Raw genomic sequence first — 57,671 nt, 5'->3', positions numbered from 1 at the left:
AGTGATGCATTCCCACGCAGAGCGTGGGAACGATCTGAGAGGTGTTTATGTACAACTGGATCGACGCCCTCGCCGACCTGCAGAACCAGGGCGAGCCCTGTGTGCTGGTGACGATCATCGAAGAACTCGGCTCGACGCCACGCAACGCCGGCTCGAAAATGGTCGTCAGCGCCAACCGGATGTTCGACACCATCGGTGGTGGACACCTGGAATTCAAAGCCATGCAGATCGCCCGCGACATGCTCGCCAGCGGCAAGCAGGACACCCATCTGGAGCGTTTCAGCCTCGGTGCCAGCCTCGGCCAGTGCTGCGGTGGCGCCACGGTGTTGCTGTTCGAACCGATGGGCCAGGTGCAGGCGCAGATCGCTGTATTCGGCGCCGGCCATGTCGGTCGCGCGCTGGTGCCGCTGCTCGCCAGCCTGCCCTGTCGGGTGCGCTGGATCGATTCGCGCGAGGCCGAATTCCCTGAACACATCCCCCACGGCGTGCGTAAAATCGTCAGCGAAGAGCCGGTGGACGAAGTCGATGACCTGCCCGCCGGCAGCTACTGCATCGTCATGACCCACAATCATCAACTCGATCTGGAACTCACCGCCGCCATCCTCAAACGCAACGACTTCGCCTGGTTCGGCCTGATCGGCTCGAAGACCAAACGGGTCAAGTTCGAACATCGCCTGCGTGATCGCGGTTTCGACCCGAGCGTGGTGCAACGCATGCGCTGCCCGATGGGCATCGGCGAAGTCAAAGGCAAACTGCCGGTGGAAATTGCCATCTCGATTGCCGGGCAAATCATCGCCACCTACAACGCCAACTTCGGCCAGCAAAGCGCCAGCGCCGAACCGATTGCCCGTCTGCTTCCCGCCTCGCGCCGCAGCCAGTCCGCCAAACTCAAAGCCTCAAACTGATTAGAGAACCCTCATGCCTCTGACTCGCAAAGCCTACCGCGCCGCCATCCTGCACAGCATTGCCGACCCCGCCGAGGTCGGCATCGAAGCCTCCTATGAATATTTCGAGGACGGCCTGCTGGTGGTCGACGGCGGCAAGATCAGTGCCCTCGGCCACGCCAGCGAACTGCTGCCAACCCTGCCGGCGGACATCGAGATCAATCATTATCAGAATGCGCTGATCACCCCCGGCTTCATCGATACGCACATTCACTTGCCGCAAACCGGCATGGTCGGCTCCTACGGCGAGCAGTTGCTCGACTGGCTGAACACCTACACTTTCCCCTGCGAAAGCCAGTTTGGCGACAAGGCTCACGCCGACGAAGTGGCGGACATTTTCATCAAGGAACTGCTGCGCAACGGCACCACCACGGCGCTGGTGTTCGGCAGCGTACATCCGCAGTCAGTCAATTCGTTTTTTGAAGCAGCCGAGAAGCTCGACCTGCGCATGATTGCCGGCAAGGTGATGATGGACCGCAATGCCCCGGACTATCTGGTCGATACCGCCGAATCCAGCTACGTCGACAGCAAGGCGCTGATCGAGCGCTGGCACGGCAAGGGCCGTTTGCACTATGCGGTGACGCCGCGTTTCGCACCCACCAGCACCCCGGAACAACTGACCCTTGCCGGGCAATTGCTGACGGAATATCCGGATCTGTACATGCAGACCCACATCAGCGAAAACCTCAAGGAAATCGAGTGGGTCAAAGAGCTGTTTCCGGAGCGCAAGGGCTACCTCGACGTCTACGATCACTACCAACTGCTCGGCGAACGCTCGGTGTTCGCCCACGGCGTGCACCTGTGTGACGACGAGTGCGCGCGACTGGCGGAAACCGGCTCGGCGATCTCGTTCTGCCCGACGTCCAACCTGTTCCTCGGCAGCGGCCTGTTCAACCTGCCAATGGCCGAGAAACACAAACTCAATGTCGGCCTTGGCACCGATGTCGGCGGCGGCACCAGTTTCTCGCTGCTGCAGACTCTCAACGAAGCCTACAAGGTCATGCAACTGCAAGGCGCGCGGCTGAGCCCGTTCAAGTCGCTGTACCTGGCTACGCTGGGCGGTGCGCGGGCACTACGTCTGGAGGACAAGATTGGCAACCTGCAACCGGGCTCCGATGCCGACTTCCTGGTGCTCGACTACAACGCCACGCCGCTGCTGAGCTACCGCTTGGAGCAGTCGAACAACATTGCCGAGACGTTGTTCGTGCTGATGACGCTGGGCGATGACCGCACGGTGCAGCAGACCTATGCTGCGGGGGCGCTGGTGCATCAGCGCTAAGCCTCTTCGCACTGATCGTTCCCCCGCTCTGCGTGGGAACGATCAGTCAGGCAAAAAAAATCCCCCGCAACTTTCCAGCTGCGGGGGATTTTTTTGCATCAATCAGCTCAGAGCTTGGCGCTCGAGCGCCCCGGCTTTTTGGTCTGCAACAAATGCGAGAACACCGCGTGCAGATCATCCGACGCACCTTCCTCGTCGAGGTTGAGCTTGCTGTCGATGTGATCCATGTGGTGCATCATCAGGTTCACAGCCAGCTCGCCGTCGCGTTTCTCGATAGCATCGATCAACTGCGTGTGTTCGTCGTACGAACAATGCGAACGGTTGCCGCTTTCGTACTGAGCGATGATCAGCGAGGTCTGCGAGACCAGGCTGCGCTGGAAGCTGATCAACGGTGCGTTCATCGCCGCTTCCGCCAGTTTCAGATGGAACTCGCCCGACAGACGAATACCGGCGCCGCGATCCCCGCGAGAGAAACTGTCGCGCTCATCATTGACCATCTGCCGCAGTTCAGCGATCTGCTCGGCAGTGGCATGTTGCACCGCCAGTTCGGTGATCGCGCGCTCGACCAGACGGCGGGCGAGAAATACCTGACGCGCCTCTTCAACGCTCGGGCTGGCGACGACGGCGCCACGGTTCGGCCGCAACAGCACCACGCCCTCATGGGCCAGACGCGACAGCGCGCGGCGAATGATGGTGCGGCTGACCCCGAAGATTTCCCCCAGCGCTTCTTCGCTCAACTTGGTGCCGGGCGCCAGACGCTGTTCGAGGATGGCCTCGAAGATATGTGCGTAGACAATATCGTCCTGGGTTCCGCTGCGGCCGGCTTTGCCTGCTCGCGGTTGTTTCTTGAGGGGTTGCAACTGTTCGTTCATGGGCACTCGAGTCGGGAAAACTGCGGCGAATAGACCGTGACTGTAATACGGCACAGTAGGTCGCTGGCAAGTATCGCGTAAAAAACAGCGCGATTGTACACAATGAATGGTGGCAACACGACTGTACGGCTGTTTGCGACTTCGGCTGTATTGCAACGGTGAGTTACGTTTGAGTTTAGGCTTGATCGCAGAATCCGCTGCTTGAAAACAATTCCCACTGTGGGAGCGGGCTTGCTCGCGAAAGCGCTGTGCCAGTCGACATCTGCTTTGCTGACCCACCGCTTTCGCGAGCAAGCCCGCTCCCACAATGGTTCTGTGTTGTGGCGGACATCTCCATTGGTATAAGGAACACCGCCGTCATGACCGACGCCACCCACGCCCGCTTGCGCCCTCTCGCCGATACTTCGCCTTCTGCCATCGTCGCCGGTTTCATCGCGATGATGACCGGCTACACCAGCTCGCTGGTGCTGATGTTCCAGGCTGGGCAAGCGGCCGGGCTGAGCAGCGGGCAGATTTCCTCGTGGATCTGGGCGATCTCGATCGGCATGGCGGTCTGTTCGATCGGCCTGTCGCTGCGCTATCGCACGCCGATCACCATCGCCTGGTCGACCCCCGGCGCAGCGTTGCTGATCACCAGCCTGGGGGGCGTCAGTTACGGCGAGGCGATCGGCGCCTATATCACTTGCGCGGTACTGGTGACGATCTGCGGCATGACCGGCAGCTTCGAACGGCTGGTGAAAAAAATCCCGGCCTCTTTGGCGGCGGCGTTGCTGGCGGGGATTCTGTTCAAGATCGGCAGCGAAATATTCGTCGCCGCGCAACACCGTACCGGGCTGGTGCTGGGGATGTTCTTTACGTATCTGCTGATCAAGCGTCTGTCGCCGCGCTATGCGGTGCTCGCTGCGCTGCTGATCGGCACCGCACTGTCGGGCGCCATGGGCCTGCTCGATTTCAGCAGCTTTCAACTGGAGGTCGCCACTCCGGTCTGGACCACACCGCACTTTTCACTGGCCGCGACCATCAGCATTGGCATTCCGCTATTCGTGGTCGCCATGACCTCGCAGAACATGCCCGGCATCGCCGTGCTCCGTGCCGATGGCTATAACGTTCCGGCCTCGCCACTGATCACCACCACCGGCATCGCATCGCTGTTGCTGGCACCGTTTGGCTCCCACGGCATCAACCTCGCGGCCATCAGCGCGGCGATCTGCACCGGCCCGCATGCCCACGAAGATCGCAACAAACGCTACACCGCCGCCGTGTGGTGCGGGGTGTTCTATGGCATCGCCGGGGTGTTTGGCGCGACGCTCGCGGCGCTGTTTGCTGCGTTGCCCAAGGAACTGGTGCTGTCGATTGCTGCGCTGGCGTTGTTCGGCTCGATCATCAATGGCTTGAGCATTGCCATGACAGAGGTGAAGGAGCGTGAAGCAGCGTTGATCACCTTTATGGTCACGGCGTCTGGGCTGACGCTGTTTTCCATTGGTTCGGCATTCTGGGGAATTGTTGCGGGGGTTTTGACGCTGGTGATTTTGAATTGGCGTAAAGCCTAGAAGCAAAGATCGCAGCCTCCGGCAGCTCCTAAAGGAGATCGCGTTCCCCTGTAGGAGCTGACGAGTAAAACGAGGCTGCGATCTTTTGATCCATCAAAAAAATGGCGACCCGAAGGTCGCCGTTTTTTCAGTATCACTTAGCCGCGTTGATCGGCTTTTCCGGATACCACACGTCCAGCAGCGAGCTGACTTCATACTTGGTCAGCTCGGAGCGGGTTTTCAGCCAGGCTTCAACGGCAGCGCGCTGCTCTTCGTTGACCGAGCCACGCTTCTGCAGGCACACCAGACCGAAGTCGTCGCCGCCAACATAACCCAGACCGTTGGCTTCCATGGCTTCTTTGATGAATGCTTCGAGGAAAGCGTCAATGGCTTCTTCGGACAAGTCTTCTTTGAAGTCCAGGTTCAGTTCGAAACCCAGCTCTTGAAATTCATCAACGCACAGTTTTTTGCGCAGACGCTGGGAACGGTTAGTCGCCATTGGAACAATCCTCTTAAGTAATAACGGCCGGCACTTTACCAGTTTAAGCCGGCGATTGCCCGACTCTCTGGCCCCTGCGGCCGACCGCCTGTAAAAAATAACGATTTGCAACGCCCCGACAAGGCACAAGCTGTTACAGCTTGGGGCATAATGCCGACACTTTCATGACCACTGAGGGCCTTTTCATCCATGCCCTCGTCTTTTTCCCCCTCTTCTGCAGGGTTTTATTGCATATGATCAAATCGTTGCGTCCACTGTTTCTCGCCGGCCTTCTTCTGCCTCTGGCCCTGCCCGTCTCCGCTGCCACCATCAACACTTCCCTGACCCCGAACGTCGAAAAAGCCCTCAAGGCCAGCAAGTTGCAGCCTACCGCGCTGTCGCTGGTGATGGTGCCGCTCGACGGTCCGGGTACGCCAACCGTGTTCAACGCCGACGTGTCGGTCAATCCGGCGTCGACAATGAAACTGGTCACCACCTACGCGGCGCTTGAGATGCTCGGTCCCAACCACCAGTGGAAAACCGAGTTCTACACCGACGGCGACCTGAGCGGCGGCATCCTCAACGGCAACCTCTACCTCAAGGGTGGCGGTGATCCGAAGCTGAACATGGAAAAACTCTGGCTGCTGATGCGCGACCTGCGCGCCAACGGCGTCACGCAGATCACCGGCGACCTGATCCTCGACCGCAATTTCTTCGTGCAGCCGCAATTGCCGGAATTCAACGATGACGGCAACGATGACAACAAGCCGTTCCTGGTCAAACCCGACTCGCTGCTGGTCAACCTCAAGGCCCTGCGCTTTGTCGCGCGCAATGACGGTGGCCGCGTATTGATTTCGGTAGAGCCGCCGATTGCCAGCATCCGCATCGAAAACACCGTCAAGGCCCTGCCCTCCAAACAATGCACCGGCGGCGTGCGCTACAACCCGGTGCCGCAGGCCGACGGCAGCGTGACGGTGACTGTTGGCGGTCAATTGGGCGAAGGCTGCAGTTCGCAGACTTATCTGTCGCTGCTCGACCACGCGACCTACACCGCCGGCGCCGTCCGCGCGATCTGGAAGGAACTGGGTGGCAGCATCCAGGGCAAGGATCGTCTGGCACCGACGCCGAGCAGCGCCAAACTGCTCGCCCGCGCGTACTCGCCAGATCTGGCCGAGATCATCCGCGACATCAATAAATACAGTAACAACACCATGGCCCAGCAGCTGTTCCTCAGCCTTGGCCAGCGTTTCCGCAACGATGCCGACGGTGATGACGCCCGGGCTGCGCAGCGCGTGGTGCGTCAGTGGCTGGCGAAGAAAGGCATCACCGCGCCACACCTGGTGATGGAGAACGGCTCCGGTCTGTCCCGGGCCGAGCGGGTCAGTGCGCGTGAAATGGCCAACATGCTGCAGGCTGCCTGGCACAGCCCGTACGCCGCCGAATACATCAGCTCGCTGCCGATTGCCGGTACCGACGGCACCATGCGCAAACGCCTGAAGACCACAGCGATGCGCGGCGAAGCCCATGTCAAAACCGGCACCCTGAACACCGTGCGAGCGATTGCCGGTTTCAGCCGTGACGTGAACGGCAACACCTGGGCGGTGGTGGCGATCCTCAACGACAAGGCCCCGTTCGGCGCCTCGTCGGTGCTCGATCAAGTGCTGCTGGATCTGTACAAGCAGCCGAAACTGCCGCAGACCGCTTCGGTGTTGTAACCCTCAAAAGCAGAAGATCGCAGCCTTCGGCAGCTCCTACAGGTGTTCGCATATCCCTGTAGGAGCTGCCGAAGGCTGCGATCCTTTGATCTACCCCAACTCCCGCTCAACCCGATCCCGGCCATTCTGCTTCGCTGCGTAAACGCCCGAGTCAGCGCGCAGCAACAACGCATCCGCCCCCTCCTCCGGTCGCCAGCTCGCAATGCCGAAACTCGCGGTGACCATGCCAACCACGTCCACCGGCGCGCTGCGCAGACCTTCCCACAATTCCATCGCCAGCATGTAAGCGTGCTCGCCGTCGATGTCCGGGCACAGCACCATGAACTCTTCGCCGCCCAGGCGGCAGAACACGTCGGTGCGGCGCAGGCGATGGCCGATCCGCTCGCACACCGCTTGCAGCACGCGGTCGCCGACGGCGTGACCGAACTGATCGTTGATGCGTTTGAAGTGGTCGATGTCGAGCATGATCACCGACAACTCACCGCCACCACGCTCGACTCTCGCCATTTCGGTGGTCAGGCGCTCCTGGAAATAGCGGCGGTTGTGAATGCCGGTCAGCGAATCGGTGATCGACAACGCGCGCAATTCCTCTTCCACGCGCTTGAGGTCGGAGATATCCGAAATGTAGCCGTGCCACAGCACCCCGCCGCCCGGCAGCTCTTCCGGTGTTGCCTCGCCGCGCACCCAGCGCAAACCACGCTCGGGCAGTTGCACGCGGTATTCCTCGCGCCAGGGGCTGAGGTTTTCCGCTGATTCGCGGATCGATGAGCGCACGCGAATGGCGTCCTGCGGGTGGATGCGGCTGAAGATCGCCTCGGCGTCGAACAGCAGCGCATCCGGCTCAAGTTCGTAGATCTCGCGGATGCCATCGCTGGCGTAGATCACGCTGAAGCGGCCGTCGAATTCCATCTTGAATTGATAGATGCCACCGGGCACATGGGCGCTGAGCTTCTTTAGCAAAATGTCCCGCGCGGCCAACACTTCGTGCACGCGCTTGCGCTCGGTGATGTCGATGCAGATCGCCAGATGCCCCACCCACAGGCCCTGCTCGTCGAGCACCGGGGTGGCGAGCATGTTCACCGGCAGATGACTGCCATCGCTGCGCACCAGCGTCCACTCGCGCGCTTCATGGCCGCCGACTTCGCCGCCCTCGACCAGCATCGCGTGGCAAGTCGGAATACTTTTGCCGTAGCGCGCACTCAACTCGGCCGAACGCGCCGCCAGCTCGCGAGGCAAATGCAAATTCTCCAGAGTCATGCGCCCGACCACTTCGGCGCTGCTGTAGCCGAGCATTTGTTCGGCGCCGGGGTTGAAAGTGTTGATCACGCCGCGCAGGTCGGTGGCAATGATCGCGACCTGAGTGGCGGCATTCAGCACGCCGCGCAGTTGACCGTGGGTGCCGCGCAGTTCCTGCTCGCGTTCGTGCAATTCCTGGGTGCGCACCTCGACCAGCCGCACCGCGCGCTGGCGCTGGCTGACCAGCACGTAAAGCAAGGCGCTGAGCAGCACGCTGAGCAAGCCGCCAAGAACGACCACGCTGCCCACAGAAGAATGATTGGCCTGCATGAACGCGTCGCTCGGCAGGATATCAACCTGATAGTCATGGTCGGCCATGCGCAGCAAACGCGTCGCCGCCAGATCGCCGGGCACCGCCTCGTTGCTCGATTCGAACAGAGCCTCGTGCTGATCAGGGGTCGACAGATCCAGAATGCGCACTGACAGGTAATCGTGCAGGGCATCGGGCAAACCGTCGGCGAGCAATTGGCGCATGCTGATCACCGCCATCACATAGCCGAATGGCTGCGACTCACCCGGGCGATTGACCGGCGCCAGCAGCAATACTCCACGCGCATAGGCCGGCTCGATCCCGACCAGATGCATAGGTTTTGACACCGCCATGCTGCCGAGCTGGTCGGCGCGTTGCAGGGTTTCGCGGCGCAAGGGTTGGGCGAGTAAATCGTAGCCCAGCGGTGGCGCCAGTCGGCTTTGGGTTTGCGTGTAGAGCACCGGCACGTATTCGTGGCGCGGCGGCGCCAGCTGCAGCTCGCCCTTGGCGTCCAGTTCGCGAATGGTGAAATTGCTCAGGCCTTCGTCACGCACCTGCTGTTCGAACGCGGCCCGTTCGGCACCGCTGATTCTCGGGGCGTAGGTATAGGCTTGAGTGCGCAGCAGCAAGGGCCGGGAGTAACCGTCGAACTCGGCGCGGGACACCGATTGGGAGTTGGCGAAGAACCGGCGCAGCCCATCCAGGCGTTGCTCCTGGTCCTGAAAACGTTCGGCGATGCGGCTGTAGCGTTCATTGGCCAGCAGTTGAAAGCGCTGACGCGATTGTTGCTGAAACTGATTGAAGGTACCCCACGCGAGCAGGCCGGTGAGAATCCCGCCGGCAAGCAATACCAGCATCGCGACCAGCCAGGCCGAGACGTCTTCGCTGATAAAGCCCAGTATCTTCGGGCGCACGGGGTGCAACGACATAAAGACCACTCACTACGCGAGCATAGACGGGAAAACCCCATTGACCGTGTGTGAGTTATAGCTATTAGCCACTAATTTAGCTAGCTCGGGCGGATCCACGGAGCCTTTTAAAATCAAGGCTCTGAGGATCCAATCCCGACTAGCGTCAACGGGCCGTGATTTTCCAGGCGCGGTGGATCTTGGTATTGCGGGCGAAATCCGGATCAATGGTCTGCCCGCTGATTTCCTCGACCGCGTAACGCTCGGCGAGGTTGTCCTCCAACTGGAACTTGCGGAAGTTGTTGGAGAAATACAGCACACCGCCTGGTGCCAGACGCGCCATCGCCAGATCGATCAACTGCACCTGATCACGCTGCACATCGAAGATGCCTTCCATGCGCTTGGAATTGGAGAACGTGGGCGGGTCGATGAAAATCAGGTCGTACTCGTCACGGCTGCTTTCCAGCCACGCCATCACATCGCCCTGTTCCAGACGATTCTTGTCCGAGAAACCGTTCAGCGACAGGTTGCGCCGCGCCCAGTCCAGGTAGGTTTTCGATAGGTCGACGCTGGTAGTGCTGCGCGCGCCGCCCTTGGCCGCGTGCACGCTGGCGGTCGCGGTGTAGCAGAACAGATTGAGGAAGCGTTTGCCGGCCGCCTCCTTCTGAATGCGCATGCGCATCGGCCGGTGATCGAGGAACAGGCCGGTGTCGAGGTAGTCGGTGAGGTTGACCAGCAACTTCACGCCGCCCTCATTCACCTCGACGAACTTGCCCTGCGCCGCCTGACGCTCGTACTGCTTGGTGCCGCTCTGCCGCTCGCGACGTTTGACCACGACGTGATTCTTGTCGACGTTCAACGCCTGCGGTATGGCCGCCAGCGCATCGAACATGCGCGCCGAGGCTTTTTCCGGGTCGATGGATTTCGGCGCGGCGTATTCCTGGACGTGCACCCAGTCGTGGTACAGGTCGATCGCCATCGCGTATTCCGGCATGTCGGCATCGTAAACGCGGTAGCAATCGATGCCTTCGCGCTTGACCCACTTGCCCATCGCCTTGAGATTTTTCTGCAAGCGATTGGCAAACATCTGCCCGCCTTCACTCAAGCGCGGCTGCTCGATCACTGGCGCCGGGGCTGGCGTCGGCTTGATCGGGTTGCCGTTCTTGTTGAACTTGCGCTCTTGCGGCTCGTCCGGGGTCTGATCGTAAGCCGCTTGCTCGCGCTCGGCCTGACGCTGTTCCGGGGTGCGGCGTTCGCCAGTGACGAACTGATCCGGCAGCACCTTGATCAGCAGCAGCTTGCACGGCAGCGCGCCGTTCCAGAACGAATACTGCTTGTGGCTGCGAATGCCCATGCGCTTGCCCAGGTCCGGGGCGCCGGTGAACACCGCCGCTTCCCAGTTCAGGCAGGCCTGACGCAGACGCTCGCCGAGATTCTGGTAGAGATACAACAGGCTGGCTTCGTCTCCGAGACGCTCGCCGTAAGGCGGGTTACAGATCACCAGACCTTTCTGGTTCTGATCCGGGCGCGGCTCGAAGGTCGCCACTTCGCCCTGATAAATCTTGATCCACTCGCTGAGACCGGCACGTTCGACGTTGTTGCGGCCTGGCTGAATCAGTCGTGGATCGGCTTCATAACCGCGAATCCACAGCGGCGGTCTGGCCAGACCGGCAGCAGCACGTTCAGCCGCTTCTTCGTGAAGCTTTTTCCACAGCGCCGGCACGTGACCGAGCCACGCGGTAAAGCCCCACTGCTCGCGGCGCAGGTTCGGCGCCATGTCGGCGGCGATCATCCCGGCTTCGACGAGGAACGTACCGACACCGCACATCGGGTCAGCCAGTGCGCCACCTTCGGCGGCAATGCGCGGCCAGCCGGAACGGATGAGGATTGCCGCCGCGAGGTTTTCCTTCAGCGGCGCCGCGCCCTGCTGCAAGCGATAGCCGCGCTGGTGCAGGCTGTGGCCGGACAGGTCGAGGGACAGAATCGCTTCGCCGCGATCCAGACGCAGGTGAATGCGCAGGTCCGGGTTGAGTTTGTCGATGGATGGACGATCGCCCTGCGGCGTGCGCAGTTTGTCGACGATGGCGTCTTTGACTTTCAGCGCGCCGAAATGGGTGTTGTCGATGCCCGAGCCGTGGCCGCTGAACTCGACGGCCAGGGTGCCGTCGCTGAGCATGTGATCCTGCCAGTCGATGTCGAGCACGCCGTGGTAGAGGTCTTCGGCGTCCTTCATCGGGAAACGCTTGAGCACCAGCAACACACGGTTGGCCAGACGCGACCAGAGGCACAGGCGATAGGCGGTTTCCATGGTCGCCATGCCACGCACGGCGGAGGTGTGCTCGCGCGCTTCTTCAAGGCCAAGCCCGACGGCTTCCTCGATGAGCAGGCCTTCAAGGCCTTTGGGGCAAGTGAGGAAGAGTTCGAAACGATCGGACATGGTAATTCCAGAGCCTTTGGCTAGTGGGCCGGCAACGCATTGCCGACCCGGTTTTCAATCAGGCGCTTTTCTGAAAGAGCGCCCGCGTGGCACGAAGGTGTGCCGTTCCATCCCCGCTGCTCGGGTTAAAAGAGCTTAGATGCCGGGACAGATAAAAAAGTTGATGAAACAAAAAGACTGAAAGCGACCCTTCGTCGAATAGTACCCAAGCGCAAACGTGGGTCATTCTCACTAAAGGATTAACCCGCTGAGCCAGCGGGGCGCCGATCATACCGGGGTTTGCGCAGCGAACGTTGAATAAATGCGCGGTTACTTATCGCCATAGCATCCTTTACGTTACGTGCTTATGACAAAACGATCATTCCCTCGGTGTGACTCATTGGTTAGAACTGAGCACAGGTTGACGTCGCAACGGCGTCAACACCTTGGCTCGCCACGCCGGCAGCGAGCCGCACACTGGCAGGTTTTTTCTGCCCGACCTCGGTTGAGGTCAACGCGACACTACAGTCAACAAGTGAGGGAAACACCCTATGAGAAGACTTAAGCGTGATCCGTTGGAAAGAGCATTTTTGCGCGGATATCAATATGGCGTTGGTGGCAAATCCCGTGAGCTTTGCCCATTTACTCTACCGTCGGTACGCCAAGCCTGGATTAACGGCTGGCGAGAAGGACGCGGCGACAACTGGGACGGTATGACCGGCACTGCGGGAATCCACAGACTCAACGAACTTCACGCCGTCGGCTGACACAGGGCATTTATTCCGACACGACAATCTGAACATGCAATGAATTAACCACGCACGTCCTTCCCGGACGGCGGGCTTCGGCCCAGGGGCTCCTTCGAGGAGCCCTTTTTATTGCCGGTGTGGCTGACGCACATCCCGTGTAGGAGCTGCCGAAGGCTGCGATCTTTTGATCTTGCTTTTGATTCTAAAAAAAAGATCAAAAGATCGCAGCCTTCGGCAGCTCCTACACTGACCTGTGTTATTTGCGCAACGCGGCGATTGCGTCTACCGATTCACGAATCAGCGCCGGGCCCTTATAGATGAAGCCGGAGTAAATCTGCACCAGGCTCGCGCCGGCAGTAATCTTCTCCGCCGCGTGCTTGCCTTCGGTAATCCCGCCAGCGGCAATGATCGGCAAGCGCCCGGCCAATTCGCCGGCCAGCACTTTCACGGTATTCGTGCTCTTCTCGCGCACCGGCGCCCCCGACAGACCGCCCGCCTCGTCACCATGTTCCATGCCTTCAACGCCGACACGGCTGAGGGTGGTGTTGGTGGCGATCACTGCGTCCATGCCGGTTTCGATCAACGCCTGGGCAACCTGCGCGGTTTCTTCGTCGGTCATGTCCGGGGCGATCTTGATCGCCAGCGGCACATGTTTGCCGTGACGCAGGGCCAGTTCGGCGCGACGCGTGGCCAGATCCGCGAGCAATTGCTTGAGCGAGTCACCGAACTGCAGGCTGCGCAGGCCCGGGGTATTCGGCGAGCTGACGTTGACGGTGACGTAGCTGGCGTAGGCGTAAACCTTGTCCAGGCAGATCAGGTAATCGTCGACCGCGCGCTCGACCGGGGTGTCGAAGTTCTTGCCGATATTGATCCCCAGTACGCCCTTGTATTTTCCCGCAGCGACCCGCGCCAGCAGGTTATCCACGCCGAGGTTGTTGAAGCCCATGCGGTTGATGATCGCCTCGGCTTCCGGCAGGCGGAAGATCCGTGGCTTCGGATTGCCCGGCTGCGGACGCGGGGTCACGGTGCCGATTTCGACAAAACCGAAACCCAACTGCGCGAAGCCATCGATGGCCGCGCCGTTCTTGTCCAGACCGGCCGCCAACCCCACCGGGTTCGGGAATTGGAGCCCCATGACGGTCACCGGCACTTGCGCCGGAGCCTTGCACAGCATGCCGTTGAGGCCCAAACGCCCACCCGCGCCGATCAGATCCAGCGACAGATCGTGGGAGGTTTCCGGGGAAAGTTTGAACAACAGCTGACGGGCCAGGGTGTACATGGGCGGCGATGACTCGAGCGGCGAAAAGAGGCGGCGATTATAGCCGGGCATCGTCCCCCGGCGCGAGGCGCCTGCGCGAATCAGGCGACTGGCATATGCCTTGCACCACCCCGCTCATCAGTCTGCCGACCAATGACGGCGCGCAGGCCAGGACAATGGCGTCGTCCCCGGGTTTTGCCTGCGCAGAATCCGGGACGGCGTTTTTTTTGAGGTAGCGTATGAACGAAACGTCCTTGGGGCCGCTGGCCTGGGTCAATGGCAGCGATGCGCCGGAAAAGAGCGCGATCAATCTCGGTTTCATGGCGCTGAGCGACTGCGCCTCGGTGGTGGTCGCCGCCACTCAGGGCTTCGCCCAACCCTACGGCCTGACCCTGAACCTCAAGCGTCAGGCGTCATGGGCCAACCTGCGCGACAAACTGGTCAGCGGCGAACTGGATGCCGCGCACAGCCTGTACGGGCTGATTTATGCGGTGCACCTGGGCATCGGCGGCGTCGCCCCGACCGACATGGCGGTGCTGATGGGCCTGAACCAGAATGGCCAGAGCCTGAACCTGTCCCATGGCTTGCAACAGGCTGGCGTGAACAGCCCTGAAGCGCTCGACCGCCACGTGCACCAAAGCCGCGCAAAACTCACCTTCGCCCAGACCTTTCCCACCGGCACCCACGCGATGTGGCTTTATTACTGGCTGGCGAGCCAGGGCATCCATCCGTTGCAGGATGTCAACAGTGTGGTAGTGCCGCCGCCGCAAATGGTCGCGCACCTGCAAGCCGGGCGCATCGACGGTTTTTGCGTCGGCGAACCCTGGGCGGCCAGCGCGGTGCAACGGGGGCTCGGCTTCACTCTGGCGACCAGCCAGAGCATCTGGCCCGACCACCCGGAAAAAGTCCTCGGCTGCACCCGGGCGTTCGTCGAGCAATACCCCAACACCGCGCGGGCGCTGGTCATGGCCATTCTTGAGGCCAGCCGCTTCATCGAACAAAGCCCGGAAAACCGCCGCAGCACCGCCCAATTACTCAGCGCTGCGGAATACCTCGACACCCCGGCCACCTGCATCGAGCCGCGCTTTATGGGCGACTACGCCGACGGCCTCGGCAATCGCTGGCAGGATCCGCACGCGCTGCGTTTTCACGGCGATGGCGAGGTCAATCTGCCCTACCTTTCCGACGGCATGTGGTTCATGACCCAGTTCCGCCGCTGGGGCCTGTTGCGCGAGGACCCGAATTATCTGGCCGTCGCCCGTCAGGTTCAGCATCTGGATCTGTATCGCGAGGCCGCCAGCGCTATCGGTGTCGCGACTTCATATGCAGACCTGCGCAGCAGCCAGTTGCTCGACGGCAAGGTCTGGGATGGCAGCGATCCGGCGGGCTATGCGCGCAGTTTCAAACTGCACGCCCTGAACGACGCCACCCCCCTACTCGCCCAGCGCTGACAGGAGATCGCGAACATGTTGCGCATTCTGCTGATCAACGACACCGCGAAAAAAGTCGGACGCCTGAAAGCGGCGCTGACCGAGGCCGGCTTCGAAGTGATCGATGAGTCCGGCCTGACCATCGACCTGCCGGCGCGCGTCGAAACGGTGCGTCCGGACGTGATCCTGATCGATACCGAGTCACCGAGCCGCGATGTCATGGAGCAAGTAGTACTGGTCAGCCGCGACCAGCCACGGCCGATCGTGATGTTCACCGACGAACATGACCCAGGGGTGATGCGTCAGGCGATCAGGTCCGGGGTCAGTGCCTACATCGTCGAAGGCATTCACGCACAGCGCTTGCAGCCGATTCTCGACGTGGCGATGGCGCGCTTCGAGACTGACCAGGCCTTGCGCGCGCAATTGCAGGCGCGCGACCAGCAACTGGCCGAACGCAAGCGCATCGAACTGGCCAAGGGTTTGCTGATGAAGATGAAGGACTGCAACGAGGAAGAGGCCTACACGCTGATGCGCCGCCAGGCCATGAGCCGCCAGCAGAAGCTTATTCAAGTGGCGGAGCAGATCATTGCCATGAGTGAGTTGCTGGGCTGAATGATCGTTCCCACGCTCTGCGTGGGAATGCATCACGTGACGCTCTGCGTCACCTCGCAAGAGCGGACGCAGAGCGTCCATGGAGGCATTCCCACGCGGAGCATGGGAACGATCTGAGCCTCCTGTAGGAGCTGACGAGTGCAACGAGGCTGCGATCTTTTCGAGCCTTGGCACAAATCTCGCTATGTAAACCGCACAGGTAACCAACGGCGGTTGCCCCACCCACGACAAAGACGTCGCTCACCCCATTCGCCCTCGCGCGGATCCGGTAGCGGCGTTTTTGCGTTTTGGCCCCACAGAGCGGGGCCGGTGGTGCGGCCGTGCAGGCGCTCCACCTGCTGTGCATGACTCCTTTCGAGACTCTTTTCAGCCGAGGTGCGCGATGAATTCAAGCTTCTGGAAATCCGGCCATACCCCGACCCTGTTCGCGGCCTTCCTGTATTTCGACCTGAGCTTCATGGTCTGGTACCTGCTCGGCCCGCTGGCGGTGCAGATTGCCGCCGACCTGCACCTGACCACCCAGCAACGCGGCCTTGTGGTCGCCACGCCGATTCTCGCCGGCGCGGTGTTGCGCTTCGCCATGGGCATGCTCGCGGATCGCTTGTCGCCCAAGACCGCCGGACTGATCGGCCAGGTCATCGTCATCTGCGCGCTGTTCGGCGCCTGGAAACTCGGCATCCACAGTTATGAACAGGCGCTGATCCTCGGCCTGTTCCTCGGCATGGCCGGCGCGTCGTTCGCCGTGGCCCTGCCGCTGGCCTCGCAGTGGTACCCGCCAGAGCATCAGGGCAAAGCCATGGGCATCGCCGGTGCGGGCAACTCCGGCACCGTGTTCGCCGCGCTGCTGGCGCCAGTGATTGCCGCCGCGTTCGGCTGGAGCAATGTCTTCGGTTTCGCCCTGATCCCGCTGGTTTTGACCTTGGTGCTGTTCGCCCTGTTGGCAAAAAACGCCCCGCAGCGGCCAAAACCGAAAGCCATGGCCGACTACTTCAAGGCCCTCGGTGATCGCGACAGCTGGTGGTTCATGTTTTTCTACAGCGTCACCTTCGGCGGCTTCATCGGCCTGGCCAGCGCCCTGCCCGGTTACTTCAACGATCAATACGGTCTGAGCCCGGTAACCGCCGGCTACTACACCGCTGCCTGCGTGTTCGGCGGCAGCCTGATGCGGCCACTGGGTGGCGCGCTGGCCGATCGCTTCGGCGGCATTCGCACCTTGCTGGCGATGTACACCGTCGCTGCCATCTGCATCGCCGCCGTCGGCTTCAATCTGCCAAGTTCCTACGCGGCGCTGGCGCTTTTCGTCTGCACCATGCTCGGCTTGGGCGCGGGCAACGGTGCGGTTTTCCAACTAGTGCCGCAGCGTTTTCGTCTGGAGATCGGCGTGATGACCGGGCTGATCGGCATGGCCGGCGGTATCGGCGGCTTCGCCCTCGCGGCCGGCATGGGCGCGATCAAGCAAAGCACCGGCAGTTATCAACTGGCGCTGTGGTTGTTCGCCAGCCTCGGCGTGCTGGCATGGTTTGGCCTGCACGGCGTCAAGCGTCGCTGGAGGACCACCTGGGGTTCGGCAGCGGTGACGGCAGCGCGGGTCTGAGGCGTCGATGGCCCTGCAACTGAGCTTTGCCGAAGCCAGCGCCACCGGGCCGCGCGCAGAGAATCAGGACGCCCTGCGAGCGGTGACCCCGGCGCCGGCATTGGCGCTGGGCAAGGGTTATCTGTTTGCCATTGCCGACGGCGTCAGCCAGTGCGCCGATGGCGGCCTCGCTGCGCGTTCGACGTTGCAGGCGCTGGCGCTGGACTACTACGCGACGCCGGAAACCTGGAGCGTGGCCCAGGCGCTGGATCGTCTGCTGCTTGCGCAAAACCGCTGGCTGCAGGCCAACGGCGGCGGGCAACCGCTGCTGACCACGGTCAGCGCGCTGGTGATGCGCGGTCGACGCTTCACCCTCGCCCATGTTGGCGATTGCCGGGTCTATCGCTGGCACGCCGAGCGTTTGCAGCGCATCAGCGAGGATCACGTCTGGGAGCAACCGGGCATGCAACACGTGCTCAAGCGTGCGCTCGGGCTCGATCAGCATCTGGTCCTGGATTTCCTCGACGGCGAACTGTGTGAGGGCGAAAGCTTCGTGCTGCTCAGCGACGGCGTCTGGTCGACCTTGGGCGATACCGCGATCGCGGCGATTCTGCGTGATCAGCCGGACCTGCACAGCGCAGCGCAAACCTTGGTCAACGCCGCGCATCTGGCCGGCAGTCAGGACAACGCCAGTGCCCTGCTGGTGCGCGTCGATGCGCTGGGCGAAGCGAGCATTGGCGATGCGCTGGTGCAGCTGCAGCAGTGGCCGCTGCCGCCCGCGCTGAAACCCGGGCAAGCGTTCGAGGGCTGGCAAGTGCAGAGCGTCGTCGGCCAGAGCCAGCAATCATTGCTGTATCGCGTGCTCGACGGCCAGGCCCAGCCCTGGCTGTTGAAGACCTTGCCGACGCGACTGGCCGACGATGCGCAGGCCGGGCAAGCGTTGCTGTCGGAAGAATGGTTTCTCAGGCGCGTCGCCGGTCGGCATTTTCCGCAAATTCATGCCTGCCCTCAGCGTCAGCATTTGTATTACGTGATGCGCGAATACCCCGGGACGACGCTGGCCGAAGTGTTTCAGCACAGCGGCCCGTTGCCATTGGCGCAGTGGCAGGACATCGCCGAGCGCCTGTTGCGTGCGGTCGGCCTGCTGCATCGACGGCAGATTCTGCATCGCGATATCAAACCGGAAAACCTGTTGCTGGGTGAGGACGGCGAGCTGCGCGTGCTGGATTTCGGTCTGGCTTATTGCCCGGGACTTTCGGAGGACGCGCCGGCGACACTGCCGGGAACGCCAAGTTTTATCGCCCCGGAAGGGTTTCGCGGCGAACCGCCAAGTGCACAGCAGGATTTATATTCGCTCGGCGTAACGCTCTATTACCTGCTCACCGGGCATTTTCCCTACGGTGAGATCGAAGCGTTTCAGCGGCCTCGATTTGGCGTGCCGGTGAGTCCCGGTCGCTATCGCCCGGACTTGCCGGAATGGCTGGCGCAGAGTCTGGAACGCGGCGTCGCGGCCGATCCTCAGCAACGCTTTGAAACCGCCGAAGAGTGGTTGCTGGTGCTGGAACAGGGTGAGCGGCGCAGCCTGAGTGTGCGGCCCCGGCCGTTATTGGAGCGGGAGCCGTTGAAGGTCTGGCGGACGATGGCTTTGGTGGCGTTGCTGGGGAATGTTGTGCTGCTGGTTTTGTTGTTTCACAGTTGAACCGAGGCGCGCCATTCGCGAGCAAGCCCGCTCCCACGTTAGAACGCGTTCCCCTGTGGGAGCGGGCTTGCTCGCGAAGGCGCCAGACCCGACACCCCAGGTCCTCCATAGATAACGCGCCACGAACGAGCAACGCGCCTCCATTCGGTGCAGAAAAATTTCGTGAGCCGTACCAAACCCCAATAAACCCGCGCCTTCCAAAGTTGGCACAACCACTGCATTACCTTTCTCACCATACATAAAGCCCAACCTTCAACGACGAAGGCTGCGCTTCCCGAGAGAACGGGACCAGGACAAAGGCGTCCTCGCTAGGCAACTAGCGGGACGCCTTTTTTTTGTTTGCGCAAAATTTGTCGAGCAAGGCCCGACGGCCCACCAGAGGCCAGCCGCAGCTCCCGGAGAACCTGATGAAAAAACTCAAACTGGTGATGATCGGCAATGGCATGGCCGGGGTGCGTACCCTGGAAGAACTGCTCAAGCTGAGCAACGAGCTCTACGACATCACCGTCTTCGGCGCCGAACCGCACACCAACTACAACCGCATCCTGCTGTCGCCGGTGCTGGCCGGCGAGCAGACGTTTGAAGAGATCGTCCTCAACGACCTCGACTGGTACCTGGAAAACAACATCAAGCTGCTGCTCAACCGCAAAGTGGTGGAGATCGACCGGGTCAAGCGCCGAGTGATTGCCGAGGACGGCACCGAGGCCGAATATGATCGCCTGCTGATCGCCACCGGTTCGACCCCTTTCATCCTGCCAATCCCCGGCAATACGTTGCAGGGCGTGATCGGTTACCGCGACATCGCCGACACCCAGGCCATGATCGACACCGCCAGGACCCACAAGCACGCCGTGGTCATCGGCGGCGGCCTGCTCGGCCTCGAAGCGGCCAACGGCCTGATGCTGCGCGGCATGCACGTGACCGTGGTGCACCTCGGCGAATGGCTGCTCGAGCGGCAACTGGACAAGACCAGCGGCCAGCTTCTGCAATCGGCGCTGGAATCCCGTGGCCTGCATTTTCGCCTGTGCGAACAGACCCAAGCCCTGCACGACGCCGGCAATGGCCGGGTCGGCTCGGTGCAGTTCAAGAACGGCGACATCATTCCTGCCGATCTGGTGGTGATGGCCGCCGGCATCCGCCCCAACACCGAACTGGCAGAAAAGGCCGGCATCCCGTGCAATCGCGGGATTCTGGTCAACGACACCCTGCAAACCTATGACCCGCGCATCTACGCAATCGGCGAATGCGCCAGCCATCGCGGCATCGCCTACGGTCTGGTCGCACCGTTGTTCGAACAGGCCAAAGTCTGCGCCAACCACCTCGCCCAATTGGGTTTCGCTCGCTATCAGGGTTCAGTGACCTCGACCAAACTCAAAGTCACCGGCATCGACCTGTTCTCCGCCGGCGATTTTATGGGCGGCGAAGGCACCGAGACCATCACCCTCTCCGACCCGATCGGCGGTGTGTATAAAAAACTGGTGATCAAGGATGACGTGTTGGTCGGCGCGTGCCTGTACGGCGATACGGCAGATGGCGGTTGGTATTTCCGCCAGATTCGTGAGAATCACGCCATCGGTGAGATCCGCGATCACCTCATGTTCGGCGAAAACGCTTTAGGCGACGTAGGACATCAGGGCCAGGACAAAGCCATGGTCATGGCCGACAGCGCCGAAGTCTGCGGCTGCAACGGTGTGTGCAAGGGCACCATCGTCAAGGCGATTCAGGAACACGGCCTGTTCAGCGTCGATGAAGTGAAGAAACACACCAAAGCCGCCAGCTCCTGCGGTTCCTGCGCTGGCCTGGTCGAGCAGATCCTGATCAACACGGTGGGTGGCGCGGCGGACGTCAAACCGAAAAGCGAAAAAGCCATCTGCGGTTGCAGTGACCTCAACCACGGGCAGATTCGTCAGGCGATCCGTCAGGAACACCTGCTGACCATCGCCGAGACCATGAGTTACCTGAACTGGCGCACGCCCAATGGCTGTGCGACCTGTCGCCCGGCGCTCAACTATTACCTGATTTCCACCTGGCCGGGCGAAGCCAAGGATGACCCACAATCACGCCTGATCAACGAACGCGCCCACGCCAACATCCAGAAGGATGGCACCTATTCGGTGGTGCCGCGCATGTGGGGCGGCGTCACCAACCCATCGGAACTGCGCCGGATCGCCGATGTGGCCGACAAATACAACGTGCCGATGGTCAAGGTCACCGGCGGTCAGCGCATCGACTTGCTGGGAATCAAAAAGCAGGACCTGCCCGGCGTCTGGAAAGACCTCGACATGCCGTCCGGTCACGCCTACGGCAAATCCATCCGCACGGTGAAAACCTGTGTCGGCAGCGAATTCTGCCGCTTCGGCACACAGAACTCGACGCAACTGGGCATCGAACTCGAGCACGACCTGTTCAACATGTGGTCGCCGCACAAGGTGAAGCTGGCCGTGTCCGGTTGCCCACGCAACTGCTCGGAAGCGGGCATCAAGGACGTAGGAATCATCGGCGTCGACTCCGGCTGGGAGATGTACATCGGTGGCAACGGCGGGATCAAGACCGAAGTCGCCGAGTTCTTCGTCAAGCTCAAGACTGCCGAGGAAGTCCGTGAATACAACGGCGCGTTCCTGCAGCTCTACCGCGAAGAAGCCTTCTACCTCGAGCGCACCGTGCACTACCTGCAACGGGTCGGCATGGAGCACATCAAGAAGAACGTGCTCGAAGACGCCGAGCGGCGCAAGGCCCTGAACGAGCGGCTGCAATTCTCCCTGTCGTTCGAACAGGACCCGTGGAAGGAGCGCCTGGCGCAGCCGCAACTGAAGAAAGAATTCGATGTGATCCCCGTGAAAAACCTGGAGGTGCCGGCATGAACTGGCTCGATATCTGTGCGCTGGAAGAGATCAACGCCCTCGGTTCGCGGATCATTGCCGGGCCGAAAGGAGACATCGCGATTTTTCGTACAAGCGACGACGAGGTTTTCGCCCTCGATGACCGCTGCCCGCACAAGGGCGGGCCGCTGTCGCAAGGCCTGATCTACGGCAAGCGCGTGGCCTGCCCGCTGCACAACTGGCAGATCGACCTCGAAACCGGCGAAGCTCAGGCGCCAGACATCGGCTGTGCCCATCACCATCCGGCGCGGGTCGAGAATGGCCGAGTGCAACTGGCCCTGCGGGACGCCATCTGATGAACCGCCAGACGACCGCATCGACCTGCTGTTACTGCGGGGTCGGCTGTGGCGTGCTGATCGAGCATGACGGCGAGCGCATCCTCGGCGTCAGCGGCGATCCGGCGCACCCGGCCAACTTCGGCAAACTGTGCAGCAAAGGCTCGACGCTGCACCTGACCGGCGACCTCGCCGCCCGCGCCTTGTACCCGGAACTGCGCCTGGGCAAAGGCCTGGCGCGCAGCCGTACTGACTGGGATACCGCCCTCGACCACGCGACCAACGTGTTCGCCGAAACCATCGCCGAGCACGGCCCGGACAGCGTGGCGTTCTACATCTCCGGGCAGTTGCTCACCGAGGACTACTACGCCTTCAACAAACTGGCGCGGGCGCTGGTCGGCACCAACAACATCGACAGCAATTCGCGGCTGTGCATGTCGTCAGCGGTGGTCGGCTACAAGCGCAGCCTCGGCGCCGATGCTCCGCCGTGCAGCTATGAAGATCTGGAGCTCAGCGACTGCGTGATGATCGTCGGCAGTAACATGGCCTACGCCCATCCGGTGCTTTTCCGTCGACTGGAGGAAGCCAAATCCCGTCGTCCGCAGATGAAAGTGATCGTCATCGACCCGCGTCGCACCGATACCTGCGAACTGGCTGACCTGCATCTGGCGATTCTTCCGGGCACAGATGTCGCGTTGTTCCATGGGATTTTGCATCTGCTGCTGTGGGAAGACTGGATCGATCGCGATTTCATCAAGGCGCACACCGAAGGCCTAGCCGAACTCAAAACGCTGGTCCGCGATTACACCCCGCAAATGGTTTCGCAGCTGTGCGGCATCAGCATCGAGCAACTGCAGCAATGCGCAGAATGGGTCGGCACTGCGCCGAGCTTCCTGTCGCTGTGGTGCATGGGCCTGAATCAGTCCACCGCCGGCAGCGCAAAAAACAGTGCGCTGATCAATCTGCACCTGGCCACCGGGCAAATTGGCCGGCCCGGTGCAGGACCTTTCTCGCTGACCGGTCAGCCGAATGCCATGGGCGGGCGTGAAACCGGCAGTCTGTCCAATCTCCTGCCCGGCCATCGTGATGCCGCCAACCCGCAGCATCGCGCCGAAGTGGCGGCGTACTGGGGCGTGGAGAGCTTGCCCGAGGCGCCGGGCCTTAGCGCCATCGAACTGTTCGAAAACCTGCGCAGCGGCAAAATCAAAGCGTTGTGGATTGCCTGTACTAACCCGGCGCAATCGATGCCTGATCAGAGCGCAGTCCGCGCAGCGCTTGAGGCCTGTCCTTTTGTGGTGTTGCAGGAAGCTTTCCGAACCACCGAAACCGCTGCGTTTGCCGACCTGCTGTTACCCGCCGCCAGTTGGGGCGAGAAAGAAGGTTCGGTGACCAACTCCGAGCGGCGCATTTCCCACGTGCGCAAAGCGGTTGTCGCACCGGGCGAAGCGCGGCCGGACTGGGCAATCACGGTGGATTTCGCACAGCGTCTGGAACAACGTCTGCGTCCTCAGCAGCCAAGTCTGTTCGCTTTCGATCAGCCTTCGCAGTTGTTTGACGAATTCAAACTGCTGACCCAGGGGCGCGATCTGGATCTCTCCGGGATCAGTCATGCCTTGATCGACGAGATCGGCCCGCAGCAATGGCCCTTCCCTGCCGGCGCCCGCCAAGGCACGCCACGCTTGTACGGCGACGGCATTTTTCCTACGGCCAATGGCCGCGCGCAGTTCATTGCCGATCCGTACCGCGCCGCCAAGGAACAACGTGACGCGCGCTTCCCCCTGACCTTGCTCACCGGTCGCCTGCGTGACCAGTGGCACGGCATGAGCCGCACCGGCACCGCCGCGCAATTGTTCGGCCACGTCAGCGAAGCCGTGCTCAGCCTGCACCCTGACGAGATGCGCCGGCACCGCTTGCAGCCCGGCGATCTGGTCAATCTGAAAAGCCGCCGTGGCACGGTGATTGTTGCGGTCGGCAGCGACGACAGTGTGCGTCCGGGCCAGGCATTCCTGCCGATGCACTGGGGCGATCGCTATCTCAAGGGCGGTGTAAACCAGCTGACCTTGCCGGCGTTTGATCCGCTGTCCAGGCAACCGGAGCTCAAGCACAGCGGCGTGCGTCTGGAGGCAGTCAACCTGCCGTGGCAGCTGTTCGCCTTGATCGAGGGTGATGTTCAGCGGCATTTCGAGATGCTACGCCCGCTCTGCGAGGCGTTTTCCTACGTCAGCCTCAGCCTCGTTGGTCGTGAGCGGCCAGCGTTGCTGATACGCGCTGCGCATGCCGAGGCGCCGGCGCCACAGTTGCTGGCCGAGATCGACCAGTGCTTGTCGCTGCTCGATGGCCCGGTTCTGGCCTACGACGATCCGCGTCGCGCCATTGGCAAGCGAGTGCGCATCGAGACCGGCCGTATCACCGCCATTCGCCTGGCCGGCGAAACCCTTGCGCAACACTGGTTGCAAAGCCTATGGCTGGAGGGCCGCGCCGACCAGCAACTGCGCCGCTGGCTGCTCGCGCCGATGAGTGCACCACCGGGCGCTGTCGGCGCCATCGCGAGCGACAGAATTCTGTGCAATTGCGAAAACGTCAGCCTCAATACAGTCTGCGCCGGCATTCGCCAAGGCCTGGATCTGCAAGGCCTGAAAAACAATCTCCGATGCGGCACGCAGTGCGGCTCTTGCGTGCCGGAAATCAAGCGTCTGCTGGCTGCCGAAGCGCGGCCGGTGGCGGTCATTTAACGAGGACAACACCATGAATGCGAAAGTCTGGCTGGTGGGCGCAGGCCCTGGCGATCCGGAATTGCTGACGCTCAAAGCGGTGCGCGCATTGCGCGAGGCCGACGTGGTGATGATCGATGATCTGGTCAACGGAGCGGTGCTCGAACACTGCCCGAGTGCGCGGGTTATCCCCGTCGGCAAGCGCGGCGGCTGCCGTTCGACACCGCAGGCGTTCATTCATCGGCTCATGCTGCGTTACGCCCGTCAGGGTAAATGCGTGGTGCGGCTCAAGGGCGGCGATCCGTGCATTTTCGGGCGTGGTGGTGAAGAAGCGCTGTGGCTGCGCGAGCGTGGCGTTGAGGTGGAACTGGTCAACGGCATCACCGCCGGGCTGGCCGGGGCGACTCAATGCAATATCCCCTTGACGTTGCGTGGCGTGGCGCGCGGGGTGACGTTGGTGACCGCGCACACTCAGGACGACAGTCAGTTGAACTGGCAGGCGCTGGCGCAAGGCGGGACGACGCTAGTGATTTACATGGGCGTGGCCAAACTGGGGGAGATTCGTGATCAGCTGTTGGCCGGAGGGATGGCGGCGGATACGCCAGTGGCGATGATCGAAAACGCCTCGTTGGCGCATCAGCGCGAATGTCGCAGTGATCTGAGTGCGATGGCTGAGGATGCGTCGGCGTTTGAATTGAAGAGCCCGGCGATTCTGGTGATCGGCGCGGTGGCTGCTGTCGTGGAAGAGCAAAAGATCGCAGCCTTCGGCAGCTCCTACAGGACACATACGATCTGAATGTAGGAGCTGCCGCAGGCTGCGATCTTTCAAAATTCAAAGCCAAATCGCAGACAAAGAAAAGCCCGGCCTGAGCCGGGCTTTTCCATCAGCGGCAGCTAATTACTTAGCTTGAGCTTCAACCTGCGCTTCTACGCGACGGTTTACAGCGCGGCCAGCGTCAGTTTTGTTGTCAGCAACTGGGCGGGATTCGCCGTAGCCAACAGACTGAACGCGGGACGATTCAACACCGTACTGGTTGGTCAGAACTTGCTTAACGGCGTTTGCACGACGCTCGGACAGTTTCTGGTTGTAAGCGTCAGGACCGACGGAGTCAGTGTGACCTTCAACAGTAGTGGTGGTGGATGGGTACTGCTTCATGAAGTCAGCCAGGTTTTTGATGTCGCCGTAGCTGTTAGGCTTGACTACCGACTTGTCGAAGTCGAACTTCACGTCCAGCTCAACACGAACAACTTCAGCAACTGCTGGGCAGCCATCAGCGTCAACGGTTACGTTGGCTGGGGTGTCCGGGCACTTGTCAACGTTGTCGCAAACGCCATCGTTGTCGCTGTCGGAGCAGACTTCAGCAGGTGCTGGAACTGGAGCAGCAGCAGGCTTGGAGCCGCCACCGAAGTTCACACCGATACCGACGCTAGGAGCCCACTCGGTGTCGCCCTGGTCGATGTTGTATTGAGCTTCAACGCCGGCACGGGCGTAGAAGTTCTCGGTGAAGTACAGCTTGGCACCGCCGCCAACGTTGGCGAAGGTGGAACGGTTACGACCGTTCGAACCGTTCTGGTCGATGCTCTGGTCAGAGAAACCGGCCGAAACGTATGGACGAATCATGTCGCCTGGGTTGTTGAAGTGGTACAGAGCGTCCAGAGCGGTGTTAGCGCCTTTGACGTTCTTGCCATCGTCGGCACGTACGTTGTGCACTTCGTCGTAGCCCAGACGCAGTTCAACGTCGTCGGTCAGGAAGTAACCGATCGAACCGCCGAACAGGTTGCCGTTGTTCTTGAAGTTACGAGCGCTGTCGAATTGTTCTTTCTTAGCGAAGCCTTCGATTTCAACTGCGCCTTGGCCTTGTGCCAGAGCGCCGAACGAAGTGGCGGCAATCAGAGAACCAATGGCCAAGCCCAAGGTGTTTTTCAGTTTCATCCGTTAAATCCCCATCTGGTGATTGTGAAGCAGTCCCGCAAACCGGGGGACAACTCGGCGGCAAGTCTATCAGAACTTGCCTACACGTAAGAGATATTTGCGCTGAACTAAGTTTCAGCAATGCCTGCAAATTTCTCACGCAATTTATCTAGAGCGCGTTTGTAACGCATTTTTGTCGCACTCAAACCCATGTGCATGATGTCTGCGATCTCCTGAAACTCCAGCTCTGCGACAAATCGTAGCACCAGAATTTCGCGGTCAATCGGATTCACATACACCAGCCAGCGATCAAGCCCACCCTTCTCCTCCGGCTTCGGCGCCTTTTCTTCAGACGCTTCTTCAAGAGGGTCCAGACTGAGAGCGTCCATCAAGCGACGCTTACGCCGTTCCTTCCGATACTGCGTGATGCATTCGTTGTAAGTGATGCTGTAAAGCCAGGTTTTGAACTTCGATTTCCCCTCGAAGTTCTTCAGGCCGTACAGCACCTTCAGCATCACTTCCTGACAGACATCGTCTGCGTCGCGATCGTTCCCAAGATATCTCGCGCAGACGTTAAATAATGTTCGCTGGTAACGCCGCATCAACTCTTCGTAGGCGCGCGTTACGTGAAACAGCTCGGTATGCGAGCGCGCGACCAACTCCTCATCAGAGAGCTCGCGGGGGTCGTAGCGCGTGGATAGCGGTTGGGCTTTATTCAAAACAAGTCGTGCCGACAGTCAGGTCAATGTCCGCCACAACCAGCCTCGGCTGGCATTTTGCGGCGGCATACATTAGCAGGGTTTGCCGGTTTAGCGGCTACTCACATGCTGTTCCAGCAGGATCCGATTGGAGAGAGAGACTAGCTCACCCTCATCGGTCAGCAATGTGGTTTTAACCGTGCCGATCTCTTCGATCTGGCCTTCGACCTCGCCAACACGCACTTGTTGCCCAACCTCGTACAGCTCACGCACATAGATTCCCGCAAGAATCTGACCGGCGATTTCCCGGCTTCCCAAACCCATGGCCAGCGCAACTGCCAGACCAACGGTAATCAATACGATGACAATCACATGGTTCAGCAGGTCAGTCTTGACCTCAAGCTGGCTGATCGCAACCGAGATGCTGATGATGATTACCAGCCCCTGCGCGATCCGCCCCACCCCGGAAGCGTAGTCCAGGCCTACGCCTTCTGCCGCCCCGCGCACCAGCCCGTTGGCCAGTTGCGCCAGCAGGACACCGACCAGCAATACCAGCGCCGCACCGAAAACCTTCGGTAAATACAACGCCAGCATGTCCAGCGTAGCTGAAACTCGCTCAAGGCCAAGGGATTCTGCCGCAGAAACCAGAAAAATCAGCAGAACGAACCAGTAAACGATTTTACCGATCAGCGTCGAGATCGGCACCTGCAGCCCGGCTCGCGACATCAGCTTGGTCAGCCCGGTACCGCCCATCAGGCGATCAAGGCCCAGTTTGGCGAGCAATTTGGAGAGCAAGGTGTCGAGCAGCTTGGCCACGACGAAACCCAACAGCAGCACAACCAGTGCGCCGAACAGGTTCGGAATGAAATTAGCGACTTTGGTCCACAACGCAGTCATTGCAGTGACGAGGCTCTGAGTCCAGAGATCAAGTTCCATATTCAATCAGCCTTATCAGCAGTGCGAGCAGTGGTTTTACGAAGACGGGAAACCGGCGAGACATGCGCCGAGCCATTGTTCAGGGCGATCATCAGCGCGGGCAGCCAGCGGCCCAGCAGGCTGAACAGATCACCGGCGCCGACCTGGCGGTTGGCGGTTTTGAGTACGCGGCCCAGGCACGCATCGTCGTCGCGGCTGGACGGCGAAGCGTTGAGCATGTCGCGCAAAGACTGTTCAAACGGATCGTGCATACGCACCTCTCGTGATGTCTGTGAAAGACGCGGGCAGATTTGCTCGGGTCACATGCGCCATGTTCACACCCAGCGCAAACGGCGGAATAACCACCACTGGCCGAATGCCAGGGCGAGTACCGTCAGGCAGGCGATCAGAAAACCATACGGACTTTCGGCAAACGGAATACCGCCGACATTGATGCCGAGCAAACCGGTGATGAAACTCATCGGTAAAAAGATGCAGGTAATGATGCCGAAGCGGTACATGGTGCGATTCATGTGCACGCTCAAACGCCGGTCTTCAGCCTCGAGCACAAGCCCCACGCGCTCTCGGGTCAATTCGAGCTCTTCGAGATAGCGGGTCAGGCTGTTGTTCAATTCGTTCCAGTAGTCGGCATCGTCTTCGACGAACCACGGCAGTTTTATCCGCGTCAGCTGCCCGAAAATATCGCGCTGCGGCGCAAGAAAACGCTTCAGCCCGGCCGCTCTGCGACGGATGTGCAAAATGGCACCATGCTCGGGGGTGTACCGTTCGTCGGCGTCGAGTTTTTCTTCCTCTTCATCGACCACTTCCGAGAGACACGTGACCAGATCCTGCACTTTATTGGTGAGGAACTGCGCCAGATACAGCATCAATTCGGAAGAAGTTTTCGGACCTTTGCCCTCGGCCAGCAACGCCAGCAACTCATCCGTAGCGCGCAACGGCCGCAAGCGCAGGGAAATCACGCGATGAGCGGAGGCGAAAATCCGTACAGAGACCATGTCTTCCGGTTCGGCGCCAGGGTTGAGATTGACCCCGCGCAGAAACAGCAGCAGCTCGGAGTCGGGCAATGGCAACAGACGCGGGCGGGTGTTCTCTTCCAGCAGCAGATCGCAGGTGAATTCGTTGAGCCCGCTGGATTTGCGCAGCCAGGTCTGGGTCTGCGGATGGCTGCGATCCCAGTGCAGCCACAGGCTTTCATGGGCCTGCAACTGCAAATCGTCAAGCTCAGTCCGGGCTATCGAACGCGCACCACCCTTGCCGTCCAGCACCAGGGCATGCACCAGCCCCCATTGCGCGTTTTCTTCCTCGAACATCCGCATCCCTTGTCGAAATCTTATTCAGGCATTTTCAGCGGACTCGGCGATACGATCACGCCGTTGTTGTCCGCATAAATGTACTGGCCCGGCTGGAACGTCACGCCGGCAAAAGTCACCGCAACGTTGAGGTCGCCAATGCCGCGTTTGTCGGTTTTCATCGGATGGCTCGCCAGCGCCTGCACGCCGAGGTCGGTCTGAGCGATGACATCAACGTCACGGATGCAACCGTAGATCACAAGCCCTTCCCACCCGTTCTGCGCGGCCTTGGCGGCGATCATGTCGCCCAGCAGTGCACGGCGCAGCGAGCCGCCACCATCAACCACCAGCACTTTGCCTTTGCCGTTGAGTTCGGCTTGCTCCTTGACCAGCGAGTTGTCTTCGAAGCACTTGATGGTGACGATTTCGCCGCCGAACGAATCACGGCCGCCGAAATTGCTGAACATCGGTTCCAGCACCTGCACCAGCTCCGGGTAGGCGTCGCACAGGTCAGGCGTAAGGTAATGTTCCATCGAAAAACTCCTGTAACAAGGAAGACGATCAAGGATGCCGCATTCTGATGAGACGAGTTCCGGCGGTCGCTGTTTACCTTAGTCCATGCCATGGTCGCTGAGCGAACCTGAACCGCCGCTGAAACGTTATCGCTAAAACGTTATCGCTAAACAGTCACGAAATGTGACCAGAATGGCGCGACGCGTCATATCTTAGCCGCTAGCCAGGCTGAACGGAACGCCCTTTATACCGCTGCAGCCAAATCCGCTGTCTGTGCCAGCAATGGCGTCTGCTGATCGTTCAACCAGCGCGCCACCAGCGGCCACACCTCAGTTTGCGCTGCTTTGCTCACCAACATTTCGACATGACCGAAATTATCCGAGAAGCCCTGCCCGCGGCCCAGATTGATGAATTGCTTGTGCTCAGAGCCGATCTGCTCGAACAGCTTGCGACAGGCCCACGCCGGATCCTGATGATCCCCCGCTGCCGTCACGGCGAGCACCGGCACCTTGACCTCGGCAAGCCCGGCCCACCAGTCCTTGTCCTGATCGCCGAAGCGGCCGAACAAGCCGTACCAGCGCATGCTTTCGATGGCGAGCCCGATCGGCTCATCTTCCGGACCGCGTTTGAGGCGTGAACCGGACAACTGCGCAAAACGCTTGAGAATGAAGCGACTGCCCCACTCCAGCGGCGGGATCTTCAGCGGCCAATAAGTGCGGCTGACCTGGGTGCCGAAAAACGCCGCCGACGCCACCGCAGGCTCACCCAGATACTCGCCTCCCAGGGCGGCAGCGAGGGTGATGCCGCCCAGCGAATGACCGATCCAGTGCGGAATCTTCCCGCTTTGCTCTCGCACGAACGCGGCAATTGCCGGCAGATCGTAACGCGCGTAGTCGGCCACCCGATTGCGCCGATAGTCCTCATTGCGCTGGGACAGGCCGTGGCCACGCATTTCCGGAATCCACACGTCGAAGCCCTGCCGCGTCAGATACGCGCCAAGTCCGAGGCCTTTGGGGGAAAACCAGAAGCGCCGATTGGAAAAGCTGCCATGCAACAGAATCACCGGCACGCCGCGTGGCGCCGTGTCATCGGCCATGCCCAGGCGGGTGACAGCGATTTCCACGGACCAGTCCGGGCTGTTGCCGGGTTTCAATCGATAGACGTCTTCGCTCAGATCGCCGCGCCGCTCGGCGCTGATCAGCGCGACAGGAAACAGATTGCTACTGCTTTGCATAATGCTCTTGCACAAAAAAGGGCGGCATCTACAAGAGCCCGCCCTACTTCAATCAAAAGGCCCGCCCCATGTGAGAGCGAGTTTGCTCGCGAAAACGGCACATTCGTCACATCAGTGTCGAATGTCAGTCCGTCTTCGCCAGCAAGCTCGCTCCCACAAGGGGAACGGGCCGTTACATTTCCATCAAGCCTGCGCCTGGCCTTCGGCAAGGAAGAACCAGGTTTCCAGCACGGTGTCCGGGTTCAGCGACACGCTTTCGATGCCCTGCTCCATCAGCCACTTGGCCAGATCCGGGTGGTCCGAAGGGCCCTGACCGCAGATGCCGATGTACTTGCCGGCCTTGTTGCACGCCTGAATGGCGTTGGCCAACAGCTTCTTGACTGCCGGATTACGCTCATCGAACAAGTGAGCAATGATCCCCGAGTCACGGTCCAGACCCAGCGTCAGTTGGGTCAGGTCATTGGAGCCGATCGAGAAGCCGTCGAAGAATTCAAGGAATTCATCAGCCAGAATCGCGTTGGATGGCAACTCGCACATCATGATCACGCGCAGACCGTTCTCGCCGCGCTTCAAGCCGTTTTCGGCGAGCAGGTCGACCACCTGGCTGGCTTCGCCGAGAGTACGGACGAACGGCACCATGATTTCTACGTTGGTCAGGCCCATCTCGTTGCGCACGCGCTTCAACGCACGGCATTCGAGCTCGAAGCAATCGCGGAACGATTCGCTGATGTAACGCGAAGCGCCACGGAAGCCCAGCATCGGGTTTTCTTCTTCAGGCTCGTAGAGCTTGCCGCCGATCAGGTTGGCGTATTCGTTGGACTTGAAGTCCGACAGACGCACGATGACTTTTTTCGGCGTAAACGCTGCAGCCAGAGTGCTGATGCCTTCTACCAGTTTGTCGACGTAGAAGTCGACCGGGTCGCTGTAACCGGCAATGCGCTTGTCGACGCTATCCTTGATTTCCTGCGGCAGACCGTCGTAGTTCAACAGCGCTTTCGGGTGGACGCCAATCATGCGGTTGATGATGAATTCCAGACGGGCCAGGCCCACACCGGCATTCGGCAGTTGCGCGAAGTCAAAGGCGCGGTCCGGGTTGCCGACGTTCATCATGATTTTGAACGGTAGCTCCGGCATGGCGTCGACGGAGTTCTTCTTGATGTCGAAGCCCAGTTCGCCCTCGAAAATATAACCGGTGTCGCCTTCGGCACAAGACACGGTCACGCCCTGGCCATCCTTCAGCAGCTGGGTGGCGTTGCCGCAACCGACCACCGCCGGGATGCCCAGCTCACGGGCGATGATCGCCGCGTGGCAGGTACGCCCGCCACGGTTGGTGACGATGGCGCTGGCGCGCTTCATTACCGGTTCCCAGTCCGGGTCGGTCATGTCGGAGACCAGCACGTCGCCCGGCTGGACTTTGTCCATCTCGGAGACGTCTTTGATGATCCGCACTTTACCGGCGCCGATGCGCTGGCCGATGGCGCGGCCTTCCACCAGCACAGTGCCGGTTTCCTTCAACAGGTAACGTTCCATGACGTTGGCCTGGGTGCGGCTTTTCACGGTTTCCGGACGCGCTTGTACGATGTACAGCTTGCCGTCGTCACCGTCCTTGGCCCACTCGATGTCCATCGGGCAGCCGTAGTGCTTCTCGATGATCATCGCTTGCTTGGCCAGCTCGCTGACTTCGGCGTCGGTCAGGCAGAAACGCGCGCGCTCGGCCTTGTCGACATCGACGGTCTTGACCGAACGACCGGCCTTGGCCTCGTCGCCGTAGATCATCTTGATCGCTTTGCTGCCGAGGTTGCGACGCAGGATTGCCGGACGACCGGCCTCCAGCGTGCCTTTGTGGACGTAGAATTCATCCGGGTTGACCGCGCCTTGTACGACGGTTTCGCCCAGACCGTAGGCGCCGGTGATGAACACCACGTCACGGAAGCCGGATTCGGTGTCCAGCGTGAACATCACGCCGGCGGTGCCGGTTTCCGAACGCACCATGCGCTGCACACCGGCCGACAGGGCGACCAGTTTGTGGTCGAAGCCCTGGTGCACGCGATAGGAAATCGCGCGGTCGTTGAACAGCGAAGCGAACACCTCTTTGGCGGCGCGGATAACGTTTTCCACGCCACGGATGTTCAGGAAGGTTTCCTGCTGACCGGCGAAGGACGCGTCCGGCAAGTCTTCGGCGGTGGCGGAGGAACGCACGGCCACGGCGACATCAGGATTGCCGGCCGACAGAGCAGCAAATGCGGTGCGAATCTCGGCATTCAGTTTTTCGGGGAATTCGGCGTCCATGATCCATTGACGGATCTGTGCGCCGGTCTTGGCCAGGGCATTGACGTCGTCGACGTCGAGCGCGTCGAGGGCCTTGTGAATCTGATCGTTCAGGCCGCTCAGTTCGAGGAAGTCACGATAGGCCTGAGCCGTCGTGGCGAAGCCGCCGGGGACCGAAACACCGGCGCCTGCCAGGTTACTGATCATCTCGCCCAGGGATGCGTTCTTGCCCCCCACATGCTCAACATCGTGTTTGCCGAGCTTATCGAGGGAAACTACGTACTCTACCAAGGTGATCTCTCCACTAACTGTGTTGGAAAAGCTCAGAAGCCGGCGGCCCGGGGGAGCCTTGGCCGGCTGTATGGCCTGGACCTGGAAAATAAGTGAGAATGCGGGCCAATCGCGGCCGACAAATCGCGCCTATCATATCCAAGAGCGTCAATTAACTTAAGGCCCCAGGTGCAAATGAAACGATCCGCTTTCTTCATCTCCGATGGCACCGGCATTACCGCCGAAACCCTGGGTCAAAGCCTGTTGGCGCAGTTCGAAAACATTACCTTCAGCAAGTTCACGCGGCCGTACATCGACAGCGTTGAAAAAGCGCGGGCCATGGTACAACAAATCAACAAAGCCGCTGAAACCGACGGCTTTCGGCCGATCATCTTCGACACCATCGTCAATCAGGACATTCGTGAGATTCTCGCAACGTCCAATGGTTTCATGATCGACATTTTCTCGACCTTCCTCGCCCCGCTCGAACAGGAGCTGACCGAGCATTCGTCGTACACCGTCGGCAAGTCGCATTCGATCGGGCACAACTCCAATTACATGGAGCGCATCGAGGCGGTGAACTTCGCCCTCGACAACGACGACGGCGCCCGCACTCACTATTACGACAAAGCCGATCTGATACTAGTCGGCGTGTCGCGATGCGGCAAAACGCCGACGTGTTTGTACATGGCCATGCAATTCGGCATCCGCGCGGCCAACTATCCGTTGACCGAAGACGACATGGAGCGCCTGACCCTGCCGACCGCCCTGCGCGCCCATCAGCACAAGTTGTTCGGCCTGACCATCGACCCCGACCGCCTCACCGCCATCCGCAACGAGCGCAAGCCCAACAGCCGCTATTCGAGCTATGCCCAGTGCGAGTTCGAAGTGCGCGAAGTGGAGAACCTGTTCCGCCGCGAGAACATTCCGCACATCAATTCCACGCATTTTTCCGTGGAAGAGATTTCGGCGAAGATCTTGGTGGAAAAAGGCGTCGAGCGGCGGTTCAAGTAGTCCGGCGCTGTTTGATCTGACGCCTTCGCGGGCAAGCCCGCTCCCACAGGTTCTGAAGGCGTTCACAATGTCTGTGTTCATCAATTCCCTGTGGGAGCGGGCTTGCCTGCGAAGAACGATAACGCGGTCGGTCAGATCACCAACAGGTCGATGAATCGATTCACCGCTGTGGCTTCCAGCCGCGCCTGATCCTCACAGAGCGCGAATATCTCAGCGCAACGCTGGCCGGCAAACCGCGTGGCCAGGTTGGCCTTGAACTTGTCTTCCAGCAACGGAATGCCTTCGGCGCGGCGACGGCGATGGCCGATCGGGTACTCCACCACGACGTTCTCGGTGCTGCTGCCGTCCTTGAAAAACACCTGCACGGCATTGGCAATCGAGCGTTTATCGGGCTCGAGGTATTCGCGGCTGAAACGCGGTTCTTCAACGATGACCATTTTCTCGCGCAACACGTCGATGATCGGATGCGCCTTGTGGAAATCGTCTTCGTACTGCTCGGCCACCAGATTGCCGAACGCCAGCGGCACAGCCGTCATGTATTGCAGGCAATGATCGCGGTCGGCGGCGTTAGCCAGCGGGCCAACCTTGGAAATGATGCGGATCGCCGACTCATGGGTGGTGATGACGATCCGGTCGATTTCATGCAGGCGATTACGCACCTGCGGATGCAAGGTCACCGCCGCCTCGCACGCCGTCTGCGCGTGGAATTCGGCAGGGAAGCTGATCTTGAACAGCACGTTTTCCATCACGTAACTGCCCAATGGCCGGGAAAAGCTGAAAGCGCGCTTGTCCTCGGGCTTGAGCGCCAGATCGTTGTTGGTGTGGCTGAACGACACGTCATAAAAGCCCCACTTTTTCGCGCTCAACACGCCGGGAATGCCCATCTCGCCGCGCATGGCGATATCAGCCAGACGCACGCCACGACTCGCCGCATCCCCCGCCGCCCAGGATTTGCGCGAACCGGCGTTGGGCGCATGGCGATACGTGCGCAGCGCCTGACCATCGGCAAAGGCATGCGACAGCGCTGACAGCAGTTGCTGGCGGTTGGCGCCCATGAATCTGGCGCTGACGGCAGTTGAAGCGACTTTCACCAGAATGACGTGATCGAGTCCTACGCGATTGAAGGAGTTTTCCAGAGCGATCACGCCTTGAATCTCATGGGCCATGATCATTGCTTCCAGCACATCGCGCAGGGTCAACGGCGTTTCACCGTTGGCGATGCGTTTCTGCGACAAGTGGTCGGCCACGGCGAGGATAGCGCCGAGGTTGTCCGACGGGTGGCCCCACTCGGCGGCGAGCCAGGTGTCGTTGTAATCGAGCCAGCGGACGATGCAGCCGATATCCCACGCGGCCTTGACCGGGTCGAGGCAATAAGGGGTGCCGGGAACCCGAGCGCCGAACGGCACCACCGTGCCCTCGACGATCGGGCCGAGGTGCTTCGTACATTCGGGGAAACGCAGCGCCAGCAAACCGCAGCCCAACGTGTCCATCAGGCAGTTGCGGGCGGTGTTCAGCGCTTCGCTGGATTCGGGCTTGAAGGTCAGGACGTAGTCGGCGATGTCCTGCAGGACTGCGTCGTAATCGGGGCGGTTGTTCAGGTCGACGTTGGCGCTCATGTTCGATTCACTCCTGTAGGAGCTGCCGAAGGCTGCGATCTTTTGATTCTGTTTTTTCGCGATCAAGATCAAAAGATCGCAGCCTTCGGCAGCTCCTACCTGGTTTTGTGTAATGTCAGAAAGAATCTCCGGGCACGCGCACGTAACCTTCCATGAGTACCCGTGCACTGCGGCTCATGATGGCTTTCTTCACCACCCACTCGCCATTCTCCAGCGTCGCCTCGGCGCCCACGCGCAATGTCCCCGACGGATGTCCGAAACGCACCGCATTGCGCTCGACGCCACCCGCAGCAAGATTGACCAGCGTGCCGGAAATCGCCGCTGCCGTACCAATCGCCACCGCCGCCGTGCCCATCATTGCGTGGTGCAGCTTGCCCATCGACAACGCCCGCACCAGCAGATCCACATCACCGGCGGCAATCGCTTTACCGCTCGACGCGACGTAATCCGCAGGCTTGGCCACAAACGCAACTTTTGGCGTGTGCTGACGTTTGGCAGCATCTTCCAGATTGGCGATCAGGCCCATGCGCACCGCGCCGTAGGCACGAATCGTCTCGAACATCAGCAGCGCTTTCGGGTCGCCATTGATCGCACCCTGCAGTTCGGTGCCGGTGTAACCGATGTCTTGGGCGTTGACGAAAATCGTTGGAATCCCGGCATTGATCATGGTCGCCTTGAACGTGCCGACACCCGGTACTTCCAGCTCATCAACCAGATTGCCGGTAGGGAACATCGAGCCACCCCCGCCCTCTTCTTCCGCCGCCGGATCCATGAATTCGACCTGCACTTCGGCCGCCGGAAAGGTCACGCCGTCGAGTTCGAAATCACCGGTTTCCTGCACTTCGCCGTTGGTGATCGGCACATGGGCGATGATGGTCTTGCCGATGTTGGCCTGCCACACGCGCACCACCGCCACGCCGTTGTTCGGAATGCGGCTGGCATCGACCAGACCGTTGCTGATGGCGAACGAACCGACCGCCGCCGAGAGGTTGCCGCAGTTGCCGCTCCAGTCGACGAACGGCTTGTCGATGGACACTTGGCCGAACAGGTAATCGACGTCGTGATCGGCGCGGGTGCTTTTCGACAGGATCACGGTTTTGCTGGTGCTCGACGTCGCGCCCCCCATGCCGTCGATTTGCTTGTCATACGGATCGGGGCTGCCGATGACCCGCAGCAGCAATGCGTCGCGAGCGGGGCCAGGCACCTGCGCTGCTTCGGGCAGGTCGGTGAGGCTGAAAAACACGCCTTTGCTGGTGCCGCCGCGCATATAGGTGGCAGGGATTTTGATCTGTGGTGCGTGAGCCATGATTGCTCCTTCAAAGCGGCCAAAAACTCATCTCTGGCCGCTGAACCGATTTAAACAGCCACCGCCGACCCTTCAAGGAAGTCCTGAGCGAAGCGCTGCAATACGCCGCCGGCTTCGTAGATCGACACTTCTTCAGCGGTATCGAGACGACAGGTCACCGGCACTTCGATACGCTCTCCATTCTTGCGGTTGATCACTAGCGTCAGGTCCGCGCGCGGTTTGCGCTCGCCGATCACGTCATAGGTTTCGCTGCCATCAATGGCCAGTGTGTGGCGGTTGGTGCCGGGTTTGAACTCCAGCGGCAACACGCCCATGCCCACCAGGTTGGTGCGATGGATGCGCTCGAAGCCTTCGGCGGCAATCGCCTCGACACCGGCCAGCCGCACGCCTTTCGCCGCCCAGTCGCGGGACGAACCCTGACCGTAATCGGCGCCGGCAATGATGATCAGCGGCTGCTTGCGTTCCATATAGGTTTCGATGGCCTCCCACATGCGCATCACTTTGCCTTCCGGCTCGACGCGGGCCAGCGAACCCTGTTTGACCTGGCCGTTTTCCACGACCATTTCATTGAACAGTTTCGGGTTGGCAAACGTTGCGCGCTGCGCGGTCAGGTGGTCGCCACGGTGGGTGGCGTAGGAGTTGAAGTCCTCTTCAGGCAGGCCCATTTTCGCCAGGTATTCGCCGGCGGCGCTGTCGAGCATGATCGCGTTCGACGGCGACAGGTGATCGGTGGTGATGTTGTCCGGCAGCACCGCCAGCGGGCGCATGCCCTTGAGCGGACGGGCGCCAGCCAGCGCACCTTCCCAGTACGGCGGACGTCGGATGTAGGTGCTCATCTCGCGCCAGTCGTACAACGGCGCGACTTTCGGCCCGGTATCTTCATGCACGGCGAACATCGGAATGTAGACCTGACGGAACTGCTCAGGCTTGACCGAAGACTTCACCACCGCATCGATTTCTTCGTCGCTCGGCCAGATGTCTTTCAGGCGGATTTCCTTGCCATCGACCACGCCCAGCACGTCTTTCTCGATATCGAAACGGATGGTCCCGGCGATGGCATAAGCGACCACAAGCGGCGGCGAAGCGAGGAATGCCTGCTTGGCGTAGGGGTGAATACGACCGTCGAAGTTGCGGTTGCCGGAAAGCACGGCGGTCGCATACAGATCACGGTCGATGATCTCTTGCTGGATGACCGGGTCGAGGGCGCCGGACATGCCGTTGCAAGTGGTGCAAGCGAACGCCACAACGCCAAAGCCGAGCTGCTCCAATTCAGTGGTCAGCCCCGCTTCGTCGAGGTACAGCGCCACGGTTTTCGAGCCAGGCGCCAGCGACGATTTCACCCACGGCTTGCGCGTCAGGCCAAGCTTGTTGGCATTGCGCGCCAAGAGACCTGCAGCGATGACGTTGCGCGGGTTGCTGGTGTTGGTGCAACTGGTGATGGCGGCAATGATCACCGCGCCGTCAGGCATTTGCCCCGGCACGTCATCCCACTGCCCGGAAATGCCTTTGGCGGCCAGATCCGATACCGCAACGCGGGCGTGCGGATTGCTCGGGCCGGCCATGTTGCGCACCACCGAAGACAGGTCGAAGGTCAGGCCGCGCTCGTATTGCGCACCTTTCAGGCTGTCGGCCCACAGGCCGGTGAGCTTGGCGTACTGCTCGACCAATTGAACCTGCTGATCTTCACGACCGGTCAGTTTCAGGTAATCGATGGTCTGCTGATCGATGTAGAACATCGCCGCCGTAGCCCCGTACTCCGGAGCCATGTTGGAGATGGTCGCACGGTCGCCGAGGGTCAGCGCCGCGGCGCCTTCGCCGAAGAACTCCAGCCAGGCGCCAACAACTTTCTGCTTGCGCAGGTATTCGGTCAGCGCCAGGACCATGTCGGTGGCGGTGATGCCCGGTTGCAGCTTGCCGGTCAGTTCGACGCCGACGCTTTCCGGCAGGCGCATCCACGACGCGCGGCCGAGCATCACGCTCTCGGCTTCGAGGCCGCCGACGCCGATGGCGATCACGCCCAGCGCATCGACGTGCGGGGTGTGGCTGTCGGTGCCGACGCAGGTGTCGGGGAAGGCCACGCCTTCGCGCACCTGAATCACCGGCGACATTTTCTCCAGGTTGATCTGGTGCATGATGCCGTTGCCCGGCGGGATCACGTCGACGTTCTTGAAGGCCTTCTTGGTCCAGTTGATGAAGTGGAAACGGTCTTCGTTGCGGCGGTCTTCGATGGCGCGGTTCTTTTCGAACGCCTGAGCATCGAAACCGCCCGCCTCGACGGCCAGCGAGTGGTCCACGATCAGTTGCGTCGGCACTACCGGGTTGACTTGAGCCGGGTCGCCGCCCTGCAAAGCGATGGCGTCACGCAGGCCGGCGAGGTCGACCAGCGCGGTCTGGCCGAGGATGTCATGGCAAACCACCCGCGCCGGGAACCACGGGAAATCCAGATCGCGCTTGCGTTCGATCAGTTGCTTGAGCGAATCGGTCAGCGTGGCCGGGTCGCAGCGCCGCACGAGGTTTTCCGCCAGCACGCGGGAGGTATACGGCAGGGTGTCGTAGCTGCCGGGCGCAATCGCCTCGACCGCCGCGCGAGTGTCGAAGTAGTCCAGCGGCGTGCCGGGCAGGTTCTTGCGCAATTCTGTGTTCATCGGGTCAGGACTCGGGTCACGGTGATTACAAGTGATGGGCGTTACACCGACCTTAAGGGTCACACCGCCCCTTGTAGGAGCTGCCGAAGGCTGCGATCTTTTGATCTTGCTTCTGGAAAATCAAAGTCAAAAGATCGCAGCCTTCGGCAGCTCCTACATGGGTCTGCGTGTACTCGGGTCAGCTCACCATTTCAGCGACGTTCGATTGGCACGAACTTGCGCTGTTCGACGCCGGTGTACTCGGCGCTTGGGCGGATGATGCGGTTGTTGGCGCGTTGTTCGAACACGTGCGCGGCCCAGCCGGTCAGGCGCGAGCAGACGAAGATCGGTGTGAACAGCTTGGTCGGGATGCCCATGAAGTGATACGCCGAGGCATGGTAGAAGTCGGCGTTGGGGAACAGCTTTTTCTGCTCCCACATGGTCTTGTCGATGGCCTCGGAAACCGGGAACAGCACCGTGTCGCCGACCTCGTCAGCGAGTTTTTTCGACCAGCCCTTGATCACCTCGTTGCGCGGGTCGCTGTCCTTATAGATCGCGTGGCCGAAGCCCATGATCTTGTCCTTGCGCTCGAGCATGCCGAGGGTGCCTTTGACCGCCTCTTCCGGCGATGAAAAGCGCTCGATCATTTCCATCGCCGCTTCGTTGGCGCCGCCGTGCAACGGACCGCGCAGCGAACCGATCGCCGCCGTTACGCAGGAGTACAAATCGGACAGAGTCGAGGCACAAACGCGTGCCGTGAACGTCGAGGCATTGAATTCGTGTTCGGCGTAAAGGATCAGCGACACGTTCATGACTTTGACGTGCAGCTCGCTCGGTTTCTTGCCGTGCAGCAAATGCAGGAAGTGGCCGCCAATGGTCGGTTCGTCGCTGACGCAGTCGATGCGTTTGCCGTCGTGGCTGAAGCGATACCAGTAGCACATGATCGCCGGGAACGCGGCGAGCAGACGATCGGTCTTGTCACGCTGCTCGGAGAAGTCTTTTTCCGGCTCGATGTTGCCGAGGAACGAGCAACCGGTGCGCATCACGTCCATCGGATGCGCGTCGGCCGGAATGCGTTCGAGCACTTCTTTAAGCGGTTGCGGCAGATCGCGTAGCGTGCTCAATTTTTGCTGGTAATCGGCGAGCTGCGCCTGGGTCGGCAGTTCGCCGTACAGCAGCAGATAGGCGACTTCTTCAAATTGCGCGTCGGCGGCCAGTTCACGCACGTCGTAGCCGCGATAGGTCAGCCCGGCACCGGCCTGGCCCACGGTGGACAGTGCGGTTTGCCCGGCGACCTGACCCCGGAGCCCGGCGCCACTGAGTACTTTTGCTTCGGCCATTGTTGCCTCCAATCTTGAATTTGTTAGGGAGTGCGGCAAAAAGATCGCAGCCTCGTTGCACTCGTCAGCTCCTACAGGGGAATGCGGTTCATGTAGAAGCTGCCGCAGGCTGCGATCTCTTGATCTTCATTTTTTCGCAGCAAACAACGCATCGAGCTTCTGTTCGAACGTGTGGTAGTCGATACGATCGTAGAGCTCCATGCGAGTCTGCATGGTGTCGATGACATTCTGTTGCGTGCCGTCGCGGCGGATCGCGGTGTAGACGTTTTCCGCAGCCTTGTTCATCGCGCGGAACGCCGACAACGGGTACAGCACCAGCGACACATCGGCAGCGGCCAGTTGCTCGGTGGTGTACAGCGGCGTTGCGCCGAATTCGGTGATATTGGCCAGGATCGGCGCTTTCACGCGGTTGGCGAACAGCTTGTACATGTCCAGCTCGGTAATGGCTTCGGGGAAAATCATGTCGGCACCGGCCTCGATGCACGCGGCGGCGCGATCCAGTGCCGATTCCAGCCCTTCGACTGCCAGCGCATCGGTGCGCGCCATGATCACGAAGCTGTCGTCGGTGCGTGCATCGACGGCGGCTTTGATGCGATCGACCATTTCCTGCTGGCTGACGATTTCTTTATTGGGGCGATGGCCGCAGCGCTTGGCGCCGACCTGATCCTCGATGTGGATCGCCGCCGCGCCGAACTTGATCATCGATTTGACAGTGCGCGCGACGTTGAACGCCGAGGAACCGAAACCGGTATCCACATCGACCAGCAGCGGCAGATCGCAGACGTCGGTGATGCGGCGCACATCGGTCAGCACGTCATCCAGACCGGTGATCCCCAGGTCCGGCACGCCGAGCGAGCCTGCGGCCACGCCGCCACCGGACAGGTAGATCGCCTTGAAACCGGCGCGCTTGGCCAGTAGCGCGTGGTTGGCGTTGATCGCGCCGACCACTTGCAAAGGATGCTCGCTGGCGACCGCATCGCGGAAGCGCTGGCCCGGCGTGTTCAGGTTGGAAGTCATGCATCACCTCGTTCAGTGGCTGTCTGGTTGTGGGCGCCGTCCTCGTAGTGACGGGCGATGTTGCGTTTCGAGGCGCCGATGTGGCGGCGCATCAACAGTTCTGCGAGCTCGCCGTCACGGTCGGCGATGGCATCGAGAATGCGGTGGTGTTCGGCAAAGGCCTGGTGCGGGCGATTGGGCGTAGTGGAAAACTGGATGCGATACATGCGCACCAGTTGATAGAGCTCGCCGCAGAGCATCTGCGTCAGTGTGCGATTGCCGCTGCCCTGGATGATTCGGTAGTGGAAGTCGAAATCGCCTTCCTGCTGGTAGTAACCGACGCCTGCCTGAAACGCCGCATCGCGCTCATGGGTTTCCAGGACCCGGCGCAACTCGTCGATCTCCGCGACGCTCATGCGCTCGGCGGCGAGGCGGCAGGCCATGCCTTCAAGGGATTCACGGATTTCGTAGAGTTCGATCAATTCGGCATGGCTGAGCGACACCACCCGCGCACCGACATGCGGTACACGCACCAGCAGGCGCTGGCCTTCCAGACGATGGATCGCCTCTCGCAGCGGACCGCGGCTGATGCCATAGGTACGCGCCAGTTCCGGCTCGGAGATCTTGCTGCCCGGGGCGATCTCGCCTTTGACGATAGCGGCCTGGATGCGCCGGAAGACATTTTCCGACAGCGTCTCGGAATCGTCGCCGCTGATGACCGGGGAATCGAGCTGATCCAGCATGATTGTCGACACCTTCAAATCCAATGCCGCAAAAACTAGCCAATAAGACCGCATCAGTCAAAGGATAAATAGGTATTGTCGACAATCGTCTAATAACCTAAAAAAGATCGTCCGATCGCGGCCCGAGCCTCCGACAGCTCCTACAGGAGGTATGCAAATCCCTTGCAGGAGCTGCCGAAGGCTGCGATCTCTTGCTTTTTGCTGGCCGCCCCAAGCGCTGGCGCCATAAAACCACCGTGCTAGAATGCCGCCCGCATTTGCGGGTCTTTGTACGGCTTGCCATAAAAAGCTGATAAGCACACGCGGGGGCTTGCGCACGGTTGTGCGGGCACCTGAACCGATAACGGAACGCTGCGCACCAGGATTTATGAGACTCAAGCCTTTCCCCACCTTTTTTGCTCTGTTTTGCCTGCCCGGCCTCGCCGCCGCGGGGGAAAAAACCGTGTACGGCCTCAACGAATACGCTTCGCTTGACGGCATCAATCTCGAAGTCGCGGCCAAACTGGACACCGGGGCGAAGACCGCCTCGCTGAGCGCTCGCGACATCAAACGCTTCAAACGCAACGGTGAGTCCTGGGTACGTTTCTACCTGGCGATCGACGCCGCGCATTCGCACCCCATCGAACGGCCGCTGGCGCGGGTCAGCAAGATCAAGCGCCGCGCCGGCGACTACGACCCGGAAGAAGGCAAGCAGTACACCGCCCGTCCGGTGATCGAGCTGGATATCTGCATGGGTTCGGCATTGCGCAGCATCGAAGTGAACCTCACCGACCGAAGTGCGTTCCAATATCCGCTCTTGATCGGCTCCGAGGCGCTGAAACGCTTCGACGCGCTGGTCGACCCCAGTCTTAAATACGCTGCCGGCAAACCTGCCTGCACCATCGCCGCTCATACCGCCGGGTAATTTCCATGCGTTCTCTAACCTTCCACCTGAAAATCCTGATCGCCGTGCTGGTGCTGCTGGGCGTTTCGGTTACGGCCTATCAGATTTTCGTGCTCGGCATTCCGGTGACCGAAGACGCCACCGACGACCTCTGGAACATCGACGCCAAAGTCGAATTCGTCGCCAGCACCAAGGATCCGGTGAAGATCCAGATGTTCGTGCCGCCGTTGAGCCGCGATTACGTCAGCCTCAACGAAAGCTTTATCTCCAATAACTATGGCGTCGCGGTCAATCGCGTCGACGGCAACCGCAAGGTGACCTGGTCGGCCCGCCGCGCTAAGGGCAACCAGACGTTGTATTACCGTCTGGTGCTGACCAAGCGCTACACCGCAGAAAAATCCAAGGTCAAAGGCCCGACCTTCCGCGACAGCATGGTCATCGAAGGCCCGGAGAAGATCGCCGCCGAAGCCCTGCTCGCGCCGATCCGCCAACACTCGGCTGACGTCGAAACCTTTATTGGCGAGGCGATCAAACGGGTCAACAACCTCAACGACGACAACGTGAAATTGCTGCTGGCCGGCGACCCGTCGACTGCGCACAAAGCCAAGATCGTCGAATTGCTGCTGTCCATCGCCCACGTGCCGGTAGAAAAAGTCCACACCATCCGCCTCGTCGCCGATCAGCCACAGACACCCGAGCTGTGGCTGCGCAGTTTCAACGGCAACGACTGGCTGTATTTCAATCCGGAAACCGGTGAACAAGGCCTGCCGACCGACCGCCTGCTGTGGTGGACCGGCGACGAAAACCTGATCACCGTCGACGGCGGCAAGAAAGCCAATGTGACTTTCAGCCTGAACAACAGCGAGATGAACGCAATTCGTCTGGCCAAGCTGACCGACGAAAACACTGATGCCAACTTCCTCGATTACTCGCTGTACGGCCTGCCGCTGCAGACCCAGCAGACCTTCATGATCATGGTGATGATCCCGATCGGCGTGCTGGTAATCCTGATCCTGCGCAACCTGATCGGCCTGCAGACGCTGGGCACGTTCACTCCGGTGCTGATTGCCCTCGCCTTCCGCGAAACGCAGTTGGGCTTCGGCATTCTGCTGTTTACCGTGATTACCGCACTGGGGCTGTCACTGCGCTCGTATCTCGAACATCTGAAATTGCAGATGCTGCCGCGTCTTTCGGTGGTGCTGACGTTTGTCGTGGTATTGATTGCAGCGATCAGTCTGTTCAGCCACAAGCTTGGCCTTGAGCGTGGTCTTTCGGTGGCGCTGTTCCCGATGGTGATTCTGACCATGACCATCGAACGCCTGTCGATCACCTGGGAAGAGCGCGGCGCCAACCACGCGCTTAAAGTCGCGATCGGTACCCTGTTCGCCGCCTCCCTGGCGCACCTGATCATGACCGTGCCAGAGCTGGTGTACTTCGTCTTCACCTTCCCGGCAATCCTGCTGATTCTGGTCGGCTTCATGCTGGCAATGGGTCGCTATCGCGGCTACCGCCTGACCGAGCTGGTGCGTTTCAAGGCTTTCCTGAAGAAGGCTGACGCCTGATGTTCGGTTTCTGGAAGACCTGGAAGGCCCTGGAGGCGCGCGGCATCATGGGCATCAACCGCCGCAACGCGGACTACGTGCTCAAGTACAACAAGCGCAGCCTGTACCCGATCGTCGATGACAAGATCCTCACCAAGGAACGCGCCATCGCCGCCGGCATCCACGTGCCAGAGCTGTACGGGGTGATCTCGACCGAGAAGGAAATCGACAAGCTCGACGAGATCATCGGAGGGCGCAACGATTTTGTGATCAAACCGGCGCAGGGGGCCGGCGGTGACGGCATCATCGTCATCGCCGACCGCTTCGAGGGTCGCTATCGCACGGTGTCGGGCAAGATCGTCGCCCATGAAGAGCTCGAGCATCACATCTCGAGCATCCTCACCGGCCTGTACTCGCTGGGCGGCCACCGTGACCGCGCACTGATCGAATACCGCGTGACCCCGGACCAGATCTTCAAGAGCATCAGCTACGAGGGCGTGCCGGACATCCGCATCATCGTGCTGATGGGTTACCCGGTGATGGCAATGCTGCGGCTGCCGACACGCCAGTCCGGCGGCAAGGCCAACCTGCACCAGGGCGCCATCGGCGTCGGTGTCGATCTGGCCACAGGCCTGACCCTGCGCGGCACCTGGCTGAACAACATCATCACCAAACACCCCGACACCACCAACGCCGTGGATGGCGTGCAACTGCCCTACTGGGACGGTTTCATGAAACTTGCCGCTGGCTGCTATGAGCTGTGCGGGCTGGGTTATATCGGCGTGGACATGGTGCTCGACCAGGAAAAAGGCCCGCTGATTCTCGAGCTCAATGCGCGGCCGGGGCTGAATATCCAGATCGCCAACGATTGCGGCCTGACCTTGCGTACCCATGCGGTTGAAGCGCGGCTGGAAGAGCTGAAGGCGCGGGGCGTTAAGGAATCGGTTGAAGAGCGGGTGGCGTTTACCCAGGAAATGTTTGGGCATATTCCTGCGGTCGAGGGCTGATCCGAAACCGAGTCGCGGCGTTCGCGAGCAAGCCCGCTCCCACTTTGGAATGCACTTCCCTGTGGGAGCGGGCTTGCTCGCGAAGGCGGACTTCCTGCCAACACAAGCCTCAACCCTGCCGCCAATCTGCCAATCCCCGACATAGCCTCTAGGAGCAAGTCCCGCAGAGGACTACAATCCCCACCCCGCCTCAACGGCCGATCTGCCCCGCCCATGTTGACCTGCTCCGTACACCCTCTGCCCTACCGCGCCAATCCCGCCGTCTATTTCGCGGCCATTCGCAATGCCCCGGGAGCCGTGCTGCTCGACAGTGGCCGGCCGAGCGCCGAACGCGGCCGTTATGACTTGCTCAGCGCCTGGCCGCTGGAACAACTGGCGGTGTTGCCGGACGAAAGCGGTGCGCATTTCCTGCAGCGCCTGCGCGACAACCTCAGCCGCTTGGGCGAAGCGCAATTGCCGGTCGAATACGAATTACCCTTCGCCGGCGGACTGATCGGCTATTTGAGCTACGACTTCGGCCGGCATCTGGAACATCTGCCGAGTCAGGCGCGGGATGATCTGCAACTGCCCGATGCGCGTTTTGGCCTGTACGACTGGGCGCTGATCAGCGATCACCGCGCGCAAACCAGCCAATTGGTCTTTCATCCTTCGCTTGCTGACAGTGAACGGCAGCGACTGGTCGCGCTGTTCACTCAGCCTCAAATTGCCGCGCTGGCGCCCTTCAAACTGAACGCCCCGATGGCCGCTGATCTCTCGGCCGACGATTATCGTCAGGCCTTCGAACGCATTCAGGAATACATCCAGGCCGGCGACTGTTATCAGGTCAATTTCGCGCAACGCTTTCGCGCTGAATGCCAGGGCGATCCATGGCTGGCTTACTGCAAATTGCGCGAGGCCTGCCCGACGCCGTTCTCCGGTTTCCAGAGCCTGCCCGACGGCGGCGCGGTGTTGAGCCTGTCGCCGGAACGTTTCGTCAAAGTCAGCCAGCGTCAGGTCGAAACCCGTCCGATCAAGGGCACCCGCCCCCGTGGCCTGACGCCAGCCCAAGACGCAGCCAATGCCGCCGAACTGCTGGCCAGCCCCAAGGACCGCGCGGAAAACCTGATGATCGTTGACCTGCTGCGCAACGACCTCGGGCGCACCTGCCGCATCGGCTCGGTGCGGGTGCCGGAATTGTTCAGTCTGGAGAGTTATCCCAATGTTCATCACCTGGTCAGCAGCGTGACCGGTGAACTGGCGCCGGATCGTGATGCGCTGGACCTGATCGCCGGCAGTTTCCCCGGCGGCTCGATTACTGGCGCACCGAAAATCCGGGCGATGCAGATCATTGATGAGCTGGAGCCGACCCGGCGCGGTTTGTATTGCGGATCGTTGCTGTACCTGGACGTGCGCGGTGAGATGGACAGTTCCATCGCCATTCGCAGTCTGTTGGTCAAGGATGGACAGGTGTGCTGCTGGGGCGGCGGCGGGATCGTCGCCGATTCGGACTGGCAGGCGGAGTATCAGGAATCGATGACCAAAGTCAGAATCCTCCTCGAAACCCTGCAAAACCTCTGAGGAATGATCGTTCCCACGCGCAGCAAAGGAATGCGGCCCGGGACGCTCCGCGTCCCATCCAAAGCCGAACGCGGAGCGTCCGTTGAGGCATTCCCACGCAGAGCGTGGGAACGATCATCAGGTAGCCAGGCTTACAGGCTGAGATCGCGGTTTGAGGCTTTGAGAAATTCCTGCTTCAGCTCGGCAAAGGTGTGCACCGCCGGGAACTGCGGAAACTCGCGAATCACATTGTCCGGCGCATGGAACAGAATCCCGGCATCCGCCTCACCCAACATGCTCGTGTCGTTGTACGAATCCCCCGCCGCAATCACCCGGTAATACAGGCTCTTGAACGCCAGCACCGACTGGCGCTTCGGGTCTTTTTGACGCAACTGATAGCTGGTCACGCGCCCGCTCTCGTCAGTAATCAAGCGATGACAAAGCAGCGTCGGAAAGCCCAGCTGGCGCATCAGCGGCTGCGAAAATTCATAAAAGGTGTCCGAGAGAATCACTACCTGAAAGCGCTCGCGCAGCCAGTTGACGAACTCGACCGCGCCATCCAGCGGTTTCAGCGTGGCGATCACTTCCTGAATGTCCGAAAGCTTGAGGCCGTGCTCATCGAGGATGCGCAGACGCTGCTTCATCAAGACGTCGTAATCGGGAATGTCCCGGGTGGTGGCCTTGAGGGAGTCGATTCCGGTTTTTTCGGCAAAGGCGATCCAGATTTCCGGTACCAGCACCCCTTCAAGATCCAGGCAAGCAATTTCCACAAGACACTCCCGTTTGTAGTGATTATTGAGTCGAGCGAGGCCGAACTCTAGCGTCTGCATCTGAGGTGCGCAACGCAGAGGGCGCCCCGAGCGTGGCAGCTTTTTGTTACCATCGGCCCCCTATAGAGCGCCCGAGCGCCACTGACCTGTAGGAAGCCGCCTGATGAGCCCAACGTTCGATGTCGTGGAACTCGCCACGACCTATGCCAACAAATCCGCGCAAGACATTCTCAAACTCGCCTTCGCCGAGTTCGGCGATGAGCTGTGGATATCTTTCAGCGGCGCCGAGGATGTGGTGCTGGTGGACATGGCCTGGAAGCTCAACAAGAACGTCAAAGTATTCAGTCTCGATACCGGCCGCCTGCACCCGGAAACCTATCGCTTCATCGAGCAGGTACGCGAGCATTACAAGATCGACATCGAAATTGTCTCGCCGGACCACGCGAAACTTGAACCGTTCGTCAAGGAAAAAGGCCTGTTCAGCTTCTACCGCGACGGCCACGGCGAATGCTGTGGTATCCGCAAGATCGAACCGCTGCGGCGCAAACTCGCCGGCGTCAAAGCCTGGGCCACCGGCCAGCGCCGCGACCAGAGCCCGGGTACCCGCAGCGCGGTAGCGGTGCTGGAAATCGACACCGCCTTCTCGACCCCGGAACGCACCCTGTACAAGTTCAACCCGTTGGCGCAGATGACCAGCGAAGAGATCTGGGGTTACATCCGCATGCTTGAGTTGCCGTACAACAGCCTGCACGAGCGCGGTTTCATCAGCATCGGCTGCGAACCCTGCACCCGCCCGGTGCTGCCAAACCAGCACGAGCGCGAAGGTCGCTGGTGGTGGGAAGAAGCCACGCAGAAAGAATGCGGGCTGCATGCCGGAAACATCATCAGCAAGAGCAAGGCTTGATTTACGGGTGATGTAAATACCTGTGGGAGCAAACTTGCTCCCACAGGGGGCATCTGCCCGGCCCATCAATGTGTACACAGGAATGTCACCATTGGTGCCATTTATGTGTGCATTTACGTTTTTACGCCCTGAAAAGTTACATTCCCCTCCAGAGTCGCCTACGGCTCGCAACTGCGCAAAATCTCCTCGATAAAAATATTCCTGTCCGACTGATCAATTTATATCGCCAGTTTTTCAGCCACTTATGGCACGTCGATAACTATTCGAAATGAGCCTGGGTGCTGATAGACCGGCAACTGGCATAGATCTGGCTTTATCGCATACATGTTTTGTATACAAAAATGCAAAACATGCACACTTTCGATCCGCAAGCCTGAAGCGCCCTATCCCGTACAGGCTGCAGATGCCCCGTAACCAGTGATGTCTTCACCGCCGCGACGAAGATTTGTCGAGCCTGAGTGCTCATGCACAGTCATCGCGGCGTTGAACGTCAGGAGCCTGCCGGAATGCGTACAAGTCTTTCGAATAACATCACGCTGAATCTGCCCTCCTCCACGCTTGATCAACCGTTGCCCGATGCCGGACTGAGCGAGCCGCTGCAACTGAGCCCGCGTCTGCACAACAGCGATCTGGCGCCGACCAAAGCCGAGGGCCGGCGCTGGGGTCAGTACAGCATCTTCGCCCTGTGGACGAATGACGTGCACAACATCGCCAACTACTCGTTCGCCATCGGTCTGTATGCATTGGGCCTGGGCGGCTGGCAGATTCTGTTGTCGCTGGGGATTGGCGCAGCACTGGTGTATTTCTTCATGAACCTGTCCGGGTACATGGGGCAGAAAACAGGGGTGCCGTTTCCGGTGATCAGCCGGATCAGTTTCGGCATCCACGGTGCGCAAATTCCTGCATTGATCAGGGCGGTTATCGCCATCGCCTGGTTCGGTATTCAGACGTACCTCGCCTCGGTGGTATTGCGCGTTTTGCTCACCGCTGTGCATCCCGGCTTCGCCGATTACGATCACAACTCGATTCTGGGCCTGTCGAGCCTGGGCTGGGTGTGCTTCGTGGCGATCTGGCTGGTGCAACTGGCGATCCTCGCCTACGGCATGGAAATGGTGCGCCGTTACGAGGCATTTGCCGGGCCGGTGATTCTGCTGACCGTCGCCGCCCTCGCCGGGTGGATGTATTTCCAGGCCAACGCGACCATCGCCTGGTCGATCCGCGAGCCGCTGACCGGCGCCGAGATGTGGCGCAATATTTTTGCCGGCGGCGCGTTATGGCTGGCAATTTACGGCACGCTGATTCTCAACTTCTGCGACTTCGCTCGTTCTTCGCCGTGCCGCAAGACCATCAAGGTGGGAAACTTCTGGGGCTTGCCGGTGAATATTCTGGTATTCGCCGCGATTACCGTGCTGCTCTGCGGCGCGCAGTTTCAAATCAACGGGCGAATCATCGAAAGCCCGACCGAGATCATTGCCTCTATCCCCAACACCTTCTTTCTGGTGCTCGGCTGCCTGGCCTTTCTGATCGTCACCGTCGCGGTGAACATCATGGCCAACTTCGTCGCCCCGGCCTTCGTGCTGAGCAACCTGGCGCCGAAATACCTGACGTTCCGCCGCGCCGGGCTGATCAGCGCGACCATCGCTGTGCTGATCCTGCCGTGGAATCTCTACAACAGTCCGCTGGTGATCGTGTACTTCCTCTCAGGACTCGGCGCCCTGCTCGGCCCACTGTACGGGGTGATCATGGTCGACTACTGGCTGATCCGCAAAGGCCGGATCAACGTGCCGCAGCTCTACAGCGAAGACCCCAACGGCGCTTACTACTACAGCTGCGGTATCAATTTCCGCGCCGTGGCGGCGTTTATTCCTGCAGCGCTGATCGCCATCGTCCTGGCGCTGGTGCCCGGTTTCCACAGCGTTTCGCCGTTCTCCTGGCTGATCGGCGCCGGTATCGCCGGCATGCTTTACCTGATCATCGCCAAACGCCAAGCGCATTACGCTGAAGTCAGCGGCGAATGCATCGCTGTGGATAACGTCAGCCATTAATCCCTTCGCGGCCCGGTTTCGGGCCGCACCACTGCCCGCAATAAGGATTTTCCATGCGTATTCTCGTGGTCAACGTCAACACCACCGAATCCATCACCGACGCCATCGCCCGCTCGGCGCAGACCGTCGCTTCGCCCGGTACGGAAATCGTCGGCCTGACGCCGTACTTCGGCGCCGAATCGATTGAAGGCAATTTCGAAAGCTACCTCGCCGCCATCGCCGTGATGGACCGGGTGATGGCTTACGATCAACCGTTCGATGCGGTAATCCAGGCCGGTTACGGCGAGCATGGTCGTGAAGGGTTACAGGAACTGCTCAACGTGCCGGTGGTGGACATCACTGACGCGGCGGCCAGCACCGCCATGTTTCTCGGCCATGCCTACTCGGTGGTGACCACGCTGGATCGCACCGTGCCGCTGATCGAGGATCGGCTGAAACTATCGGGCCTGTGGGATCGCTGTGCCTCGGTGCGCGCCAGTGGTCTGGCGGTTCTGGAACTGGAACATGAACCGCAGCGCGCGCTGGAGGCGATCGTGCATCAGGCCGAACTGGCTGTGACCCAGGACAAGGCCGAGGTGATTTGCCTGGGCTGCGGCGGGATGGCCGGGCTGGACGAGCAGATTCGCCGGCGCACGGGTGTGCCGGTAGTGGACGGTGTGACGGCGGCGGTGACGATTGCCGAATCACTGGTGCGCTTGAAGTTGTCGACGTCCAAGGTGCGCACGTATGCAACGCCACGGCCGAAGAACATCATTGGCTGGGCGCAGCGCTTTGCTCGATAGACCAGGTTATCGTTCATCGCGGGCAAGCCCGCGATGGCCGCAACTCGGTCTCGACTATCAATCAGACGGCACTAAACCGGCGCCCAAGCCCTTGCTCAGCAAACTGCTCAATCACAAAATCCACAAACGCCCGCGTCTTGCCGGGCAACAATTTGTGCTCGGCGTAATAGATCGAAATGTTGCCGTCATCGACAAACCAGTCCGGCAGCACCCGCTGCAACGTTCCCGCCTCCAAATAACCCACCGCAAACGGCATGCTCACCAGCGCAATGCCCAACCCTTGCGCCGCCGTTGCACAAGCCGCCTCTGAATCGCTCATGGTCATCCGCGCTCGCAGCATCAGCGGGCTGTGTTGCTGATCGCGGTGGGTGAGTTGCCACGAACGCACACGTCCGGTCTGCGGCGAGCGAATCAAAATGCCGTCGTGCAGCTTGAGGTCATCGGGATGGCTGATCGGCGCATGTTTGTGCAAGTAATCCTGCGATGCCACCAATACCCGATGCGCCGGCGTCAGTCTGCGCGCAACCACACCTTGTGGCAGTTCAAAGCCGCCGCCAATCGCGGCATCGAAACCCTGCCCGATCAGGTCGACCTGACGGTTATCGAAATGCCAGTCCGGGTTGATTGCCGGATAACGCCGCAAGAACTCACCCAGCAGCGGCACGATATACAGACGGCCGAACACCGTACCCATGCTGACTTTCAGCGTGCCGGCCGGCTGCCCTCCGGCACTGGCCAGATTGGCCACGGCATTCTGGATGGTGGTCAGGCTGGCGCTGACCTCACTTAAAAACAACTGACCCGCTTCGGTCAGCGTCAGCCGGCGTGTACTACGCTGGAACAGCCGCACGCCGAGCCGCGCTTCCAGCTTCGCCACGCTTTTGCCAACCGCCGCCGGGGTCAGACTCAAGCGCCGTGCGGCCTCGGCAAAGCTGCCGACTTCGGCGCTGCGCACAAAGCATTCGATACTGCTGAACGTTTCCATGATCGCCACTATAAACTTCTGGTTTACACAGACTATAGCAATCAGGGTCTACACGGTGGTCGATACGACGCCGATACTCGGCACCAACAGCAAGGCATTTCGCCTTGAACATTTGGAGATCGAACATGACCACTCAACACCTCAGCGGCAAAGTCGCTCTGATTCAAGGCGGTTCGCGCGGCATCGGCGCAGCCATCGTCAACCGCCTGGCTGCTGAAGGCGCTGCTGTTGCCTTCACTTACGTCAGCTCCGCCGGCAAGGCCGAAGAACTGCAAAACAGCATCACTGCCAACGGCGGCAAAGCCCTGGCGATCAAGGCTGACAGCGCCGATGCCGACGCCATCCGCCACGCCGTCAGCGCCACGGTCGAAGCCTTTGGCCGCCTCGACATTCTGGTCAACAACGCCGGCGTGCTGGCCATCGCGCCACTGGAAGACTTCAGTCTGGAAGATTTCGATCGGACGCTGGCCATCAACGTGCGCAGCGTATTCATCGCCTCGCAGGAAGCAGCGAAGCACATGGGCGAAGGCGCGCGAATCATCAACATCGGTAGCACCAACGCCGACCGCATGCCCTTCGGCGGTGGCGGCGTCTACGCGATGAGCAAATCAGCGCTGGTCGGCCTGACCAAAGGTCTGGCCCGCGACCTCGGCCCACGGGGCATCACCATCAACAACGTGCAACCTGGCCCGGTCGACACCGATATGAACCCGGCCCACGGCGACTTCGCCGACAGCCTTATCCCGTTGATGGCCGTGGGTCGTTACGGCACCGCCGATGAAATCGCCAGCTTAGTCGCCTACCTGGCCGGGCCGGAAGCCGGTTACATCACCGGTGCCAGCCTGACCATCGATGGTGGTTTCGGCGCCTGACAGACCTGCAAAAAAACGCCGCCCTTCTTTATAGCAAGGGCGGCCTTTGCGATTTAGCGCTCAAGTAAATTCCAGCGTCGGCAGGCCAAAAACGCTCGGCCTGAAGTCTTTCAGCGAGCGGATAATGCCGTCAGCGTGGGCATATTTTTCATCGGCCATCGCCGCGTCAGGAATGGCGATTGCCGTCATGCCTGCGGCTTTCGCCGCAGTGACGCCAAACGGCGAATCCTCAAACACCAGACAATCCTTGGGCGCGACGCCCAGACGTCGGGCCGCTGTAAGGAAGATATCCGGTGCCGGTTTGGCCGCGCCAACTTCCGGATCATCTGCCGTGACGATAAAGTCGAACAGCACGAACCAGTCACGGTGCAACGTGGTTTTCTGCCCGAACGACTGGCGCGACGAACTGGTGCCGACCGCAATCGGAATGTCATGCGCCTTGAGATGCCGCACCAGCGCTTCGGCACCCGGCATCGCCTGCGCCTTGGGGAACCGCTCACGCATCAGCGGTTCGCGGATCTCAAGGAACTCTTCCGGGCTGATCGGTAACTTCAGCGCCTGCACCACGTAATTGGCCAGGTCATTGGCACCGCGACCAATGATGTTCTGCTTGACGCTCCAGTCGAAGGTTTTCCCGTAGCGCCCGGCAATCAGCGAGGTGACCTCGGTGTAAATGCCCTCAGTGTCGAGCAGCAAACCGTCCATATCGAAAATCACGGCCTTGATCGGGCCGAACGTCTTCAGCGGTGCATTCATCATCGGATCCGTTAACAAAGACATCCCGGGCGACAGGCAACGTGCCGCAGCGCGGATCTGATTAATGGGTTCAGCAGCATAGCGAGGCCGATGGACATTGAGCAACGGGCAATCCGATCGACGCGCCTGACCCCTCTCGCGCATTTAGCGAAACCTCCTACAGACAGCGCCTATTTCCCCGACTTCTTTCTTCTTTGATCCCCCTCAAAGTCCGCGCTCCGTTTTTTCATATGCGCGAGCGACTGCGAATGTTTCAACCCGATCGGCTATTGGCCCTGAACAACAGCATCGGACTGCTGGTTGTGGCCGCTCTGAATCCCAAGCAGCCAGATTTTGAAGCGCTGATTGATGAGTTCCGCCTTTGCCTGAACAACTACGACGTCTGGGCCGAGCAATTCTGGACCGGGACGGCGCTGGACATCGAGCAGGTGTTCAAGGTTGGCAATGACGTGCAACTAAGCGCGCCGATCAACTCGCGCGCACCTGTCAGTACATCGGTGGTCATGTGTCAGGCCAACGGTCCGCTGACGCTGGTGCATCTGTTCGAAGCTGCGCGCTTCGTGCCAATCGGCAACACCCCCGTGACCCTCGAACCGGTGCTGAGCGACGTCGACGGCGTACTGACCTTGGGCGAACCACTGCGCCATACGATCGGCCCGAGCGGAATTCTGCAAGTGACCGACTGCGAACGGGGCCAGCGCTATCGCATCACCTTCTTTCCCGATGTTTCCAGCGCCCATGTGCGCGCGCTATATGCCTCTTATGAAAGCGTCATCGCCGGCCTGGAAACCTGGCTGCGCGCCGAGTGGACAGGCTTTGAGCCGCAGTGGACGGAGTTTTCCAGCGCCGGTTTTCTTGATCGTTACGGGCAGTTGCAACGGGCCGACTGGCGCGGTCTGGAAAAAGCCCTGAACGGGGTTTGGGACGACATCCAGCAACTGTTTGCTCTCCTCGCCGATCTGCAGGAGCACAGCGAAAAACTTCTCGAATATCTGAGCGAGGTCGAACTTGAGGCGCTGCTTGCGGCTTCAAACGAGGCGATTGCCAACGCCTTGTTGATGCTCAGCGACGAGCCGTTGTTGTTCATTCATCTGGCCGCGTTCACCAGTTGGCTGAAAATGCTGCCGCCGCAATACCTCGCCGAGGTGGTGGCCGAAGTTCGCACCGAGTTGCTCATCAGTTTTCTGTTGATGCGCGTGGCAGGCGGTGCCGGCGTATCGCTGCGCCTGAGCAGCAAGGTGCTGGCGAAGATCAAGTCGCCGCGGGCGCGGGAGTGGCTGGCCGCGTCAGCCTTGCGACTGGCTGAACTCACTTCAACGCCGGAACTCAAGCAGCACGCGAGTACGTTGAAGCCGCTTATGTTGCATGCCCGCGAAGTTGCGCTGAAGCCGACACCTTCGATTCCGCTGAACATTCGCCAGGCAGACGCGTTGGTGTTGAGCGTGCCGAATCCGGCGTCACTCGCGCGGGAAAAATCCCAAAGCAAGGCGCGCCTTGAGCGTCACGAGCCCCACGACGACGTCCCCGACCAGTCAAAAAACCCCAACGGCGACCCCGCCGACTGCGTACCCAAAACTTGCAAAAACGGCTGTCCGGTGTCGATGGTCACCGGCGAAGAACTGCTGACGCTCACCGATGCGGTGCTCGACGGCGTGTTGCCCTTTGAGTTCACCCGCTTGTATCGCAGCAGCGCCGTCGAAATCGACATCGGCCTGGGTTTCGGCTGGAGCCATACGCTGGCGCATCGGCTCGCCTTCGACGGCGATGGCGTGATCTGGATCGACCACGAGAACCGCCGCACGCGCTTTCCCCTGCCCGATGTCGCGCGCCCGGCGATTCACAACAGCCTGTCGCGGGCGGCGATTTTTCTCGGCGATGAGCCGGAAGAACTGATTCTCGCGCTGGCCGGGGAAAATGCGCGGTTCTATCACTTTCGCGCCGGCCGGCTGACGGCGATT

The 57,671-nt window shown here is 60.6% G+C and carries 45 protein-coding genes; 23 read left to right on the top strand and 22 right to left on the bottom strand.

Features of this window, described 5'->3' with window-relative positions:
- The first annotated feature begins 47 nt into the window (after positions 1-47).
- Entirely contained in the window at positions 48-905 is an 858-nt protein-coding gene (xdhC, locus tag CXF97_RS06650) for a xanthine dehydrogenase accessory protein XdhC (protein ID WP_101157341.1), read from the top strand.
- A gap of 13 nt (positions 906-918) precedes the next feature.
- The gene (gene guaD, locus CXF97_RS06645; RefSeq protein ID WP_101157339.1) at positions 919-2,223 is read left to right on the top strand and encodes a guanine deaminase; all 1,305 of its coding nucleotides are present in this window, start codon (positions 919-921) and stop codon (positions 2,221-2,223) included.
- A gap of 107 nt (positions 2,224-2,330) precedes the next feature.
- Here the strand turns inward: guaD and CXF97_RS06640 are convergent, their stop codons facing one another.
- Positions 2,331-3,095, bottom strand: a complete 765-nt coding sequence (locus tag CXF97_RS06640; protein WP_039763010.1) for a GntR family transcriptional regulator — start codon at positions 3,093-3,095, stop codon at positions 2,331-2,333.
- A 359-nt stretch (positions 3,096-3,454) separates the two neighbouring features.
- Between CXF97_RS06640 and CXF97_RS06635 the strand changes: the two genes are divergently transcribed.
- Positions 3,455-4,645 (top strand): benzoate/H(+) symporter BenE family transporter, encoded by a 1,191-nt coding sequence (locus CXF97_RS06635; RefSeq protein WP_101157336.1) that lies wholly within the window; start codon positions 3,455-3,457, stop codon positions 4,643-4,645.
- 133 nt (positions 4,646-4,778) lie between these two features.
- Here the strand turns inward: CXF97_RS06635 and CXF97_RS06630 are convergent, their stop codons facing one another.
- On the bottom strand, positions 4,779-5,123 hold the full coding sequence (locus tag CXF97_RS06630; RefSeq protein WP_101157334.1) for a YggL family protein: 345 nt from the start codon (positions 5,121-5,123) through the stop codon (positions 4,779-4,781).
- Positions 5,124-5,356: 233 nt separating this feature from the next.
- Between CXF97_RS06630 and dacB the strand changes: the two genes are divergently transcribed.
- Complete coding sequence (dacB, locus tag CXF97_RS06625) at positions 5,357-6,817, top strand: D-alanyl-D-alanine carboxypeptidase/D-alanyl-D-alanine-endopeptidase (protein ID WP_039763007.1); 1,461 nt, start codon at positions 5,357-5,359, stop codon at positions 6,815-6,817.
- Positions 6,818-6,907: 90 nt separating this feature from the next.
- Here dacB and CXF97_RS06620 read toward each other — a convergent pair whose 3' ends face one another.
- Complete coding sequence (locus tag CXF97_RS06620) at positions 6,908-9,292, bottom strand: GGDEF domain-containing protein (RefSeq protein ID WP_101157333.1); 2,385 nt, start codon at positions 9,290-9,292, stop codon at positions 6,908-6,910.
- A 145-nt stretch (positions 9,293-9,437) separates the two neighbouring features.
- Positions 9,438-11,708 carry a bifunctional 23S rRNA (guanine(2069)-N(7))-methyltransferase RlmK/23S rRNA (guanine(2445)-N(2))-methyltransferase RlmL gene (rlmKL, locus tag CXF97_RS06615; RefSeq protein WP_101157331.1) on the bottom strand — a complete coding sequence of 757 codons (2,271 nt, stop codon included), beginning with the start codon at positions 11,706-11,708 and terminating at the stop codon, positions 9,438-9,440.
- Between the two features lie 530 nt (positions 11,709-12,238).
- Here rlmKL and rmf point away from each other — a divergent pair.
- On the top strand, positions 12,239-12,454 hold the full coding sequence (gene rmf / locus CXF97_RS06610) for a ribosome modulation factor (RefSeq protein ID WP_003223300.1): 216 nt from the start codon (positions 12,239-12,241) through the stop codon (positions 12,452-12,454).
- Positions 12,455-12,692: 238 nt separating this feature from the next.
- On the opposite strand, the gene CXF97_RS06605 is transcribed toward rmf, so the two are convergent.
- A complete protein-coding gene (locus tag CXF97_RS06605; protein ID WP_101157329.1) occupies positions 12,693-13,715 on the bottom strand; it encodes a quinone-dependent dihydroorotate dehydrogenase in 1,023 nt (340 codons plus the stop codon).
- A gap of 218 nt (positions 13,716-13,933) precedes the next feature.
- Between CXF97_RS06605 and CXF97_RS06600 the strand changes: the two genes are divergently transcribed.
- From CXF97_RS06600 to cobA, 8 genes are all read left to right on the top strand, one after another.
- A complete protein-coding gene (locus tag CXF97_RS06600; protein WP_101157326.1) occupies positions 13,934-15,145 on the top strand; it encodes a CmpA/NrtA family ABC transporter substrate-binding protein in 1,212 nt (403 codons plus the stop codon).
- 15 nt (positions 15,146-15,160) lie between these two features.
- The gene (locus tag CXF97_RS06595) at positions 15,161-15,736 is read left to right on the top strand and encodes an ANTAR domain-containing response regulator (RefSeq protein ID WP_101157324.1); all 576 of its coding nucleotides are present in this window, start codon (positions 15,161-15,163) and stop codon (positions 15,734-15,736) included.
- Between the two features lie 382 nt (positions 15,737-16,118).
- Positions 16,119-17,330, top strand: coding sequence for a NarK/NasA family nitrate transporter (locus tag CXF97_RS06585; RefSeq protein ID WP_016773839.1), 1,212 nt, complete (start codon positions 16,119-16,121; stop codon positions 17,328-17,330).
- A 7-nt stretch (positions 17,331-17,337) separates the two neighbouring features.
- A complete protein-coding gene (locus CXF97_RS06580) occupies positions 17,338-19,008 on the top strand; it encodes a bifunctional protein-serine/threonine kinase/phosphatase (RefSeq protein WP_101157322.1) in 1,671 nt (556 codons plus the stop codon).
- Between the two features lie 407 nt (positions 19,009-19,415).
- Complete coding sequence (nirB, locus tag CXF97_RS06575) at positions 19,416-21,869, top strand: nitrite reductase large subunit NirB (protein WP_101157320.1); 2,454 nt, start codon at positions 19,416-19,418, stop codon at positions 21,867-21,869.
- Positions 21,866-22,183, top strand: coding sequence for a nitrite reductase small subunit NirD (nirD, locus tag CXF97_RS06570; protein ID WP_016773836.1), 318 nt, complete (start codon positions 21,866-21,868; stop codon positions 22,181-22,183). The genes nirB and nirD overlap by 4 nt, the downstream gene beginning before the upstream one ends.
- Positions 22,183-24,894 (top strand): nitrate reductase, encoded by a 2,712-nt coding sequence (locus CXF97_RS06565; protein WP_101157318.1) that lies wholly within the window; start codon positions 22,183-22,185, stop codon positions 24,892-24,894. The genes nirD and CXF97_RS06565 overlap by 1 nt, the downstream gene beginning before the upstream one ends.
- 13 nt (positions 24,895-24,907) lie before the next feature.
- Positions 24,908-25,669 (top strand): uroporphyrinogen-III C-methyltransferase, encoded by a 762-nt coding sequence (gene cobA, locus CXF97_RS06560; RefSeq protein ID WP_101157316.1) that lies wholly within the window; start codon positions 24,908-24,910, stop codon positions 25,667-25,669.
- Between the two features lie 102 nt (positions 25,670-25,771).
- Here cobA and CXF97_RS06555 read toward each other — a convergent pair whose 3' ends face one another.
- From CXF97_RS06555 to ppsA, 8 genes are all read right to left on the bottom strand, one after another.
- Positions 25,772-26,806 carry an OmpA family protein gene (locus CXF97_RS06555; RefSeq protein ID WP_016773833.1) on the bottom strand — a complete coding sequence of 345 codons (1,035 nt, stop codon included), beginning with the start codon at positions 26,804-26,806 and terminating at the stop codon, positions 25,772-25,774.
- 107 nt (positions 26,807-26,913) lie between these two features.
- Positions 26,914-27,504 carry an RNA polymerase sigma factor SigX gene (sigX, locus tag CXF97_RS06550; protein ID WP_016773832.1) on the bottom strand — a complete coding sequence of 197 codons (591 nt, stop codon included), beginning with the start codon at positions 27,502-27,504 and terminating at the stop codon, positions 26,914-26,916.
- 90 nt (positions 27,505-27,594) lie between these two features.
- Positions 27,595-28,419, bottom strand: a complete 825-nt coding sequence (locus CXF97_RS06545) for a mechanosensitive ion channel domain-containing protein (protein ID WP_101157314.1) — start codon at positions 28,417-28,419, stop codon at positions 27,595-27,597.
- 2 nt (positions 28,420-28,421) lie between these two features.
- Positions 28,422-28,670, bottom strand: a complete 249-nt coding sequence (locus tag CXF97_RS06540; protein WP_003223293.1) for a hypothetical protein — start codon at positions 28,668-28,670, stop codon at positions 28,422-28,424.
- A gap of 63 nt (positions 28,671-28,733) precedes the next feature.
- A complete protein-coding gene (locus CXF97_RS06535; protein ID WP_101157312.1) occupies positions 28,734-29,729 on the bottom strand; it encodes a zinc transporter ZntB in 996 nt (331 codons plus the stop codon).
- Between the two features lie 20 nt (positions 29,730-29,749).
- Entirely contained in the window at positions 29,750-30,241 is a 492-nt protein-coding gene (gene rraA, locus CXF97_RS06530; RefSeq protein ID WP_101157310.1) for a ribonuclease E activity regulator RraA, read from the bottom strand.
- Between the two features lie 224 nt (positions 30,242-30,465).
- Positions 30,466-31,455, bottom strand: coding sequence for an alpha/beta fold hydrolase (locus tag CXF97_RS06525; RefSeq protein ID WP_101157308.1), 990 nt, complete (start codon positions 31,453-31,455; stop codon positions 30,466-30,468).
- A gap of 183 nt (positions 31,456-31,638) precedes the next feature.
- The gene (ppsA, locus tag CXF97_RS06520) at positions 31,639-34,014 is read right to left on the bottom strand and encodes a phosphoenolpyruvate synthase (protein WP_101157306.1); all 2,376 of its coding nucleotides are present in this window, start codon (positions 34,012-34,014) and stop codon (positions 31,639-31,641) included.
- Positions 34,015-34,188: 174 nt separating this feature from the next.
- Between ppsA and CXF97_RS06515 the strand changes: the two genes are divergently transcribed.
- A complete protein-coding gene (locus CXF97_RS06515) occupies positions 34,189-35,007 on the top strand; it encodes a pyruvate, water dikinase regulatory protein (protein WP_016773826.1) in 819 nt (272 codons plus the stop codon).
- A gap of 131 nt (positions 35,008-35,138) precedes the next feature.
- On the opposite strand, the gene prpD is transcribed toward CXF97_RS06515, so the two are convergent.
- The 6 genes from prpD to CXF97_RS06485 all read right to left on the bottom strand — a co-directional run bounded on the left by prpD (position 35,139) and on the right by CXF97_RS06485 (position 43,632).
- Positions 35,139-36,623: a 2-methylcitrate dehydratase gene (gene prpD / locus CXF97_RS06510; RefSeq protein WP_101157399.1), complete on the bottom strand. Its 1,485-nt coding sequence runs from the start codon at positions 36,621-36,623 to the stop codon at positions 35,139-35,141.
- A gap of 115 nt (positions 36,624-36,738) precedes the next feature.
- A complete protein-coding gene (prpF, locus tag CXF97_RS06505; RefSeq protein WP_101157304.1) occupies positions 36,739-37,929 on the bottom strand; it encodes a 2-methylaconitate cis-trans isomerase PrpF in 1,191 nt (396 codons plus the stop codon).
- 50 nt (positions 37,930-37,979) lie between these two features.
- Entirely contained in the window at positions 37,980-40,574 is a 2,595-nt protein-coding gene (gene acnD / locus CXF97_RS06500; protein ID WP_101157302.1) for a Fe/S-dependent 2-methylisocitrate dehydratase AcnD, read from the bottom strand.
- Between the two features lie 191 nt (positions 40,575-40,765).
- Entirely contained in the window at positions 40,766-41,893 is a 1,128-nt protein-coding gene (gene prpC / locus CXF97_RS06495; protein ID WP_101157300.1) for a 2-methylcitrate synthase, read from the bottom strand.
- A 126-nt stretch (positions 41,894-42,019) separates the two neighbouring features.
- Entirely contained in the window at positions 42,020-42,910 is an 891-nt protein-coding gene (gene prpB, locus CXF97_RS06490; protein WP_101157299.1) for a methylisocitrate lyase, read from the bottom strand.
- On the bottom strand, positions 42,907-43,632 hold the full coding sequence (locus tag CXF97_RS06485; RefSeq protein WP_101157297.1) for a GntR family transcriptional regulator: 726 nt from the start codon (positions 43,630-43,632) through the stop codon (positions 42,907-42,909). The genes prpB and CXF97_RS06485 overlap by 4 nt, the downstream gene beginning before the upstream one ends.
- A 367-nt stretch (positions 43,633-43,999) precedes the next feature.
- Between CXF97_RS06485 and CXF97_RS06480 the strand changes: the two genes are divergently transcribed.
- The 4 genes from CXF97_RS06480 to pabB all read left to right on the top strand — a co-directional run bounded on the left by CXF97_RS06480 (position 44,000) and on the right by pabB (position 48,620).
- Positions 44,000-44,536 carry an ATP-dependent zinc protease gene (locus CXF97_RS06480; RefSeq protein WP_101157295.1) on the top strand — a complete coding sequence of 179 codons (537 nt, stop codon included), beginning with the start codon at positions 44,000-44,002 and terminating at the stop codon, positions 44,534-44,536.
- Positions 44,537-44,541: 5 nt separating this feature from the next.
- Positions 44,542-46,077: an inactive transglutaminase family protein gene (locus CXF97_RS06475; protein ID WP_101157293.1), complete on the top strand. Its 1,536-nt coding sequence runs from the start codon at positions 44,542-44,544 to the stop codon at positions 46,075-46,077.
- Entirely contained in the window at positions 46,077-47,063 is a 987-nt protein-coding gene (locus tag CXF97_RS06470) for an alpha-L-glutamate ligase-like protein (protein ID WP_101157291.1), read from the top strand. The genes CXF97_RS06475 and CXF97_RS06470 overlap by 1 nt, the downstream gene beginning before the upstream one ends.
- 213 nt (positions 47,064-47,276) lie before the next feature.
- The gene (gene pabB, locus CXF97_RS06465) at positions 47,277-48,620 is read left to right on the top strand and encodes an aminodeoxychorismate synthase component I (RefSeq protein ID WP_101157289.1); all 1,344 of its coding nucleotides are present in this window, start codon (positions 47,277-47,279) and stop codon (positions 48,618-48,620) included.
- A 131-nt stretch (positions 48,621-48,751) separates the two neighbouring features.
- Here the strand turns inward: pabB and thrH are convergent, their stop codons facing one another.
- Positions 48,752-49,369, bottom strand: coding sequence for a bifunctional phosphoserine phosphatase/homoserine phosphotransferase ThrH (gene thrH / locus CXF97_RS06460; RefSeq protein ID WP_101157288.1), 618 nt, complete (start codon positions 49,367-49,369; stop codon positions 48,752-48,754).
- A gap of 163 nt (positions 49,370-49,532) precedes the next feature.
- On the opposite strand from thrH, the gene CXF97_RS06455 reads away from it, so the two are divergent.
- The 3 genes from CXF97_RS06455 (at position 49,533) to CXF97_RS06445 (ending at position 53,100) form a co-directional block, all read left to right on the top strand.
- Positions 49,533-50,273 carry a phosphoadenylyl-sulfate reductase gene (locus tag CXF97_RS06455; protein WP_093103105.1) on the top strand — a complete coding sequence of 247 codons (741 nt, stop codon included), beginning with the start codon at positions 49,533-49,535 and terminating at the stop codon, positions 50,271-50,273.
- A 506-nt stretch (positions 50,274-50,779) separates the two neighbouring features.
- Entirely contained in the window at positions 50,780-52,318 is a 1,539-nt protein-coding gene (locus CXF97_RS06450; RefSeq protein WP_101157286.1) for an NCS1 family nucleobase:cation symporter-1, read from the top strand.
- 53 nt (positions 52,319-52,371) lie between these two features.
- A complete protein-coding gene (locus CXF97_RS06445) occupies positions 52,372-53,100 on the top strand; it encodes an aspartate/glutamate racemase family protein (RefSeq protein WP_101157284.1) in 729 nt (242 codons plus the stop codon).
- Between the two features lie 61 nt (positions 53,101-53,161).
- On the opposite strand, the gene CXF97_RS06440 is transcribed toward CXF97_RS06445, so the two are convergent.
- The gene (locus CXF97_RS06440) at positions 53,162-54,085 is read right to left on the bottom strand and encodes a LysR family transcriptional regulator (protein ID WP_101157397.1); all 924 of its coding nucleotides are present in this window, start codon (positions 54,083-54,085) and stop codon (positions 53,162-53,164) included.
- Between the two features lie 125 nt (positions 54,086-54,210).
- Between CXF97_RS06440 and CXF97_RS06435 the strand changes: the two genes are divergently transcribed.
- The gene (locus CXF97_RS06435; protein WP_101157283.1) at positions 54,211-54,957 is read left to right on the top strand and encodes a 3-oxoacyl-ACP reductase family protein; all 747 of its coding nucleotides are present in this window, start codon (positions 54,211-54,213) and stop codon (positions 54,955-54,957) included.
- 60 nt (positions 54,958-55,017) lie between these two features.
- Here CXF97_RS06435 and CXF97_RS06430 read toward each other — a convergent pair whose 3' ends face one another.
- Entirely contained in the window at positions 55,018-55,713 is a 696-nt protein-coding gene (locus CXF97_RS06430; protein ID WP_101157281.1) for an HAD-IA family hydrolase, read from the bottom strand.
- A gap of 248 nt (positions 55,714-55,961) precedes the next feature.
- Here CXF97_RS06430 and CXF97_RS06425 point away from each other — a divergent pair.
- Positions 55,962-57,671 (top strand): DUF6531 domain-containing protein (locus CXF97_RS06425; protein WP_256589715.1); only part of this gene is annotated, 1,710 nt, incomplete at its 3' end.

Origin of the sequence: Pseudomonas sp. Choline-02u-1 (assembly GCF_002836515.1) — a bacterium.
In the GTDB taxonomy this organism is placed as follows: Bacteria; Pseudomonadota; Gammaproteobacteria; order Pseudomonadales; family Pseudomonadaceae; genus Aquipseudomonas.
This window is presented reverse-complemented; position numbering and strand designations above follow the sequence as displayed.

What these genes read in the sequence shown, in the direction of transcription:
- CXF97_RS06585 (WP_016773839.1), top strand. Translation starts at nt 16,119, where the DNA reads ATGAATTCAAGCTTCTGGAAATCCGGCCATACCCCGACCCTGTTCGCG.
- CXF97_RS06515 (WP_016773826.1), top strand. Translation starts at nt 34,189, where the DNA reads ATGAAACGATCCGCTTTCTTCATCTCCGATGGCACCGGCATTACCGCC.
- acnD (WP_101157302.1), bottom strand. Translation starts at nt 40,574, where the DNA reads ATGAACACAGAATTGCGCAAGAACCTGCCCGGCACGCCGCTGGACTAC.
- CXF97_RS06635 (WP_101157336.1), top strand. Translation starts at nt 3,455, where the DNA reads ATGACCGACGCCACCCACGCCCGCTTGCGCCCTCTCGCCGATACTTCG.
- CXF97_RS06485 (WP_101157297.1), bottom strand. Translation starts at nt 43,632, where the DNA reads ATGCTGGATCAGCTCGATTCCCCGGTCATCAGCGGCGACGATTCCGAG.
- nirD (WP_016773836.1), top strand. Translation starts at nt 21,866, where the DNA reads ATGAACTGGCTCGATATCTGTGCGCTGGAAGAGATCAACGCCCTCGGT.
- cobA (WP_101157316.1), top strand. Translation starts at nt 24,908, where the DNA reads ATGAATGCGAAAGTCTGGCTGGTGGGCGCAGGCCCTGGCGATCCGGAA.
- CXF97_RS06555 (WP_016773833.1), bottom strand. Translation starts at nt 26,806, where the DNA reads ATGAAACTGAAAAACACCTTGGGCTTGGCCATTGGTTCTCTGATTGCC.
- prpB (WP_101157299.1), bottom strand. Translation starts at nt 42,910, where the DNA reads ATGACTTCCAACCTGAACACGCCGGGCCAGCGCTTCCGCGATGCGGTC.
- CXF97_RS06535 (WP_101157312.1), bottom strand. Translation starts at nt 29,729, where the DNA reads ATGTTCGAGGAAGAAAACGCGCAATGGGGGCTGGTGCATGCCCTGGTG.
- CXF97_RS06540 (WP_003223293.1), bottom strand. Translation starts at nt 28,670, where the DNA reads ATGCACGATCCGTTTGAACAGTCTTTGCGCGACATGCTCAACGCTTCG.
- CXF97_RS06445 (WP_101157284.1), top strand. Translation starts at nt 52,372, where the DNA reads ATGCGTATTCTCGTGGTCAACGTCAACACCACCGAATCCATCACCGAC.
- CXF97_RS06580 (WP_101157322.1), top strand. Translation starts at nt 17,338, where the DNA reads ATGGCCCTGCAACTGAGCTTTGCCGAAGCCAGCGCCACCGGGCCGCGC.
- xdhC (WP_101157341.1), top strand. Translation starts at nt 48, where the DNA reads ATGTACAACTGGATCGACGCCCTCGCCGACCTGCAGAACCAGGGCGAG.
- CXF97_RS06455 (WP_093103105.1), top strand. Translation starts at nt 49,533, where the DNA reads ATGAGCCCAACGTTCGATGTCGTGGAACTCGCCACGACCTATGCCAAC.
- CXF97_RS06430 (WP_101157281.1), bottom strand. Translation starts at nt 55,713, where the DNA reads ATGAATGCACCGCTGAAGACGTTCGGCCCGATCAAGGCCGTGATTTTC.
- rmf (WP_003223300.1), top strand. Translation starts at nt 12,239, where the DNA reads ATGAGAAGACTTAAGCGTGATCCGTTGGAAAGAGCATTTTTGCGCGGA.
- CXF97_RS06620 (WP_101157333.1), bottom strand. Translation starts at nt 9,292, where the DNA reads ATGTCGTTGCACCCCGTGCGCCCGAAGATACTGGGCTTTATCAGCGAA.
- CXF97_RS06565 (WP_101157318.1), top strand. Translation starts at nt 22,183, where the DNA reads ATGAACCGCCAGACGACCGCATCGACCTGCTGTTACTGCGGGGTCGGC.
- CXF97_RS06630 (WP_101157334.1), bottom strand. Translation starts at nt 5,123, where the DNA reads ATGGCGACTAACCGTTCCCAGCGTCTGCGCAAAAAACTGTGCGTTGAT.
- CXF97_RS06470 (WP_101157291.1), top strand. Translation starts at nt 46,077, where the DNA reads ATGTTCGGTTTCTGGAAGACCTGGAAGGCCCTGGAGGCGCGCGGCATC.
- CXF97_RS06600 (WP_101157326.1), top strand. Translation starts at nt 13,934, where the DNA reads ATGAACGAAACGTCCTTGGGGCCGCTGGCCTGGGTCAATGGCAGCGAT.
- CXF97_RS06480 (WP_101157295.1), top strand. Translation starts at nt 44,000, where the DNA reads ATGAGACTCAAGCCTTTCCCCACCTTTTTTGCTCTGTTTTGCCTGCCC.
- nirB (WP_101157320.1), top strand. Translation starts at nt 19,416, where the DNA reads ATGAAAAAACTCAAACTGGTGATGATCGGCAATGGCATGGCCGGGGTG.
- CXF97_RS06545 (WP_101157314.1), bottom strand. Translation starts at nt 28,419, where the DNA reads ATGGAACTTGATCTCTGGACTCAGAGCCTCGTCACTGCAATGACTGCG.
- pabB (WP_101157289.1), top strand. Translation starts at nt 47,277, where the DNA reads ATGTTGACCTGCTCCGTACACCCTCTGCCCTACCGCGCCAATCCCGCC.
- rlmKL (WP_101157331.1), bottom strand. Translation starts at nt 11,708, where the DNA reads ATGTCCGATCGTTTCGAACTCTTCCTCACTTGCCCCAAAGGCCTTGAA.
- prpF (WP_101157304.1), bottom strand. Translation starts at nt 37,929, where the DNA reads ATGGCTCACGCACCACAGATCAAAATCCCTGCCACCTATATGCGCGGC.
- CXF97_RS06450 (WP_101157286.1), top strand. Translation starts at nt 50,780, where the DNA reads ATGCGTACAAGTCTTTCGAATAACATCACGCTGAATCTGCCCTCCTCC.
- CXF97_RS06440 (WP_101157397.1), bottom strand. Translation starts at nt 54,085, where the DNA reads ATGGAAACGTTCAGCAGTATCGAATGCTTTGTGCGCAGCGCCGAAGTC.
- dacB (WP_039763007.1), top strand. Translation starts at nt 5,357, where the DNA reads ATGATCAAATCGTTGCGTCCACTGTTTCTCGCCGGCCTTCTTCTGCCT.
- CXF97_RS06640 (WP_039763010.1), bottom strand. Translation starts at nt 3,095, where the DNA reads ATGAACGAACAGTTGCAACCCCTCAAGAAACAACCGCGAGCAGGCAAA.
- CXF97_RS06475 (WP_101157293.1), top strand. Translation starts at nt 44,542, where the DNA reads ATGCGTTCTCTAACCTTCCACCTGAAAATCCTGATCGCCGTGCTGGTG.
- CXF97_RS06595 (WP_101157324.1), top strand. Translation starts at nt 15,161, where the DNA reads ATGTTGCGCATTCTGCTGATCAACGACACCGCGAAAAAAGTCGGACGC.
- guaD (WP_101157339.1), top strand. Translation starts at nt 919, where the DNA reads ATGCCTCTGACTCGCAAAGCCTACCGCGCCGCCATCCTGCACAGCATT.
- rraA (WP_101157310.1), bottom strand. Translation starts at nt 30,241, where the DNA reads ATGGAACATTACCTTACGCCTGACCTGTGCGACGCCTACCCGGAGCTG.
- CXF97_RS06605 (WP_101157329.1), bottom strand. Translation starts at nt 13,715, where the DNA reads ATGTACACCCTGGCCCGTCAGCTGTTGTTCAAACTTTCCCCGGAAACC.
- prpC (WP_101157300.1), bottom strand. Translation starts at nt 41,893, where the DNA reads ATGGCCGAAGCAAAAGTACTCAGTGGCGCCGGGCTCCGGGGTCAGGTC.
- prpD (WP_101157399.1), bottom strand. Translation starts at nt 36,623, where the DNA reads ATGAGCGCCAACGTCGACCTGAACAACCGCCCCGATTACGACGCAGTC.
- CXF97_RS06525 (WP_101157308.1), bottom strand. Translation starts at nt 31,455, where the DNA reads ATGCAAAGCAGTAGCAATCTGTTTCCTGTCGCGCTGATCAGCGCCGAG.
- CXF97_RS06435 (WP_101157283.1), top strand. Translation starts at nt 54,211, where the DNA reads ATGACCACTCAACACCTCAGCGGCAAAGTCGCTCTGATTCAAGGCGGT.